Genomic DNA, 57,671 nt, shown 5'->3' with positions numbered 1-57,671 from the left:
CATACTTCGAGGGAAATATCAGCGCGATCGCACCCGAGTAAGCAGCTCTTAATTCATCGTCACCTAAATACAGCAGGTGGACGTTTAAACCAGCAGTGTACGGTTGTAATTTAGGTTCTAGCGAAGGTTGACCGCTCGTACAAACGATATCAAATGCGTACTTGCTGCTGAGTCTAGATAAAGCTTGAAAAAAAGCAATTGTATTTTTATAACCGTTGAATCCCAATCTTTCTCCCACTATTAAAAAGTAGGGTTTTCCAATTCGGTGTGCAGTTTTAAATGCTTCTATTTCTGTTAGACTAGAAGGATAAAAATGTTTTTGAATGCCGCAGTGAGCGACAGTAATTGATGCGGGAGATATTTGGGGGAAAAACTTTACTAAGTCGCGGGCAGTGCTTTGAGAAATGGCGATGTAGGAAGATGCTTGGCGGATAGCATGATGTTTTTCTCGCCACATGGGATTATTCAGGTCGCCTCCCGTAACTTCGGGTATCATATCGTAGGCGACAAATGCCGATCGCGTCGAAATCGGTGTTGTATAGTAGGTAGAAACAAATAAATCTGCATTTTCTCGATCGCACATTTGCTGCAACATTTGTTTGTCAGCATCGGTTTTGTTGTAATCGTAAACCGGAATCGAGCGATATTGAATGCCGGCAATCTTCGGTACTGTGCCGGCGCGATCCAGCATTACTATATTCTCAGCAAAACCGCTTTTTACCCATTCTTCCATCAAAGACTGCCAAACGCGAGCAATCCCGCTTTTTTGCTGGCTTTGAAAAAATATGCCGTCAATAACTATCTTCATGATTGGTGAGTTTCCTGTAAAATTACGATAAAGCAGTTCGATAAGCAGCGATAGTTTCGTCAGTGCACCTTTTCCAGCTAAAAAGTTTAGCCTGTGCCAAGGATTTTAAAGACATACTTTCTCGCAGCGATGATTTGTTGTAGATTTCCAGCATACTATGACAAAGCGCATCGGTATCTTTGGGATCTACCATAATTCCCGCTTCCCCAACTACTTCGGGAAGCGAAGATGTATTTGAGGTAATCACCGGTACTCCGCACTGCATCGCTTCCAGAGGTGGCAAACCAAAACCTTCATAAAACGACGGGTAGACAAATGCTAAAGCACTGCTGTAAAGCGCTGCCAAATCCGATTCTGGGACGTATCCTGTAAAAATTATCCGCTCTTTTATAAATTTTTGCTTAGAAACTTCTGCCATAATTTTATCGTATTTCCATCCTGGAGTGCCCACTAACACCAAATATAAATCTTTAATATTTTGTTCCTCAATTAGTTTAGCAAAACTGCGGATTGCACCGTCGAGATTTTTTCGAGGTTCCAATGTACCCAAACTCAAAATATAAGGAGCATCGGGAATGCCGTATTTGCGGCGAGTCGAAGCAAGTTTTTCCGCATCGCCGCAGAGGTAAAATACCGTCGGTTCCGCAGCGAGATGCGTGACGAAAACTCTCGAAGGGTCAATCTTGAGATAATTGCAAAGGTCGTTCTTAGTTGAATGCGATATGCACATCACCCAATCCTTTTGAGAGATGCTTGCTAAGGTTTTTTTGTAAAGTAAAGGGATTTGCTCGCTCAGCAGAAACTGCGGGTACAAAACAGGAATCAAGTCATATATAGTCAAAAAAATCTGAGCTTTACTTGTTTGCTTTGCCGAAACAGGGATTTCATCGTAGGGCGAGTGAAAAATATCTGCTGACTCTAAATTATTAGCATCTACCGGAACAAAGGAACCGCCCATGATTTGAACGGCATTTTGTAAATTGTTTTTCAAATGGTCAAAAACAGCTTTTTGGGCGACTGCATGGCCCGCATCATTTGCTTGGATTTGAAGACCCAGCATATTGTAAACATCGAGTAGCTGCCTGTAAAAAACCCTGGCAAAGCTCGAATGCAGCAGGGGAATACCCGCTAATTTGGGATTGGTTTCCAGATAATCGAAACTCGCATCCAACAAATGCAAATACTGACTGACACAAAATAACAAATCGCATTCTTTCGCGTTTGCCAAATTCTCAGCAAGACTTTCAACTACTCTAAAAATGCCGGTTCTAGCGCGCTGGTGCATGTGTCCCTGTCCGAGGACAGAGATATCGTAAATAACTTTAATTTGATGCTCCCGTTCAATTGACATACTCGGTTAACTCGCTTCGTACACTTACAGGACTTACGCACCCCATGGCGCTGTTGACATGGTTTGAGATTCTTCGCTTCACTCAGAATTGCAGACAGGATTTAGGCAGTCAAGCTGCTGAGATTTCTCAATCAGACAAAGCTGTTTTGTAAGCAGCAACTGTCTCCTGAGTGCACCTTTCCCAGCTAAATTTTTGCGCTTGTGCTAGCGACTTTAAAGACATTTCTTGCCGCAAAGCAGGTGTACGGTACAGTTTTAGGATGCTGTGGCAAAGTCCGTCAGCATCTGTCGGCTCTAGCATAATTCCCGCATCGCCGACTACTTCGGGAAACGATGAATTATTCGAGGTGATGACAGGAATACCGCACTGCATTGCTTCTAAAGGCGGCAAACCGAAACCTTCATATAGCGACGGGTAAACAAAAACCATGGCACCGCTGTAGATGGCAGCTAAATCTTCATCGGCTACATAGCCAGTAATAATGATACGGTCTTTTGAGAGACCGAAGTTAGCAATTTCTTGAAAGATTTTTTCGTACTCCCAACCTTTGGCACCGACTAAAACTAAGCTGAGGTCTTTGATACCTTGTTGCTGCACGACTTTTGCGAAGCAGCGGATGACGTGTTCGATGTTTTTTCGAGGTTCTAATGTGCTGACACCCAAGATATACGGTGCGTTGGGAATGCCGTATTTATGCTTGACCGATGTAATATTTTCCGCATCATTGCAGCGGTAAAATAAAGCGGTATTTGCCGCTAGATGAGTTACAAACACTCTTTCCGGGTTTAGTTTGACGTGATTTAGCAAATCGTTTTTGGTGGCTTGAGATATGCAGAGAATGTAATCCTCGGCCGTTAAGCTGTTTAAAGATTCCAGCATTCTCTGGTAGTCGTCATCATTTTTACCGATAAAGAACTGCGACAATAGGATGGGAATCAAATCGTAAACAGTGGCAAATTTTTTGACATTTTTGCACTCGCGTGCTTGGTGCGGAATCTGATAGAATGTTGCGTGGAAAATATCGGCTGCGCTCAAGCTTTCCTGGTCGATTAAATGGCTGCCCTGCTTGGAAATGCCGATCGAATTTGAAAGGTATTTTTTTAAGTTGTCTGTTAAAAGTTTGGATTGGGGTTCTTGGCTGTGTTCCGGGAAGATTTTTTCCCGGTTTTCTAACATCTTGTAAAGCTCGATTAATTTGCTTTCAAAAATTCTGAAAAAGCTGGAGTGAGCCAAAGGTATCCCCCTAAAATTGGGCTGAGTCTGCAAGTAATCCAGGCAAGAATTCACAGCGTACCAAGAACGAGTGGCAGAAAAAGATAAATCGAATTCTTTCGAGGCAATTAAACCCGATGCGATATTCTCTATGACTCTGGCAACACCGGTTCGAGAACGCGAATCGTAGTGTCCGTATCCCAGTACAGATATGTCATAAAAAATCTTGATCAACTCCTGCTGTTTTTCGCCATACGCATAGACTGGGGGGTAAGATTCTGCATATATTTCCTGGGGTTTGTGGATTATTAAAAGCAAGGAAGTTGCAATGTAACCGCCCAATTCTATTTTTAGGTGCGGTGCCCATTGATTGCTAAGATCTTTCATCGGCGTCAAATCGTACTTGCTGTCGCCCATCCAGTAATCTGGAGATTCTACGCGATATCCCTCGGCTGTTAGTTCACTGATTAAACGCTGAATGTCTCTGTGTCTGAAGAATACTAAATTGTCTGTGTTTAAGGTTCCTTCATTTGATGAACAGTTGAACTCTGTTGTATGAATTGCGATACCGCCGGGCTTTAAGCATTTCAGCGATTCTTTGGCAAATCTGAGCCCGTGTTCGATCGATCCTATATGCTCAAAGGCACAGGAAGACCAAATAAAATCGAACTCACCTTGCTTTAAGTCTTCGGGGATATTGTTCATGTCAACATCGCGGAAGCTGACAAGTTTGTCAAAGGTTTCTGGCGGGCAGATTTGCTTTTCGTTAAGTGCTTGTTTGCCGCGGCAAAGTTGATCTGTTGTGCCCCAGTGTTCCTTGGCTTCAGGGATGTCGTAATTTTGGTCTGTGGCGACAATTTCGCAGCCCAAAGAAGCGAATGCTGACGGTAGCGGTTCGTTACCAACCGCAAAACCCATGCCTTTTTTTCCAGCTTTGAGAAATCCTCTTTCATTCAAAGCTTGACACATGACAACCCACTCCCAATATTTGCGGTGAATAGTTTTGGAAGCTTGGAGTTTGTCTATCCAATGCTCATAGTAATCTGTCTGAAAGTCTCTGTTGACGCACAGCTTGCTTGTTACTCTACTAAATACTGGCGGCTGTTTGTCGGCGGTTGGGGGTTGAGTCAATGCCGATCGAGTAGCAGGAATTTTGATAATATCTAGGACGGCGATCGCATTTGCAAAAGGAAAAGGTGCATTGTATTGTGCGCTAACAAGTTCTTCGGGATTTGCTTGTTGCCAAACTGAAGGCGCCGGCTGGGAAGTGTCCACTTTAACTAACTTTAAATAACTGGCACTGACTGCATTTTTAGGAATATTGTATAGATCGAATAAGAGATTCAAGTAATCTTGACTGAACTGGATATACCATCCCCTTTCGAGGAATTTACCGAAGGGTACTGTAATCAGCGCTCTACCGTTATCTGACAGCAAATCGTAGATTTTGGCGATCGCCTTTAAAGGCCCTTGCCAATCATATTTTTCCTGCTCTTCACCGTAAGCTTCACTCGGGTCAGATCCTTGTCCTATGTGTTCTACTGTAGAGATGCAAATTATACCGCTATACTTCTCTTCAGGATCGGTATCCATTAAATCAATTTTGTCTACTCCCACAGCAGTTTCGTATTTGTCGATAATTCTTCTAGCTTGAATTTCGGCAATATCTGTCGGGATCAGTTCGGGGTAATATTGCAGCACGTTACCCACTTCCAGCAGTCTGCTTTTATCCTTCAATCCGGCAATAAAGTTGCAGGCTATGGGTATTTCTACCGCTCTCTCCGAGGCTGGATAGTTGTTGTGCTTGAGCCGGTTGTAGGCGAGCCGTTGACCGTTGAAAATGAAAGTATCTTGCGAATCTGACATTTTGAGTTTTCCTTGGGCTATTCGCGATCGGTGAATTGGGATCGGTGCATCTTAATTTATACGTCAAATTGTCGGTCAAAACAGAAGTTGCGTTTCAATGCCACGTGGTGCAAAGAGTGTGCAATTCCGAACAAGTTAATTTGTCAGTCGATCGAGAGACAATTTATTGACAAATTCTCTCTTATAGTGTAATCGGAAATTCACCGATTAAGACAGCACCCGCATCTCCTGACGAAGCCCAGGGCCGTTCGGTTTCCACAACCTCACCTCAGACCGCCACAGCATGGCCGGGATTCCTCACCACCCAAAAACAAGTTATAATTACGTTAAGATTGATGAACATAAATAAAAATTCCCAGATCACAGGGACTAAAAATTAGGAGATCGACCTCGGTGAATAAACGCTGGAGAAACGCTGGCCTGTACGCACTTCTGGCTATTGTAGTCATTGCCTTAGCAACCGCATTTTTTGATAAACAGCCCCCAAGCCGGGAAGTCTGGAAGTATAGTCAATTCATTCAGGAAGTCGAAGGCAAGAGAGTAGACAAAATAAATATCAGTTCCGATCGCAGCAAAGCCCTCGTCACGGCTCAGGACGGCAACAAGGTGATTGTCAACCTGCCTAACGACCCCGAACTGATCAACATCCTGAGCAAAAATAACGTAGATATTTCAGTTCTGCCCCAAAGCGACGAAGGCTTTTGGGTAAAAGCCCTCAGCAGTCTGTTCTTCCCGATTCTGCTTTTGGTGGGACTGTTTTTCCTGGTGCGGCGCGCCCAAAACGGGCCCGGCAACCAAGCCATGAACTTCGGCAAATCCAAAGCTAGAGTCCAAATGGAGCCACAAACTCAGGTGACTTTCGGCGACGTGGCCGGCATCGAACAAGCCAAGCTAGAGCTCGCAGAAGTCGTGGACTTCCTGAAAAATGCCGATCGCTTCACCGCAGTCGGCGCCAAAATCCCTAAAGGCGTGCTGCTAGTCGGCCCTCCCGGAACTGGCAAAACCCTGCTGGCTAAAGCAGTTGCTGGAGAAGCAGGCGTTCCCTTCTTCTCGATTTCCGGTTCAGAATTTGTGGAAATGTTCGTGGGTGTCGGTGCTTCCCGCGTCCGCGACTTGTTTGAACAAGCTAAATCGAACGCTCCTTGTATCGTATTTATCGATGAAATTGACGCAGTAGGCCGCCAGCGGGGCGCTGGTTTGGGCGGTGGCAACGACGAACGGGAACAAACCCTGAACCAGTTGCTGACCGAAATGGACGGCTTTGAGGGTAATACTGGCATCATTCTGATTGCTGCCACGAACCGCCCCGATGTACTCGATGCGGCGCTGCTGCGTCCGGGTCGCTTCGATCGCCAAGTTGTAGTCGATCGCCCTGATTTCTCCGGCCGCCTGGAAATTCTCAACGTTCACGCCCGCGGCAAAACTTTGTCGAAAGATGTGGACTTGGAGAAAATCGCCCGCCGGACACCCGGTTTCACAGGTGCGGATTTGGCCAACCTGCTCAACGAAGCAGCAATTTTGGCCGCCCGTCGTAACTTGACCGAAGTCTCGATGGATGAAGTCAACGATGCGATCGACCGCGTGCTCGCAGGCCCAGAAAAGAAAGACCGCGTGATGAGCGAAAAGCGCAAAACTTTGGTAGCTTACCACGAAGCCGGTCACGCTTTAGTCGGCGCGCTGATGCCCGACTATGACCCCGTGCAGAAAATTAGCATTATCCCCCGCGGCCGCGCTGGCGGTTTGACTTGGTTCACACCCAGCGAAGATCGGATGGATTCTGGCTTGTATTCTCGCTCTTACTTGCAAAATAAAATGGCGGTAGCTTTGGGCGGCCGCATTGCTGAGGAGATTGTCTTCGGCGAGGAAGAGGTGACGACTGGGGCGTCGAGCGACTTGCAGGAAGTAGCCAGAGTAGCGCGGCAAATGGTGACTCGCTTCGGAATGAGCGATCGGCTAGGCCCTGTAGCTCTCGGTCGCCAACAAGGCAATATGTTCATGGGTCGCGATATCATGGCTGAACGCGATTTCTCTGAAGAAACCGCAGCGACGATCGACGATGAAGTGCGTTTGTTGGTAGAGCAAGCTTACCGTCGCGCTAAAGATGTACTTGTCGGCAACCGCCATGTCCTTAATGCTTTGGCAGATATGCTAGTTGAAAAGGAAACTGTTGATGCTGATGAATTGCAAAATTTGTTAGCTAATAGCGATGTGAAAATGGCGACGATCGCCTAATCAATTTTGGATTTTGGATTTTGGATTTTAGATTAAATCTAAAGTTTGAAATCGATAAGTGGGGTGATTCTGGGAATGTCTGGAATCGCCCCGATTTTTTTATGAGTGCGATCGATTTGAGATTTTAAATTTTGGATTTTAGATTTAATCTAAAGAATGACCAAGCACTCCGACATTCAACATACCCTTTTCCTCAAGCTGGCGCTTAACTTCTTCCCAGGGAACTCTTGGTTCATCTTTTCTAGATTCAATAATCAGACAGTCGTCAACATCCTCCCAGAGTTCGCCTGGGTACTCGAAGTCAAGCAGCAACGCGATTTTTTAGCCTTGAGAATCAACTAAAAACTGAAAGTCTGTCGGTTCGCCGCATTCAGCCAGCACGTCCGCCCAAAAATCTCTGTGTTCTTTGAGGTCAACAATTGCAGCAGTTTTTTACCTAACTTGTCAGTTAAAAACTGAACGCCGTGCATATTGTAAATTGCCATATATCGAAGTTAGTAACCTGTATTAAAATTAGATGCGAGTCACAATGATATGAGTTTAAAATTTGGGAGCCTTCCCAAATCTAAAATCTAAAATCTAAAATCTAAAATTGTATGAATCATCAATCTTGGTTGACACTCCTAAAAAAACACCGCGCGATCGCAGTCATCCGTTCCTCCGAAAAGGAACTTGCTTGGCAGATGGCAAAAGCGGTAGCAGCGGGAGGAATCCAGTTTATTGAAATTACTTGGAATACCCACAAAGCTGCTGAATTAATTGCCGAACTCCGCTCCGAATTCCCAACTTTTAGTATTGGTACCGGCACTTTATTAAAATTAGAAGAGTTGCAACAAGCAATAGACTGCGGCGCTCAATTTCTGTTTACTCCCCACACCGATTTAACTATGATTAAAACAGCAGTTGACGCCGGAGTGCCGATCGTCCCCGGTGCTTTTTCTCCCACGGAAATTGTAACCGCGTGGCAAGCAGGTGCTACCTGCGTTAAAGTGTTTCCGATATCGGCTTTGGGAGGCGCGGCTTACCTGAAAAGCCTGCAAGGCCCCCTGGGAAACATTCCTTTAATTCCCACTGGCGGGGTGACGCTGGAAAATGCGAAAGTATTTATTGACGCCGGGGCGATCGCCGTTGGTTTAGCCGGAGACTTATTTCCTAAACACTTAGTGGAAAATCGCGATTGGCGGGCGATCGTCCAAATTGCCCGATATCTTAGCCAAAACTTAACAACTTGTTAAGCCCTGTTTCCCAATCCAACATTTCAAACCTACAATCTAAAATAGGACAAGCCAATCTAAAATCTAAAATCTAAAATCTAAAATAGTACGAGGTGTGAGAAATGAACAGCATTATCAACTCAATTTACTTCCGCCGCGCTGGAACTTTCTGTGCCGGCTGCGCCCTCACTTTTGCTACATTCTGCGGCGGTTCAATGACCGCATTTGCCGGCGAACAGCACAACATAATTGCCAATAAAATTATGCTGTTGCAGCAATCCAGCGAACGCTGGATTGAAATAGATTTGTCAAGACAAAGGTTAATAGCTTGGGAAGGAAATACACCCGTTTACGCGGTGATTATTTCCAGTGGCAAATCATCGACTCCCACCCGCACGGGAACCTTTGCCGTTCAAACCAAACACCGCGTTACTAGAATGACTGGGGATGACTACGACGTGCCCGACGTTCCCTATACAATGTATTACGACGGAGGCATGGCAATTCACGGCGCTTACTGGCACAATTTGTTTGGCAATCCCGTTACTCACGGCTGCACAAATGTAGCTGTCAATCACGCTAAATGGCTATTTGAATGGGCCTCGGTGGGAACACCCGTGGTTGTGCACAAATCTCAGGTTTAAGTGACAAACAAGTTAGTCAGTTCTGTCATTTAATACAGCAGATTGCAGGTTAGTAGTGAGTACGATCGTCCTCATAAAAATCGCTCGGACGATCGTACTCACTACCAATACCTTTTATTTATGACAAATAAACTTTAACTTAGCTGCACCACGGGTTTATCCTCTAACAAAGTTTCATTTGTCAGCAAATCTTCCACGGTAATTCGCAAAAAGCGCTGTTCGTCAACGCGGAAGAAGATTTTGATGCGATCGCTCCCCGGATACCCAGGCGGCGTCAATTGAGCGATGCTGCGTGCTCCATCTTTATCATTTAGGGGCTGTACCGATGTTTGACCCGCGAGTTGACGAGTAATTAGCCTGTCGCCGTCAAAATATATCTCCGTGCCGCCAGTTTCCGCTCCCAATTCGCCGATAATTAATTCTATACTTGGCTGATTTTCTAAAGAAGCTCCCAAGACTAATTCTACCGGTTCGCTCATCGGATAAGACTGGCCGGATTTGATTAAACTGTGCCAACTGTGGCAATTTTCGCGGCGGTTCCAGTAGCGAATTCCGTAACTGTGATAGAGAAAATCTTTGATTTCTATGCCTTGACTCAGTTGCAGAGCACCTTGGGCGATCGCCTCAAAGGGTTTGTCGCAGCGAATTTTTGCCGGCTCGAAATATTGCTGCACCCAACGCCCGACAGCGGGAATTTGTACAGTACCGCCAACTAGCAAAACTGCATCGATATCGCCAATTTCTAAGCCTTGGCGGCGCGCTTGCTGCAATACTTGATTCATGCACTCGTCTAGTTTGTCAAAAAACTGATGTTCAGCGAGGATAGATTCAAAACGAGCTCGGTCTAATTCTAATTCGTAACTCTCAAAATTTTCGTCATCAAAATAAACCTCAACCGCCTGATTCAGCAAAGACAACTGAATCTTTAACCGTTCTGCCAATCTCGTCGTTATCGGAGATTTTGCCAGCCCTTTTGTTTGAACAAAATAGTCAACCAGCCAATTATCAATATCAGAACCGCCTAAATTTTGTCCGGCTTTAGCCAAAACCCGGGCAACTTTTGTTTTTTGCGCTGAAGATTCAGCTAATAACTTTTCGCCCCATTTGAGAATAAAACCCAGGGGCTTTTTGTCGGCGGAAGCGTCCAAACGCACTAAAGAAAGATCGAGAGTTCCGCCGCCGAAATCAATGACTAACAGATTTTCGCGATCGGCCAAACCGTAACCCAAAGCAGCCGCCGTAGGTTCGTCCAACATCCGCACCTGTTCTACTTGCAGAGATTGAGACACTTTGCCCAACCAATGGCGGTAAGCTTCAAAACTATCTACCGGCACAGTAAAAATCAAAGAATCGATCGGCAAGGGGAGTTGGCGAATTGAGTTCACAATTTGGCTCAAATACCACTCACCTACTCGTTCAAAAGTAATAAGTTGCCCGTCAAGTTCCGGCACAAAACCTTGAACCGAAGTGCCAATTCCCCGCTTAAAATTGCGGAAAAACCGAGAATCTCCACTCAAATCAAGGCCTTTGTCGCGGACTTGCTGACCGAGTATTACTTTATTTTGAGCAGCGTCCTCAACGTAGAGCAAACTGGGAATTAGGGGCGGATTTTGAGCCGAGATTGCCGACAATCCCGGTAATTTTAAAGTTTCGGGCTGCTGGAGGACTTGATTCCAGCGAGCGACGACGGTGTTGCTAGTTCCAAAATCAATTGCGATCGTCATTCAGCCAAAATACACAGCTACTAGGGATTAGATTATATTATGGTATTTGGAGCCGCAAATACAAACATAATATCATGACTCAATCCACTTTCTTTGAAACCGAGAACAAAGAGCCTGTACAGGGAATTACTGAAATTGCAGTATGCGGCTACAAGTCTATTTACGAAGAGTGTCAGATTGAAGTGCGATCGCTGACAATTCTAGCCGGTGCGAACAGTTCTGGTAAGTCTAGCATCATGCAGCCACTATTGCTGATGAAGCAAACGCTAGAAGCCCCTTACGACCCCGGTAGTTTGAAACTTGACGGGCCTAATGTTAAATTTACATCAGCAGAACAGGTATTGTCTAAACTGTCTCCAGAAAAATACAGGGATGAGTTTTCTGTCAAGCTGAATATAGAGACAGATAATTTTTTTATCAGCTTATTCAGAAAGCAGCCAAAGCACGGGCTTAAAGTTGTTAGAGCGACTTACTGTCTTCCTGTTTACGATGGTGAAATTTTTACTATCTTTCCCGGAATGCAGCATCAAGAATTGGTAAAAATTATTCCTGAAAAACTGGCTGAAATTTACAATGGATTATTAAATACTATCGACGAGGAGAAACTACTATGGAGTGTAAGAAATGTCCGATGTTTTCTAGATTTGCAACTTCGATACAGTCAGTTGAATGTATCCTATTTGCCAATGAATTTCCCCAAGCATATTCGCCGCATCATCCACGTCCCCGGGTTGAGAGGCAATCCAGAACGCACCTACAATACCGCAGGAGTTGGCAGTGAATTTCCTGGCTTTTTTGAAAATTATGTTGCTAGTATAGTTAATTACTGGCAAGAAACAAAAGACGATCGACTGATAAAATTGGGTCAAGCTTTAGAGTTCTTAGGACTTAACTGGAAAGTTGAAGCCAGACAGATTAATGACGTACAAATTGAACTGCTAGTAGGTCGTTTATCCCGCAGCGGGAGTGCAAGCGATACTGTTAGTATTGCTGATGTTGGCTTGGGAGTATCGCAAACCTTGCCTGTTTTAGTTGCCTTGCTTGTAGCAGAACCAGGACAATTAGTTTATCTAGAACAGCCGGAAATTCACTTGCATCCTCGCGCTCAAGTTGCTTTAGCACAAATCTTAGTGGATTCTGCAAATAGAGGTGTGCGAGTAGTTCTAGAAACTCACAGCGAATTGCTGCTTTTAGCAGTTCAATCGTTAGTTGCCGAGGGTAAAATATTACCGGATTTAGTAAAACTTCACTGGTTTAAACGGCGCGACGATGGTGTTACAGAAGTCAGCAGTGCCGATTTAGACGAGACGGGAGCTTTTGGAGATTGGCCTGAAGATTTGGGCGATGTTTCTTTGCATCTAGAAAACCGCTATTTGGATGCAGCAGAAGCTGTTTTGTGGAAGCGTTAATATGGCAGATAAAGTTTCTAAACGCCTGGTAATAGATGCTTCTGTTGCGCGTGCTGCTGGTGGAGAAGATGCAACCTATCCCATATCGGTGTACTGTCGGGATTTTCTCGAAGCTGTCTTGGATCTTTCTCACTTAGTTGTGATGACTCCAGATATTAGAGATGAGTGGAACAAACATCAATCAAAATCTGCTCGTATATGGCTGCGCCGGATGGTAGCAAAGAAGAAACTATGTCCCTGCGATATCGCGGTAGACAATGATTTGTGGTGTCAAGTTGAAGCAATAGCCGAGAGCGATAAAGAGCGGAAAGTAATGGTTAAAGATTTGCGGTTGGTGGAAGCTGCGATCGCTACCGATCGCACAGTAATTTCACTTGATGACAAAGTGAGACAATGTTTTGCTAAAGTAGCAGTAGATGTCGATCCGCTTAAGGATATTATATGGGTAAACCCAGCCCAAATAGCAGAAACACCCCTTGATTGGCTGCAAAATGGTGCTGAACCTGAAATAGAACGATCGCTCGGATTTCAGAAAGCACACAACTGAGTAGATTTAGAGTAATTCCGGGTTAGTAGCATCGTCCGTGCGATCGCCATTTTACCAATTTTTTGTTGCCACAAAGGCATGCCACTTTTGTAAACTGCACAAAACTCATACCATTTTAGATTAAAAACTTGAGAATGACTAACTGCATAAGGGTTGGGAATTGGGGCATACAGTTGCATTGTTTCTTGAAAGTGGTATAACTTGCGCGCCGACACCAAGCTTTTACCTTTTATATCAATCCAATTTTACAATAAAGCGTGAAAAATGCTGAACATGGACGATCGCCAAACAGCACTATTGGCTCTAACACTGCTTGTCCCTGCGGCTAGTATTGGTATCATAGCAGGCTTGTATATTGCCCCGGGAGGCTGGGGACAAACACTGTCAGTCTTGTGTCAAGTTTGGTTGCTGGTTTTTCCGATCGCGTGGTCTGTTTTTGTCGATCGCGAAAAGCTCAGTTTATCCCTACCCAAGCGCCAAGAATTGCTGGCTGGATCTATTTGGGGAATATTCATGTTTGCGGTGATTGTGGGTATCTATAGCCTTTTTGGCCAGCAGTGGATCGATCCTGTAATTGCTAAAGAAAAATCGCACCAATTAGGTATTAGCAGCCTTAATATTTACTTGACTGTAGAAGCATATTTTGTGCTAGTTAACTCGCTGATTGAAGAATTTACTTGGCGGTGGTTTGTCTGCAAGAAATGCCAGCTTCTCATACCGGGAACAAAAGCAATATTTCTGAGTTCGCTATTTTTCACTATCCACCACATTTTTGTAATAGCAGCTTACAGCGACTGGCAGGCTGTTCTCTTAGGTTCCTTAGCTGTCTTCACTGCCGGGATAATTTGGTCTCACTCTTATCTAACTTACCGTTCGCTTTGGCCTAGTTATATCAGCCACGCGATCGCAGATTTGGCCCTGGCAAGTATTGGTTGGCAAATCCTCTTTAACTAGCTGCTTTTTTAGCGACAATCGCAGGCAATTCTATAGTAAACATTGACCTTTTTCCCAACACACTCTCCAGACTAATATCTCCCCCCGTCATGCGGGCGGCGTGCCGCTGCCGCGGGCGACGCGGCAAGCTATATGTGGCTATAGCTATAGCTGCGGTTGATGCCAACTAGCAGCGGCAACTGTTTGCTGGCATTCATGCTGATTGTACGGGGCTCTTGACTGATGCTGTGCAATAATCGAACGTTCATATATAGCAATCCTAAATTATTATCAAGACTATGATACAATTATCTGCAATACTTGATTGTGACAATAAAAAAATGAATAACTTACAACGGCCACAAAAAAATAGGGAAAAAGAAATAGCTTATGAGAGAATCTTTCATTAAAAGCGATATCCATGCCAGAGAACTAAAACGAGCAATAGCTGTAAGGATGGCGATTTCAGGTAATATCTACCATGAGATCAGCAAGATATGGCGTGTAAGTAATTTTTTTATTTGTTATTGGAAAAAACAATTTAAAACCAAAGGCATCGCAGAAATTAAACTAGGACATAAAGGGTCAAAAGGGTATTTAACAGCTCTACAAAATACTGAAGTAATCGAGTGGTTAAAGAATAAATAGTATGGGAATTTAGATGAGCTGGTTACTTATTTAGAGCAAGAATTTGGTGGGATGTATAAATCAAAACCCAGTTAATATGAACTTTTCAACCTGGGGAGAATTAGTTGGAAAAAAACTCAAAAAAATCATCCTAAATTTGATAAAAAACTGGTAAAAAAAAGACGGAAGAAATTAACGATATTTTATTTAAAAACAAGGCTGGTATAGAATATGGGCAAATAATAATATTTTTTTTAGATGAATGTCATCTACTTCATGGTGATCTGACTGGTTATGTTTGGGGTCAATCCTTGCATCAGAATTGAAGTCCCAATTACCAATGAAAAAGATAGACAAACTTATTTTGGCGCACTCAATTATCCAAGCAAAGAATTCCATGTTCAGAGCCATCCATCTGGTGATGGAAAATCAACAGTTAAATTCATAAAATACTTACAAAATAAATATAAAAATCGAAAAATTATCTGGATTTGGCATGGAGCTAGTTATCATAAGTATGGAGAATTTAGAGACTTTTTATTAGAACTAAATGGTGACAAAGAACCTGATAATTGGTCAATTACTTGTATTTTATTTGCTCCCAATGCTCCCCAACAGAATCCCGTTGAAGATATTTGGTTACAAGCTAAAAACTTTTTAAGAAAGTATTGGTATTTATGTAGGTCTTTTAAGATTGTCAAATTTTTGTTGGAGTTTTTTACTAACGAACATAAATTTGATTTCCCCAAAATACGTCAATATACTTACACACATAAAATCATTTAGGATGGCTCTAGATAGAGAAAATCATTTAGGATTGCTATATTCCCACCGGAAGATGCTTTCCGTTAAGGCATCTGCTTTTAATTATAGGTTTGGTTTTGCTTGCGATCCCATAATTTTAGCTGCATGAAAACTGGCCAACATATCGCTGCAAGCATCGGTGGCGCAACCCCCAAGAGCACACCGATTGTCATCGGGAATTGCAAACTTAGGAAAAATGATGCTTTCATAACATGAAATTTTTTGCCTGCGAAATCTGTGATACATACACGAAGCTGTTGCTACTGCTTAGGAGTCAAGGTTGGCACGATATAAGCCGATTAACATTGAGTGTTCCTTTGATCTTTATAGGGTCATTTGATAATTTGCTACGGAAATTTTTACGGTAATTACTTATACACGACTTGGGCAGGGATGCTACATATACTCGGCCCGGAAGTGGCAGTCTCTTGTGGTAACTTTTTCATGCGATCGCCTTTTATTAACAAATTTAAAACTCATGTAGCTAATTAAATTTATATCGGTGAAACTCTATGTTCTGTAGCACGATTGGGAAACCTATTTTTTCAAGCAGTGGACCTATCAACCGGGTTGTTTCACAAACATACGACAAGTGAGGACGAGGGATATCGCTTGAAAAACAGGGTTTCTCTCCCCATTCGCGCCTCGACGACGCTCATTCGCGCGATCGTCCCTGTAAGTATCTGAGAAAACTACCATGTCTGAATCCTGACAAACTACGATATTGTGTCAAGCAGTACCTACAGGACTGTTACCAAAAAATCAAAGCTAGCGATCGATTTTTATATCTATTGCAGCGATGAAGGACTCAACATTCTCAAGGTAAGAATTTCCCTCTTTAATTCAGTATAAAATTTTGCCAAAGGCGATGTCAATCTACTGAATATTGTTGCAAATGCTACCTTTATCCCCCACATTAAAAGTTGGCTGATATTCGGTTTACCGTACATCCTTGTCTGTTGTATAGTAAATGATGTTATCTTTAACAGATGCTGTTGTCTAGCTTGGTTTGTGTGGCGAAAAAAGCTACTATTTGATGAGGTATCTATCTTCAGGATGAAATTTCGCTGACCTGCAAATTATCCCTAGGGTAACTGTTTCGCTATCACATCAATCGTTATTATCAATGCAACGACAGCAAAGTTTTTGCAGATAGATATTGGGGTGTTACGAACAGTCGATGGGTTGGATTCTATGTAAACACCAGGAAAGCGGTAATTAATATTCACCCGCCCCTCTTTCCTTTTGGACTCTAACATCAGCGCTGGTAGCAGTGCCGAACGCGAGTCAAAGTCTTCAGCGGGACTTAAAAATGAAAATCACCTTTGTTCTTCCTACTCTGTCTCTGACTGGTGGAATACGAGTAATATCTATTTTCGCAGAACGTTTGAGAAAGCGAGGACACTCCGTGTTCGTCATCTCTTTACCCCACCCCCAAGCGAGTATGCGCCAGCAAGTCAAGTCGCTGCTGCGGGGACGGGGTTGGATTTCTACGCCTGAAAACGAGCCCTCCTTTTTCGATAACTTAGGTTTAGAACACAAAATTATTGATCGCTACCGCCCGGTAGAAGACAAAGATGTACCTGACGCTGACGTAGTAATTGCCACCTGGTGGGAAACCGCCGAGTGGGTAGCCAAACTCTCTCCTAGCAAAGGAGCAAAAGCTTATTTTATCCAGCACCACGAAATTTTTGACTATCTACCTCAAGGAAGAGTAGAAGCAACCTGGATGCTGCCCATGCACAAAATTACGATCTCTGAGTGGTTAGTTGAGCTAGCTCGGACTAAATATGGCGATCGCCAAGTTTCCTTAGCTCCTCCTACCGTGGACACCAAGCAATTTTACGCCTGTCCTCGCAACAAACAATCGGTTCCTACAGTTGGCCTAATGTACTCTACAGTCTACTGGAAAGGAACCGACATCGCCCTCAAAGCTTTTTCCCTAGCGGCTGAAAAGATCCCCAACCTGCGTCTGGTTGCCTTCGGTACAGACGCCCCATCCTCGGAATTGCCCCTACCGGCAAATGCCGAGTATGTAATTCAACCAGACCAAGACAAAATCAAAGACTATTACAGCAAATGCGATGTATGGCTGCTGGCGAGTCGCTCAGAAGGCTTCGGCTTACCTATTATCGAAGCGATGGCGTGCCGCACTCCCGTCATCAGTACCCCAGCAGGCGCTGCTCCTGAAATTTTGAGCGGGGGTACTGGCATACTTGTAAGACCTGAAGATCCCCAAGAAATGGCAAAAGCCATAGAGTCTATCTGTCAGTTGCGAAATTCCAAGTGGCAAGCCCTGTCTGAAGCAGCTTATGCCAAGGTGAACAATTATACGTGGGAAGATGCCACGGATCATTTTGAAGCGGCCTTGAAAGTTGCTATAGACAAATCTAAACAGCGCGAAGTTAAGATTGTTTCGTTTTCTCCCTATGGAAAAATTCCGGTTGGCTAACTGCTGCCATTTGAAATTCGGCGCTACCCGCGTTTTCGGCCCCGGATTTCTGGCCAGAAACTCAACATCATTTGGTGGGGTGCTTCTGCCCCCAACTAAAATCGCCTCTGTCCTCTTTTCTACGCAGCAGTCTCGACACGAATTCTGACTGCAGCGACGAGGGAATAGTGGTTATAAATTGATCTGCCCAAATCTGAACTAGAGTGCAACGGAGGTTTTAAGGCTGGCTCCGTTACAGGTTAAACTTGTCTAGTCGTCAAACATCTGCCGATTTGTAATTGGGAAAAGTCCCTGACGACCAAGTAAGATCGGCTCGACTATCGAGTGACGATCGCCTCCAGCACAGATCCGCACCCCGCAGAAAAGCCAAACAGAGGCTGGTAAGTGCCAACTTGCTTTAAGGAGGAGTTTTAACCACTATCAATCTTCAGCATCTATTCATGAAAATTACTTTTGTCCTGCCTACCCTTAGTCTTACAGGTGGCATGAGGGTGTTATCCATATACACAGAACTTCTCCAAAAACGAGGACACAAAATATTTATCGTCTCTATGCCCCTGCCGCAACCGACTTTAATCCAACAATTGCGATCGCTCCTGAGGGGTAGGGGTTGGGAGTCGGCTCCCAAAACACCAAAGTCTCACTTTGACAAGGTAGATGTCGAAAGCCGAGTTATCGAAACCAACGGTCCAATTACCGATCTTGACGTACCTGATGCCGATATTGTCATGGCTACTTGGTGGGAAACTGCCGAGTGGGTGGCAGAACTCTCTCCGAGCAAAGGAACGAAAGTATATTTTCTCCAACATTATGAGGCTTTTGACTACGTACCAAAAGGTCGAGTAGAGGCAACTTGGCGGCTGCCGATGCACAAAATCGCTGTGGCCCAGTGGCTGGCCGACATAGCTCGGAATCAATACGGCGATTTGTCTGTATCTCTCGTCCCTCCTACGGTGGACACCAAACAGTTTTACGATCCCCAGTCGCGAGCTAAGCAGCCGCGAGGCAAGCAATTAGTTCCTACAGTCGGGATGTACTATACTACAACTCCTTGGAAAGGCAGCGATCTAGCCCTGAAAGCTTTCTCTTTAGCTGCTCAAAAATTTCCCAACCTTCGGTTAGTTGCCTTTGGTTCCGGCGATACTCCTCCTCCCAATTTGCTGCCTGAGGGTACTGAGTATAATAAAGAACCTACTCAAGACCAACTAAAAAATTATTACAGCAAATGCGATGCTTGGCTATTTTCCAGCAGCTCCGAAGGCTTCGGCTTGCCAATTTTAGAAGCTATGGCTTGCGGCACTCCAGTCATTGGCACTCCTGCTGGTGCGGCTCCGGAACTACTTGCGGGCGGTGGTGGCATACTTGTCAAGCCACAAGACCCAGAGGATATGGCAAAAGCGATCGAGCAGATTTGTCAGTTGTCTGATGCCGAATGGCGGGCAATGTCCGAGACTGCTTTGCAGACGGTGATAAATTATACCTGGGAGGATGCAACTAATCTCTTCGAGGCGGCACTGTACACTGCTTTGGAACGTCAGGCACAATTAACGAACAAGACATAAAATTGAGGTTGATTTAAAATATTGGGGTTGGGCGATCGTTTAAGCGAGAATTGGCGTTACTTAATCAGGGTATGAAAAAAATAAGTTGAACATCCAGAAGCTTTGTGGATACTGGTTTCTATGACTGGCATATTTAGCCTTTCATACCGTAAATCAGCAACGCCCGAGAATTTTTATCGGGCAATTTGAGTTGTCTTTCTACAATTTTACTGCACTAAAAAACTATGGTTGCATTAATCCCACTTGCTATGTTCGGCTTTATTCCAGTCGTTTGTTACCTGTTTGTGAGGTTTCCGGCTCAGCGGGCAGTAATTATAAGTTTTGTGGTAGCGTGGCTTTTTTTACCGCAAGCTTCTTATCCCATCCCCTCATTGCCACCGTATACCAAAATCTCCGCAGCTTGCTACGGCATTTTGCTGGGGACTCTGATCTACGATACTGCGCGCCTCACCTCTTTTAAGCCCGGTTGGCTGGACGTGCCAATGGTAATTTACTGTTTGTGTCCAATTGTTTCACAAGTTAGTAATGGTGGCAGCCCGATTTCTCCGACTGTCAACCAAATCGTTACTTGGGGTCTGCCTTATTTTTTAGGACGCTTGTATGTGGGTAGTTTAGACGGGCTGCGACAATTGGCGATCGGGATTTTTGCAGGTGGGTTAGCCTACATTCCTTTTACTTTAGTTGAAGGGGTTAGGGGCCCAATTCTGCACCAAATGATTTACGGCGTCAATGCCTTTGAGGACTGGGGTCAAGCAAGGCGTTTGGGGGGGTGGAGACCAGTAGTGTTTATGCAGCACGGTTTGATGGTGGGCCTGTGGATGATGACAGCCGCCTTAATTGCTGTTTGGCTGTGGCAAACAGGGACGCTCAAAAAGTTTATGGGGCGTAACATCAAGACTTTAGCAATTATATTAACTATCGCTTTTTTCCTGTGCCGTTCTACTGGCGCCTACAGTTTATTTGGAATAGCCTTGGTCATATTATTCTCTGCCAAGTTGTTTCGCACCTCTTTGCCCTTGCTATTGATAATTGGATATATAGTGTTTTATCTGTATATAGCTGCATCGGGTCAATTTTCGAGCCAAGACGTGATTGGATTCATCAATCAAGTATTTGGCGAAGAACGAGCCGGCTCTTTGAAGTTTAGATTTGACAATGAAGAGATATTGGGGGAAAAGGCGCGGCAAAGATTTATGTTTGGCTGGGGAGATTCGGGCGGAAACCGCGTGTATAACGAATACGGTCAAGATATCTCAGTTACCGACAGCTTATGGATTATTGCATTTGGCATCAACGGTGTAGTCGGTTTAGTTAGTTTATTTTCTTCATTGTTACTTCCTGTTATCGTCTTTTGCGTGTTCAAGTATCCCGCCAGAACCTGGTCTAATCCCAAAGTAGCACCTGCTGCCACCCTGGGAATAGCCTTAACTATGTACGTGTTTGACTGTGTTTTGAATGCTATGACTAACCCGATTTTTGCGCTGATTGCTGGAGGAATATCAGGTCTGGTCTTAAAAGCTCCAGAAAGTCTTAAGGCCAAGAAAACCAGTTCGCCACCAAGAAGACAGTCGCTGGTTCACCAAAAATCAGGATGATTTTCGGGAATGCGATCGCTGCTTCACTTCAAGATTGAAACTATCTTGCCTTCCCTGGAGACAAAACGTCAAAAATCTACCATTTTTGGATAAAATCAAGTTCGGAAATTGCACGATATTTCTTACTAGGTTAAAATTTTAATCTCATAAATAAATTATTTTTTCCATTAATTTGCAATGCTTCTAGTCTTAGCAAGGAATGGCTTTTTTATTGAATCTGTGTTGCGATTTGTAAACACAAATGGGCTTCATACACTTTTTTATAAAACGAGCTGATTCTTTACACAATCTTTAAACATCCTGACTGGACAGGTAGGGTGTACGAGGATATACTGAGAAAAGTATATTCACTGAAGTGTCCCATTAGTGAAAACATCAGGCTGTAGTTTGGGTTATAATAGTTTGAGTGGTAGTTTAATATAAGGCGGGAAGGGAATAATAAATGAAAACAGTTAATTTATTGAATGTCTCCATCGATAACTTGTCAATAACAGAGTTGTTTGAAAAACTCGACTACGAAGGTGGTGTCGTATTTACGCCAAATGTAGACCACTTGATTAAGTTGCAGTATGACCGCGACTTCTATGAAGCTTACAATACCTCTACTTATAGAGTCTGCGACAGTCAAATATTGATGTATGCCTCTAAGTTTTTGGGTACTCCTATCAAAGAAAAAATTTCTGGTTCTGACTTGTTCCCTGCATTTTATATGTATCATAAAGATAACCAGGAGATTAAAATATTTTTACTAGGAGCCGCCGAAGGTATTGCTAAGAAAGCCCAAGAAAAAATCAACCAAAAAATTGGTAGAGAAATAGTGGTTGAAGCACATTCTCCTTCTTTTGGGTTTGAAAACAATGAGGAAGAGTGTGAAAAAATAATAGACACGATCAATAAATCAGGAGCTACAGTCCTGGCCATAGGAGTGGGAGCGCCCAAGCAAGAGAAGTGGCTGGTTAAATACAAGAGCAAATTAACGCACGTCAAAATTTTCTTAGCAGTAGGTGCAACCATTGATTTTGAGGCTGGTTGCAAAGCAAGATCTCCCAAATGGATGAGCGAAGTCGGCATAGAATGGGCGTACCGACTCTTAAGTGAACCGAGAAGATTGTGGAAAAGATATTTAATTGAAGGTCTGCCTTTTTTCCGATTAATCTTAGAACAAAAATTAGGGTTTTATAAAATGCCCTTCGACAGCAAAAGCGGGGAGCTAGAATGGAAAGGCGGCTCCTAAAAAGGGTAGCGACAAATCTCTAGCGTAAATGCTGAGTATCAGAGAAAGTTCGTTTGACTTCAAGGTAAGACGGAAGCAAGCTGTGGATAGTCCGATCGCACTTTCTCTCAAAATTATTCATTTTTGCTTTCAAGTCCAGGTAAAATCGGAGTGAAACCTTTTGTGGAAAATCCTAATTAGGGATGCAACCGATGAATCTGCCTTCTTTCTTGTGGTTGTGGAAAATAGCTGCTTGGTCAATGGGTGTTTCCCTGTTAGCTTACCTGTTGCTGGCCGTTACTGGAACGTGGATGTTTGCCACTCGGAGTACCAAACAACCACGCCCTAAATGGCTGCGTCCTTTCCATGTGGCGACTGGTGCGGGGATGGCGACTTTGGTAATTTTACTGCTGGGAATTGGTGTAGTCGGTACGCTAGGATACTACGGCAATTTGGGTCACTCGGCTCATTTACCGGCGGGGTTAGCTGTTGTTGCTTTGGTGTTAGTTTCTGTTGGAAGTGGGCTGCAAATTGGCCCTAAACATCCTTGGGCGCGTCCCCTCCACATCGGCACTAATTTGGCCTTGTTTGGGGGATTTGTGACTGTGTTGCTCACAGGATGGACGATCGTACAAAAGTATTTGCCGAAAGTTTGAAACCTGTCTATTTGACCTCAAACTATACCAAATATGCAAGGGAAAACATATATGTAAGGTGCGCCGCCGCGCACCCTAAGTTTAATTTTTTTGCGTGAGTCCGCTTTTCGTGATGAATTCTAAAATATGCTGGGCGATAATCTGTGGCTTTTCTAAGTGGGGAACGTGTCCGCAGTCGGGTATCCAAATTAGTTGAGAATTTGCGATCGCCCTTGCAAACTTTTCCGCATCCGCCGTCCCCAAAATGCGGTCTTGTTTTCCCCACAAAATCAGCGTCTGCTGCTGAATTTGCGATAATTTTTCCCCAAAACCACCATAACCGCCACTTTTGGTAAACGCAATTAAAGCTTGATTCCAGTTGGGCATTTCCAAGTGTAAAGCAGCACAAGTTTGAGCGTCTTGAGAAGCCAAATTTTTATCGAAATAAGCATTGACGCTAATTCGCTGGCGGATTTTGGGATTTCGCAAAAATGAAGTTGCCAGATACCCTAAAGGAGGAATTAAAAACTTTCCTTTATTAGAACTGATGGCAAAACCTGCGCTATCTATTAACACTAATTGTTTTACAGCTTCGGGATAATTGAGAGTGAAATCAATTGCAGCAGCACCTCCCATTGAAGCACCGACTAAGATTACAGGCTGCGAAATTAGCGTTTTCCAAAAATAGTAAAGGTGACTTTCAATTGCCCTCGCGCTGAATGCCACACCCGCCACTCTTTCTGTAAAGCCAAAACCCAACAAATCAACCGCCCAAGTTTCATTTTCGGCAGCCAGCAGCGGCAACAGGCGGCGGAATTCAAACAGGGAACTGTCGAAGCCGTGAATTAGCAAAATCGGTGTGTTACCGCTGCCTTGGCGCGCGTAGGTTGTGGCAATTGGCTGCTGGCTGAGGGGAGTTGTAATTGCTGCTTGTTGAATGCTTTGGGCTAAGGCAATTGAGGTAGATTCTGTGAGTTGTGCGATCGACTTTGGCAGAAAACTTGCTGGCATAATTCTTGATAAATTGTGAATCGGTAGGGGCGGTGCCCCTGTGCTCGCCCTAACATTTAAGTATATATGCTTGCTCGATCGCTATTTGAGGAGTTGGGGCGAGTCATTAAAATTCTCTCACTACCTAGTATCCCTCTGCCCAGGCTAGGGCTGAGTTTGTTAACCAGATGTTAAAATATTTTATAATCGTTGCCAATAATTCCTTTTTAATCTACTATTACCTTCCTCTGCGTCAAGAGCGCTTCTGCGGTTGATTCAAAAAAACTAATTGACAAATCCAATACAATTAGCATACCATTTACTCAAACATCTGAATATATGTTAAATATTTTTTACAATTATTCTAAAATCTAAAAAAAATACTGATGCTCACTCAAACTCCATCCCTCCAAACCCTACAAACTAAAATTGGCGGAATGGACTGGGGCAACTGCACCAAAACAATAGAAGCAGCTCTGCAAAAATTCCCATGAACTACCGGAATTAATGTAGTCTTTGCCACAGAAAGTTTCGGTATCACTTGAAAAAAAACAGCAAGAGCGACATAAAATTTAAAATTTAAAATTGCTTGGCGGCTGTGTAGAGATATCGCAAAATTTAGTGTTTTTTCGCCGAGTTTTTCGGGATAGAAGTGGGTAAAAAAATGCCTACCGTCTTGACATTCCCAAAGGCAAACTCCTTTTTTAAGAAATTTAGACCAGCGGCGCATGACAATATGAGATACAACAAAATCCGTTTTGCTGCTGCATATCAACAAAGGTACTTCTACACCTTCATCGCGGGAATCACTCATCCTAAATAAGGAGTGAGGACAAGGAGAACTGGCTAAGTCATGCTCAAAATAGGAGATAAATCTGTGATTTATACTTTGATTTTGCAATCCCAGCATATCGCCAACCCTTTGATTCAAAACTTGTTCGCCAGTCCAGCGTAAAGCTGAAAAATGCGTATAGTAATTTGCTTGCCAATTAATAGCAGATGGCAAACCTGCAGCTAAAAGTCCCAAATAACTTACGTTGTGAGGATAGCGGCGCGCATACATTAAACCAACTAATCCGCTGGTACTGTAGGCCATAAAACACTGTCCGAAGTATTGATAATCGGACATTCGTATTCGGCACAATCATCATTTTCACCGCTGCAGATATCGTGCAAGGTCACGATATCGCGGCCAAATTCATCCCGAATCATGTCACTACAGAGTCAGTTTTTTGAGTTGTAGTTCCCTAGAAAAGACCAACTGCTTTCGACATTTTTACTCCGAATATGAAACTTGACAGTGTTTGAGATTTATTCTTTTTGAGTCAGGATTTGGCATTTCTTGCCTGCAATTCAGACAAAAATAGTAGACACGGTTGTGGCAAACCTGATAAATTAGGGAGTCAAGGCAGCAAGGACACTGTTTTTTCATGGGGTTAAAGTTGAAAATTCATCAACCAAGCTGACTCGCTCATATCGGGGTCTGGTTCGCAGTCAATTAGTAACAAATTCAGCGTCGTTTGTACTTTTAGGCTGCGCGGGATGCCAGCGGGTACAAACACAAATACTCCCGGTATTAAAGTGACTGTTCGATCGCACACCGTGAGAGTTCCCGCTCCTTCTAAGACGGTGAGGGTTACATCTTTGGAGTTATCGAGGTCAGGTATTTCGGAATTTTTACCCAAACTCATCAGTTTTTGGCTGTCGGCGGGTTGTCCGTCGCTGATTCGATCGGCGGATGCGGAAACTATTGCTGCTGTCACGGTGATTGACCTCCAGGTACTGTTAACTTCCGGCAGTTATTGCAATTAATATTCAATAAGCTACCATGCAATTTAGATAAATTGTCAATAGTTAAATATTAAGATTTGTTACTAAAGGCAGTCAAGCTAGGTATCCGCTCAACGCGAGCAGCCCCAAATAAAGACGGGGCGGTGTTTTTGGGCGATCAAACTGCGAGGTGCGATGACTTAACATTAAAAATATTTGGTAATAATTCGCAATTAGTTCTTAAAATTAGGTTTGTCGTGCGATCGCCAATATAGCAATTCTCAATTGCCCGCAATATAGTAAGGATACGGCGTCGTCTCCCTATGGAAGATGTGTATTGCACTCAACAGGGTAAGGTGCCGCGAACCCTACAAAATGCAAGAGAGGCCGGTTTTAGCCGGATTTGTCGATCGCAAAAACCAGTCTAAAACCCGCCCCTAATGACAACAGTCAACAATTAACCGACTAATTCTTCGCCCCTACGCCAACATACATAATCGACGTATCCTCATTAATTTTGATTTTAAACAAGCCAGACTTTTTGTAATCAAAATAGTTAGCTATATTAGAGATTAGCACTTGAGAAACTTTTTGTAAACTTTCCCCCGAAGGAAATAGCTGCTTTCCACTTGTAAAATTCCCCCAAAAACCGTGCATCTCGGCTAAAATAGCGCCCATTTCTCCAAACATATCAAAACCTTTAATTTCAATCTTGCCGAAACCCGTATCGCGCATTACCACAGACAGGTCATCCGGGGTAATAAACTTTTCCCAATCGTGAACGCCCCGCCTAATTTCCTGCAAAATATTTTCCATCAGCCCAATCATCACAACTTGCGAGGAAAAAGTTCGGTTGATTGTGTCAAAAAAGAACAATCCCCCAGGCTTAAGAATCCTGTGAACCTCAGACACAACTTTTTTGTAATCGGCCACGTGTTCCAAAACATCCACGCAAATTACAACATCGAAGGTATTGTCCGGGTAGGGCATATTTTCGGCAAAACCTTGCCTGTAGTCAATCTCCCAACCGCTGCTAACTGCGTGATTTTGAGCTGCTACAATACATTTCTCCGATCGATCTATTCCAGAAACAATAGCGCCTCTCTCGGCCATAAACTCGCAAGAAAAGCCACCGCCGCACCCGACATCTAAGGTTTTCAGCCCTTGCCAGTTAGTCGCGTGCCTGTCGAAAAACTCAAATCTGGGTTTGTTTAGATGGTATAAGGCATAAATTTTAGCATTTTCGTCCCACCAATTATCGGCATTTTCCTCATAAAATTCTAAATCATTTTTTACTTCTGTTTTCTGCACGATTTTCTCAGTCCCGATTAGTGGAAAATATAGATGGCGATTGCACTTTTGCGTGATTTTATAGGAATGACGCCAAAAAAACCCATTTCTGTAAAAAATCGGAAGTTTCGTGACGAGTTCACAGGCAGACACCGGGTTTTTGAATCTGTCCGCGTAAGTTCTATTTTCTCGTGAGTTGTGAATCGCCACAGTTGTTTATTATAATATCTCTGGCATAAATTTCAACCAGATGGATCGCGTTTCTATTATCATCCCAGCCCTCAACGAAGCGACTTGTCTGGAACGCACCCTCCGCCAACTCAGCATCCTTAATCCTCCTGCTTGGGAAGTGTTGGTGGTAGACGGCGGCAGTCAAGACGAAACAGTGGCGATCGCACTTTCCACCGCCACCCGCGTTATTTCTAGCAGTACAGCCGGACGATCCCTGCAAATGAACTTAGGTGCTCAAGTCGCCACCGGTGAAATTCTGTGCTTTCTCCACGCCGATACTTTAGTTCCCGACGACATTGTAGCAGTCATCCAGAAAACATTGTCCGATGCCGAAATTGCCGGCGGCGGGTTTATCTCCCTGATGGCTGGTTCGCAGCAAACAAGATGGGGTTTTTCCCTCCACAATTACCTGAAAACTTATTACGCGCCACTGTTATTTCGACCTCATTTATTTTTCAAAGGATTGCGCCTGCTGTTTGGCGACCAAGTTATTTTTTGCCGCCGTACCGATTTTTGGGAATGCGCTGGTTTCGATGCCGCGCTGCCAATTATGGAGGAAGCGGATTTATGTTTGAAGTTAGTGCGACGGGGGAGACTTAAGTTAGTCAATCGGGTAGTGGAAAGTAGCGATCGTCGAGTTGCGACGTGGGGCGAATTTAAAGCAATTGCCATCTATCTTTCGATTGGTTTTTTGTGGGGTTTTGGCGTTTCTCCCCGGTATCTCAAGCAGTTTTATGAAGACATCCGCTGAAACACAAAATTTGATTAAATTCCCAGAATGTACTGGCTGTATTTTTTGGGCAAAAGTTTCTGCAACAAGTAAATAATGACCCAACAACCTAACAGAGTCCCGGCAACTAAAAAGCCGAGCTTCAGCAGCGGATTTACCGGGTCAATAAACTTATAAAACACTAACAAGACATATTTCACTACTGTCGAATCCAGGAGATATATAGGGAATGAGTAAGCAGCCAATATTTTGACTAACCCAGATACTCTACTGGGAAGTGCGATACTCTTAGAAAATGCGAGGATCGATAATACGAACCAAATTGCGTATCCTTGAGCAGATAGTTTAAAAAACGATCTGAGAAACCATGCCTCCGAATTAACTCCACTTTTTAGGTAAAATTCCAAAATGCTAGCTAGATAAAAAAGCATGGTTGCCCCTAAAATTGGCATTTTCATCCGTTCGAGAACGGGTTGAATTTTGTCATAGGAGCCACCCAACAATAGACCAGTTGAAAAGGGCAAAATCCAACTAAAAAGCCAGCGCTCCATCAAAGGTAGAGGTATTGATATGTATTGGAAAGCGGTTAAGTAGAAGAAGATTGTAAAAATTGTTTGAATTGTTAAGCCCAAAGCCAAAACTTTTCTGGATTCTAAAACTCTGAATTTCACTAGCAGCCACCACCAGCCGTAGCATTGAACAATCACAACGATGAAGTAATAGGGAGGCATCACTGAACCCGTCAAGATATCTCTGAGTAATGAAAGTAAATCAAATTTTTGGATTCCTCCCAAATTATTTAAGATGTACACCGCTACTGACCAAAACAGATAAGGCGGTAGAATTTTTGACAGTCTTTTTTTGACTACCAGTGCGGGATTATTTTGATTTTCCCGTTTGTTGGTGAGAAAAAAACCGCTCAACAGTAAAAATGCAGGTACGCAAAATAGTTGAAATGTATCGATCGCCACAAATAAAATTCTGCGATCGCGAAATGCGAAGAACCCAGCATGAGTAATAACCACACTGACGATCGCTAAAGCTCGGATCAAGTCAAATTCAGCAAATCGATTAGAAACTTGTTGCATGGTTCAAATTAGATTGCCACAATTTGAGTCCAATTAGGAATGTTTTGTCTGATACAAAATCCGGGTTGGCTATCCCTTTTATCATTCGGCGGTTGAAATCGCTCAAGAGTCAAGGGAACTGCCCTCCCACGCACCAGCGAGATAAAGGGGGTAATTAAGCCGGATTTGGTATGAAGAGTAGGATATCATAAAATGTTATACTTGCTTTGATATTCACAAAACTTATGTCGGCCAAAATAAGTCACCGAGTGCTGGGGTTGAGGAATAAAAACTATAAAAACTATTGCGAAAAAAAAAGTCTACCTAAATTAGGTGGACTTTTAGAAATGTTCAAGCCATGAGTTAACTCTTGGCTAACCGTTGGTGTGGTGGATGTGCGATGCAGAAACACTATCCAACCGATCGCGCCCGTTGCGGATCACGCGCAGCATATCGCTCAACTTGTGCTCGATATTATCGAGAACTTGGTCGGCATAATCATCGGCTCCGTTTTGAATTTCCTCGCATTCAGCCATCGCCCTGACTCTCATCTCTTCCAATTCCTCTTGAGCCTGGTAGCGAATTTGTTCGACCTCCGCCAGCGTCGCCTGCTGAATTGCCTCGCAGTCGAGCAAAACTTGCTGCCGCAACTGATCTGCTTCTATCTTCGCCTGCTGGAGCAGGCCCATATCGTTTAAAAGTTCTGCAGCTCGCTGCTCTGCGGCTTCTATCACTTCCTGAGCGTAAAGTTCCGCCTCTTGAAGCAAGTCGTCCTTGTGCCGGATGATTGTCTCGGCTTCCTGAAAGGCGATCGGCAAATTTAGCCTCACCAAGTCTAACTGATCGAGCAACTGTTCTTCATCCACCAGAGTGCGTCTGGTCATGGGAATTCGCGGACTGTCGAGAACAATTTCCTCAAGCCGGTTCAATTCCCGCTGGATGTCTACTCCTGCGGTTCGGGTGGGGTCTCCGAAGGTGGCTGTGTTCTGAGGTGATTCGTTCTCAGTGCCGCGTCCGGTAGTGTCGGGTTCGATGCGAGTTGGTTCCTGCTGGCGTAACATTTGTAAATATCTAGGGCGACGTGTTTCGGAACAAGATGATCTACGGAGCCACCAAACTTGGCTATTTCTTTAACTACACTACTACTTAAAAAGCTGTACTCGTTAGAAGTTGCCAAAAAAACTGTTTCAATTTCACCCAGAAGGGTTTTATTGGTGTGGGCCATCTGGAGTTCCATTTCAAAATCTGTTAGTACCCGGAGCCCCCGCAGCAGCACTTTGGCTTGTCGAATCTTAGCATAGTTTACTGTCAAACCCTCAAAACTGTCTACTTCTACGTTTGGCAAGTGTTGGGTAGAGCGCAGGATCTGCTCGATCCGTTCCTCTACGGTGAACAGAGGGGTTTTGCTGGGGTTTCTCACTACGGTAACAATTACCAGATCGAACAGTTTGCAGCCCCGCTCGATAATGTCTGCGTGACCGAAGGTAATGGGGTCAAAGCTGCCTGGATAGATTGCAATCACGAGTTTGGCTCAACGAAGTGGCGGAGAGTAGAGGAGTGGAGGTGTGGGGGAATGGGAGAGTGGGGAGAGGGGGAGAGTGGGGAGAGGGGGAGAATTACGAAAATCTTCCTTTATTCTCCCGACAACTGACAACTGACAACTGACAACTGACTTCTACTTTTTCATGGAATGAGCTTTGTAGAAAGTTTCGAGGCTTTGCTTGTCGCCCACAAACCGCCAGTGCCAAGGCTCGTAACTGACGCCTTGGCGATTGTTTTTGGGGAAGGACATTTCAAAGCTGAAGGCGACGGCGTTGGCTTCTAGCCACTTGAATGCTTGGGTATTTTCAAAACTGGGACTGAGGTTAGTATCGGGAAATCCGCCGTCCCCGATGTCGATCGCATAACCGGTGTGATGTTCGCTGTAACCTGGTGGGGCGCTGACTTCGGCTCGCTTGCTGGCGTTTTGCCTGCGTTCGGCTTTCACGTCAAAAAATACGTGCTGTTGGTCTTGCAGGGAGCGAAAGCCGGATATGGGAGCGAAATAGATGCCTGATGCTGCGGCGGCGTTGGCCATTTCCTGATATTTTGCTGCTGCTGAGGTGCGGAGTTTGACGCTACCGTCGGAGGTGACGCTTACCAAGTCTTTGGCTGGTGCTTCTGGGTACGGCAAGTGTCCCAGCAGGTTTTCTGGGATTGCGGGGACTTTTGGAGTGGTAGCTGGACTCGGGACAGACGGAGACGCGGAACTTGTCGGCGCTGAGTCTTGTTGAGTTTGCTCTGCCTGACTGGTATCTGAGAACAAGTTAAAGTTGAGGTGCAGCCAGATGCTGACCCCAAAGGCTAATGCGGCCAACCCTAGCAGTTTCCAAATCAGCCCTTTTTTCTTAGACTGACTCTGCCCTGCTTCTGGGTATGGGTGGTCTCGCACTGCTTCTGGAATTTCGTCGGCGACAAGCTCCGAGGCTTGCGGGGGTTTTCTTGACAGACTAGCGTTATCCAAGCCAGCTCCACTCCTGCACTTCAATAAGGCTCAACGTTACAAATTGTAGACTGATATGGGCGATCGAACAGCTACAATTGCCGCTGAGAATATATCATCTCTTTCACTCTTCGCCCTGTCCCATCCGCCAACTCTCGCATCTGTTGCTTGGGCCCACAGTCGCTCGTCCCTGCGAGGCCGAACTGGTTGGCGCTGGTGGCGCTGGTTTATTTTAAGTGTAATTTGTTACTGTTCGACAAAATCCAACAATTCTTCGATCGACACATCAAACGTCCGCGCCAATTTTAGCAGAGCACCGATGTCAGCCATTGCCATACCGGGCGATCGGGCATAACTTTTAACAGTATTGTAAGAGACCCCGGAGCGATCGGCTACTTCCTTTAGCGATCGGGGTTCGATCGCCGTCAATGTCTAATTAGTAGCTTAAAGCTCGATCGCCCCAAATCAAACATTACCAACTTCCGCCAACTCTGCAGCAGCAACAGAATCTTCCTCTTCCCCTTTGTCCCCTTCATCAACCGCAACAGTTAACTTCAATCCCAGAGCATTCAGCCAAGTTGCCAAAGCATAAATTGTCGCACTTCCTTCTCCGGACAACAAAATATCTAATTTTTCCAAATGCAATTTAGCATCTTCAGCAGACATATTTGGTTCGCCCAGAGCCTCAAATACATCTCGAAGTGCTTTTCGCATGATTCCTAATTCCAAATCTCCTTCTTCCTCGTCAAGGATCTCTGTGAGGTAAGCCACAGCAAATAAGGGGTCTTTGAGAGATTTAATTTTCAAGGGATGGTAAGGTACGCTTTTAGGCATTTTTTCTGCTCCTGTATTCTCTCCAATATTTCTTAGCTGTGCTAATATCTTGCTCTTGAGTGCTTTTATCTCCGCCACACAGCAGAAGCACTATAGTTGTTTCTATTTGTCCAAAATAGACGCGGTAGCCCGGGCCAAAGTCAATCCTAAATTCCCAGACTCCCTCTCCCAGCGATCGAGAATCTCCCAGATTGCCATCGCTAACCCGCTCAAGCCTTTTAACAATCTTGGCTTTGCCTTTAAAGTCTCGAAGAGATTCCAACCACTCCGAGAAAGGAACTTTGCCATCAGGTATCTGATACTGCTGAATATCTCTGGGTTCTACTTCCATAAAGTCGATCGCAACTACTCGCTCATCATCATAAAGGCGATCGCCCCTTCTCAAACATTACCAACTTCCGCCAACTCAGCACCAGCAAAAGAACCTGACTCTTCCCCTTCATCCCCTAGAACAACCGCCACTGTTAACTTCAATCCCAGAGCATTCAGCCAATTCGCCAAAGCATAAATTGTCGCACTTCCCTTCTGCGACATCAAAACCTCTAATTTTTCCAGATGCAATTTAGCATCCTCCGCAGACATATTCGGTTCGCCCAGAGCCTCAAATACATCTTTTAAAGCAGAAGGCAAAATACCAAGCTCTAAATCTCCCTCTTCTTGGTCATTCAAAAACATCGTCAGATAGCCAGCCGAATATGCCGGATCTTGAAGATGTGAAATCACAAAAGGATGGTAAGGCAAACTTTTAACCATTGTTTTAACTCCTGTAATTTGTCCAATATTCCTTGGCCTTGCTAATATCTTGGTTTTGACTGCCTTTATCTCCTCCACACAGCAGCAGCACTAAGGTTAAGCCTACTTGTCCAAAGTACACCCGATAGCCCGGGCCGCAGTCAATCTTGAACTCAAAGACTCCTTCTCCCACAGAGCGAAAGTCTCTGAGATTACCTGCAATGACTCGCTTAAGTCTGACATTAATGTTGAGTTGGGCATTGAGATCCCGCAGAGAGTCAAACCATTCATCGAAAGGAACTTTGCCGTCTGGTGTCGTGTAACGCTGAATTTCCCTATGTTGTACTTCCATAAAGCCGATCGTACTTGCACCCTCATCTTAATATCGGCGATCGCCCCGTATCCCACCTTCTTCACCAGGGCCAACTCAAGATCGCCGATCGAAAGGAACTCTGCCGTCAGGGGTAGTGTAACGCTCAATTTCTCTCGGTTGCGCTTCCATAATCTTGATTTTACCGACGATCGCACTCCAATCTGGCAGCCGTGCTCGATCGGCCCTTGACTCGATGCGCTACAATTATTAAGAAATCTTTAGTTAGATCCGTTTAACGTTCCAGACGCATTATGAGTCTTCCCATTCGCAACGTCGCCATCATTGCTCACGTCGATCACGGCAAAACCACCCTTGTGGACGCTCTCCTCAGACAGTCCGGGATCTTCCGCGAAGGGGAAGAAATCCCAGATTGCGTCATGGACTCCAACGACATCGAGCGCGAACGTGGCATTACCATCCTTTCCAAAAACACCGCCGTCAGGTACGGAGAAACCCTGATCAACATCGTCGATACCCCCGGACACGCGGACTTCGGCGGAGAAGTCGAACGAGTTCTCGGCATGGTTGACGGCTGTTTGCTGATCGTAGACGCCAACGAAGGCCCGATGCCGCAAACCCGGTTCGTGCTCAAAAAAGCCCTAGAAAAAGGACTGCGCCCGATCGTCTTTGTGAATAAGATCGATCGCGAGCGAGCCGACCCCCACAAAGCCGTCGATAAAGTTTTGGATCTGTTCCTCGAACTAGGTGCTGACGACGATCAGTGCGAATTTCCCTATCTCTTCGGTTCCGGCTTAAGCGGTTACGCCAAAAAACACCTCGAAGACGAAGGGGTAGATATGAAGCCCCTCTTTGAAGAAATCCTCGACCACGTACCACCCCCCGTAGGCGACCCCAACAAGCCACTACAACTACAAGTAACCACCTTAGATTACTCAGAATACGTCGGTCGTATCGTCATCGGCCGCATCCACAACGGCACGATTAGAATCGGTCAACAAGCAGTCTTAATCACCGAAAGTGGCGCCATTGTCAAATCAAAAATTACCAAATTGATGGGCTTTGAAGGCCTGAAGCGGATTGATATCCCAGAATCTTCTGCTGGTAATCTTGTCGCCGTTGCTGGTTTTGCTGATGCGTATATTGGCGAGACAATTACCTGTCCGAACGACCCGCAAGCGCTGCCTTTAATCAAGGTAGATGAACCGACTTTGCAGATGACTTTCTCGGTGAACGATTCGCCGTTCTGCGGTCAAGAAGGTAGTTTGGTAACATCGCGACAAATTCGCGATCGGCTAATGCGAGAACTCCAAACCAACGTCGCCTTGCGCGTCGAAGAAACCGAATCTCCCGACAAATTCCTCGTATCCGGCCGTGGCGAACTCCACCTCGGAATCCTGATCGAAAATATGCGTCGCGAAGGATACGAATTCCAAGTATCTCAACCGCAAGTAATCTTCCGCGAAATCGGCGGTCGTCCCTGCGAACCTTTTGAATGTTTGGTATTAGACGTACCCGAAGAAGCAGTCGGCGGCTGCATCGAACGCCTTGGTCAGCGGAAAGCAGAAATGCAAGATATGCACGTCAGCAGCACCGGTCGCACCCAAATCGAATTTTCAGTCCCCGCTCGCGGTTTGATTGGATTCCGAGGCGAGTTCATGCGGTTGACTCGCGGCGCTGGAATTATGAACCACAGCTTCCTCGACTATCGCCCCCTCGGTGGAGAAATTGTCGCCCGTCGCAACGGAGTATTGATTTCCTTTGAAGAAGGAGTTGCAACTACTTATTCACTGAAAAATGCTGAAGACCGCGGCGTATTTTTCATTACCCCCGGAACCAAGGTTTACAGAGGGATGATTATCGGAGAAAACAACCGAGATGATGACATGGAGCTGAATATTTGCAAGTCGAAGCAGTTGACAAACCACCGCGCATCTGGCGGTGAAGAATTGGCGCAATTGCAAGCACCAGTCGATATGAGTTTGGAGCGCGCTTTGGAGTACATCGGCCAGGATGAATTGGTGGAAGTAACACCACAATCAATTCGCTTGCGGAAGGTTTCTAAGAAGTTGGTGAAACGCTAAAACAACTTGTAGGGTGCACAATTTGCACCTTACGGGTGAAACGCTAAAACAACTTGTAGGGTGCACATTGTGCACCTTACGTTTTATCGGCAGTAACAACCTGCCATAACTTAAAAAATTAAATATTATCCAATTGTGCTTTGGTTATGTTACTTAATTTTCCACTTGAAAGCTGATATTTATTGGTAGGTATTTGCCCCAGAGCCTTTAAACACCATGCAAATAAGGTTCTCAGAGAAGCACAAGTATTCGGATTAGATAAAACATTTTCAACATCAAGTCTATCGAGAATTCTGCCGCCGTGTTCCTTTTCATTAAAGCCCGAATATATCTGTTTTAGTTCACCTTTGGGATGGCGAATCGTTTCCACATCTCCCTCGTAATCGTTTAAGCTGGTTCCTAACACTCCATTGACGGTAGCAGCATCAGCGAAGTAGTATGCTTCTAGCATATTCACTAAAAAGTGAACTGAAGCACGGTGTTTTTGGTCGCGCAAAATAGGATCAAGTGCATCTCGGTATCGCTCAAGAATTTGTTGTGCTTGATCGGTTCGATTGTGTTCTAGGTCATCCAATAGCAGGACATAAGTACATGGATCTTTTAAGTAATCTCTCGCTGGGAATCCAATTCTTACAGCATCATTATTAGGAATCTTTTTATCACTTCCAACCATCTTAAGGTTTTTCTCTGAAGTTCTTACGCCTAGCTGCTCAACCTTGCGAATAACTTCAAAATAGCAAATACCCAATTCCATCAGAGTTCTAAATAACTTGGGAATGTGTTCCTCTTCCGTTTTTCCTGTTACCAGCAATCCAAACTTGAAAAAATAACAGTGCTGGTCACTCGTAGTATCGTGACTATTCATTAACTTGCTACCTCTAATGCAGATTTACTTTGAGGCGCAATCATCTCAGCCATATATAGCGATCCAGTAGCATAGTCTTCTAGTAAATCTTGGATACCTTCTATCTCACTGATCCTTTTGAGGACGGTTTTTCCTTCCTTGTCAAGTTCCGCAGTCAAAATATTTTCTGGTTCAAATTGACTAATTAATACAGGTGAATGAGTCGCAATAAAAACCTGCTTATTCCATTTTTCAGTAGCGAGTTTTACAGCTTTAGCAAAAACAGCTAAAGCCCAAGGATGAAGCGAGATTTCTGGCTCATCAAATAAAATTAGTGAATAACGATTCTGTCCTTCAGAGAACAAAGCTGTGAGATTAATCAGCATCTGGAGATGACCGTCAGATACTCCTGATGATCGAATTGGTTTGCGCCGTCCTTTTTCTAAAAAGTTGCCATAGACTGTGTATCGACCTGTTTGTTCAAAAAACAGATTATCAAAAGCTGGAAAGCTCTCTTGCATGAAACTGATGATTGTATCGTACCGTTCATCAAGGACTCGCTTATCATGTAAATTCCGCAAAACTGACCATAAATTCTCGCACCTGTCTTGTAATCGGTCTCCAGAATCAGATTCGGAACCAAATCGCTTTATCTTGAACAAAGAAGCTGACCGGGAGTTATAGTTGCGAACAACACGCAATAAGTTGTCTATGTTAGAGGCAGTGGGTTCGCTATGCTCAAATGCTATATATCGGCTTAAGGCTAATTTCTCTGGTTCTCTGAGTGTAATGAATTCTAATTTTTGCAGGTCTGTACGATAAACCTGAGCTTTGTCACTGCCTATAATGCGAACAATCAATGGATTATCAGGATCGGAAAAAAGCTTTTCTCCCGCAAAAGGTTCGATTCTACCTGAAGAATAACCAAATGAAACTTCGTATTCACCCGATGGGATTACAATTTTGATTGATATATTTTCCCCCTCATCGGCTCCATCCCACAGCAGACCAATCCCATGATCTCTCTCAGAAGAAGCTAAATCAACACCCCTGATGGCACAGTCTCGCACAAACCAGATGGTATCGAGTAATGTAGTTTTTCCGGCTCCATTAGTGCCGAAGATAATGTTGAGAGGGTTGATTTGAATTTTTACATCTGCTAGGGAGCGAAAATTTTTGATGTGCAAATGAGTTAATTGATGGGACATAATGTGCTATTTATTCTATTATAGATTTCTTTATCATAGTCTGCATTTTATGTCAATCGACACATCGGGCTTCTCATGACCGATCGCGCGATCGACTAACCGCCACAATATGTTTTAATTTATATTTGAGCAAAATCCAAACAAAGCCAGCCATGAGTCCTAAATCAATAGCCGTAATCAACTTCAAAGGCGGTGTCGGAAAGACTACCGTCACTTGGAGTCTGGGAAATATTATATCCCAAGGAACCGACTTAGAAGTCTTGATGTTAGACTTAGATCCGCAAATGTCGCTCACAGAGGCGATCGGACTTAACGAAAATACAGGTCATTTAGATGACAAATTTGGTAAGTGGTACGAAAAATCTCTTAAACATAGACTCACAATTTACGACGCTTTAGAAGTCTTTAAAAAAGCCGGACAGAATTTTAAATTTCCCGTTGGTTTCGACACCATTTATCAGATTGACGAACAGTTGCATTTTGTCCCTTCTGTTGAAGAATTATATTGGTTGGATATCGATGGATTTGAGGGAAAAAGCGTTAAAGACTTCATCCGCAGATTCATCGGCAAAATCGCCAACTCTGCCAATCTCCCCAAATACGACTTGATGCTTTTTGACTGTTCGCCTTCCTTCAGTCTCCTCACCTACAGCGTACTCTCTTGCTGCGACTTAATATTAATTCCCGTCAATCCCGATTATTTTGGTTCTAGGGGGTTGAGTTTAGTTTTAAACTCGCTCCAGAAACGGATTGAGCCTTATCCGTTTCCCAAGATAGCAGTCTTTATGAATAAAGCTAAAACCTATGGAGGATTGCTGACAAATGAAGTTCAGTTTTACATGAGAGAAGTAAAGAGACTTTGCGATGAGATATCAAAAGACAATAACATAGAAGTTAGATTTTTAGAAGCGACTATTCGCGAAAGCGTCGGGCTAAAACGGGCGATTAATGAGGGAGAATTGCCGCGAGAATTAGTTAGAGAATTTGAAAAACTATGGCGCGAGTGTGAGGAGTATCTGAAATGAGTAAAAAAGAAATTTTGGCTGCTTCCGAACAAGCAAGCGGGGGGTTGGTTGAGGAAATTGGCGAGCTTAAGGAAATCTTGCGGGACGTTGCTAGAAAATTAACCAGGCTTGAGACTCAAGTCAAGCGGGGAGTGATTTCTGCTGGCTCAAAAACTTCGGATATTCCCAGGGGTGCTGATGTTAATAAACCTCTTAATTTATCGACTAGAAATGCTCTAGAAGTTTATGAAGAACTGCGTTTACAAGCTAAGAATGGTAATGAAGAAGAGGTGAGGCAAAAATTGTTGGCAATGAGTGCAACTGACTTGAACTTGATGTGTTGCGAGTTAGGGATGCCGCCCAGCAGCAAGAATCCGTCCCGCAAAAAAATGTTCGAGCTAATTATTGGCAGAATTAAACAGAGTTTGAGGCTGTCGCGACATATAGACAGACAAACACTTTGAAAATTAGGAAAGAAATCCATAAAATGCGTTTTAACTTGCATTTCCTCCTGGGATATGGAACAGCCAAGAGGCCCGTTCCACAAAAGCCTGTTCCACAAGAGTTTAAGTTGAGTACGGGGAGTAGGGGTTGGGCATCTTGGCCGCCCCTGAAAAGCTTGTTGCAAATTCTGCAACTTTTCAGCTTCCATAAATTATGGCCGATAAGTGCGATCGGCCTATTTTCACTAACACTCTCGTCGCTGGAGAGTTCAACAATCAAAAGCTCTACGCCATCAATTCTGAAGGGAACCAGCTAAATCAACTAAATTCTCGGCTAAAACCGTCGGGAATTTCAGAATTAGCTTTGTCTACTGACAGCCAGCAAATCGCTTTTATATTTAACGAAATCCCAGGAGACAAAAGCAACTTGTATGTAATTAATCGGGACGGTTCGGCATTGACTAAATTGGCAAACGACAAGGATTTGAATGTTAGCAATCCGGTTTGGCAACCGCAGTAAAGTTAAGAGCCACAATATCCTGTACGGGTGGGTTTTAGCACAGATAAACCCAGAAGGGCAGGCTATATTGGTATTACCCAGAGCGAAAGCGGGTTACGCGACAAGAAAGAATCCACCAAACTCAACACTCAAAACTATTCTCAAATAGGCGCTGATGCAATAATTTTTTTCTCCTTTAATGGCTGGTGAATTTGCAATTCATTTGACTCAACTTCCTGGTGCTTTTCATCCTGCACCTGTTTATCAATTTTGGGCAACTTTAAAATCGCCCCAGCTAAAACCCAATAATACACGGACACTGGATCTACATCCAGCGGATAGTATTGAGTATTTATCGTAATAAATCCAACAAAAACCCAAAAACTAGCTCCGTAACTCCGCAAACTTTTGTCTTTCACAGAACGGTAAGCTCTAAAAGTGAGAAAAGCCAAGTGTAAAACCATGATTTGAAAAGCAATCATTCCCGGATAACCGAGTTCGTAGATCAACTTAGGTTGGAAAGTTTCAATTAGCTGCGTGGCACCAAATATTCGCGTTGAATTAGTCGCTCGTCCCACACCTCTACCCAGAGGTTTGTCAATGATAAAATTGTTGCTTTGCTCGAACTGATTAAAGAGAAACTGCTGGGGCGGTGCAGCATTCCAGCGACTAACAAAACTCTCCCAGCGCTGCTCGATAATTCCCGGGTTAATTGCTGCACCGACAAACAGCAGAATCGCCAGTCCTGCACCGATGGGAATAAATCGTTTTAAATTAACTAATTGACCGGTGAGAACTAGCAGGATTGCTGTAGCAAGTGGAACCATAACTAAAGCAGCTCTTTGACCGGAAATAACTGCATTGGCAAATACTAAAGCCATGCCAAATAAACCGATAACTCGCCACCAGAATGAAGGATCGCAAAAGGCCGAAGCAAAGGTTAAAAAAGCATTAGAAATTAAAAACCACGCCCACTGCCAAGGCGCGACAAAAGTTCCCGGCAAGCGGACAAACTTGACTTCTGGACTGAACACCAAAGAACCGCCGACAAAACATCTAGCTTCCAACGTTGCTTTATATAATTCTGCTCCGGTCATTCCTCTGGTTCCCGCACACTTTCCACTTTGCAGCAACAGGTACTGAATCAAACCGAGAAGGCAGCACACGATCGCCAAAACGATGTGCATTCGACTAAAAAATACCAAATCCTTCTTAGTGCGGAGCAGATAATAGGTACAAGCAATCAGCGGTATGTAACCTATCAATACTTTTAAGCCGAGAATTCCTTGTAGAATGGGTTTGTCGCCCGCCCTAGGGTTGAGCTGCATCTCCCCGTTCACAAAAATTAAAGTCAGGATTGCCATCATTAACAGGATGGTGAAGGTAGAAAGCATTTTTTTGGGAATGAACAGGGGCAACTGTTTCTTTTTGCAGCTTTGAATTAGGGCGATGAGAGCTGGTATGTAGAAAGCATCTTTGGCTACTTGAAATGCAGCATTCCCGCCACCAATTGCGTAAGTAATTGTACCACTGAAAGGCAGGTAAATTAGAAAAGTCCACAAAGCTTGACGGGGGTATTTGTAGGAAAGCAGCAAGATGGCTGTGGCTGCGCCTCCTGCAATAGCAATCTTAGGGCCGGCTACGAACAACAGGGGAATGCTGAGAGCAACGGTGACTAAGCAGCTTATGGCGATCGCCTGCACCATTTCATTGCGCTTTTCTGAAATTTTGCGTTTTTGTGCAGCTACTTCTTTTTTGCTTAGCGCTGTTGTTTTTTCGCTGTGCTTGTGTTTGGATTTCTGGGATTTGCGCTTGGTTTTCAACATATAGCAGAGGGAAGAGAGAAGAGGGAAGTTCGGCAACGGATTAGCAAGGGCGGATGTAACGGATGTAACGGATGTGAGGAAGAAGGAAGAAGGAAGAAGGAAGAAGGAAGAGGGAAGGAGGAAGAAGGAAGAGGGAAGAGGAAGAGGGAAGAAGGAAGAAGGAGGGAAGAAGGAAGAGGGATTTAGTTGCCTAAGAGACAAAGAAGAAGCAATTGACCCCTTATGTTTGTGCAATTAAGAACGTCCTCCCGTGAGGGCAGTTCCTATAATTTTTATAAGGCACTTCTGTAAAAGGCGGAAGACACTCTGATGTAGAAGGCTGGAGATGGAGAAGGTAGAAGGCAGAAAGAATAGAAGCGAACAGATTTCGGCAGATGTGGTTACTTATTCTTAAAGTCAAGATGAGAAAAAGTCTCGGTCGAGATTGTGGGTGTGACGCAGGCAGAAATTACACGGGCGACCTTGTAGAATATAACCGCTGCATCTATAATGTACAAATCTCGAAAAAATAATTTTAATCGAGCGGTAAAAATGAATATGAAATTAACAAAATTTGTATCGATCGGCATTGCCCTATTTTTAGGAGCAAGCGGGAGCATATTATCTAGCAGCAGTAGAGCTTTAGGGGCCGAAAAAGTTGTCCTCACATTTGGCCCGATCAGACAAGCCATCAATATCAGCGACTTAGAAGAATTTGCTAAAAACGGCACGACGACGCCAACCCTCCAACAAATTATCCGGTTCTCCAAAATGGACGCGCAAGTAATACGGGGGTTCATGGGTTTAGAAATTGGTTTAAATCCTGCTAATCTGGCGAGGGTAGTTTACAGCACCCCGGGAGAAAAAATCACTGACGACATCGGTCAAGCAATTCGGACTCAGCGTCGCACAGAAAGCGGGAAAGCTCTGCGGGCAGCGGTGATCCTGGCATCCGGTGATGACGGTAAGGTGTCGCTGCTGGAAATCCTCAAAAAGTATCCTCTCAACGAGGTTTACGTAGATGTGGCCAGCGTTCGCACCGCTGTTGGGAAAGTTCAGAGTATAGCCGGAACTCTGCAAAGCCTGCTTCAAGATGTGAGGCGATCGACAACTCGCACAACTGAAACAACTCGCCCCGAAAGTCCGATCGAACCTCGCCGCAGCGTGCAGCCAACAACTCCGCCTCCAGCGCCGCGCCGCGTCGCCCCCTTGCCAGCCCCCGCACCGCAGCCTGTGGCGCCGGTCAGAGGGCTTTGGTAAAAAAATCATAATGTGTCCTAAAGGCGGGTTGAAGCGCCTTTTGTGGCATTCTGTTGACACTTTTGAGACCACACCCGCCCCCGCCCTACTCCTATCCCAACCCCCAAAAGGGTTAGGACTTTTGTGAAAACTCCCAAAGCAATCAATTTTTCTTTAGCAATTTTTTGAGCAACTTAGGAATCTCTGAAGGTCGAGCCGCCACAGGTATGTCCGCCTCTTCAAAGGCAGCCATTTTGTTTGGGGCCGAAACTCCAAAGGCTTTCTGGGCAGCCGCCCGAGAACTGATCAGGATGCCGGCGTGGCCCAAAGACGGCCCCTTGGGAGCGTACCGACCGGCCAGATAAGCAACCACGGGTTTGTCGATCGCCGAGGCGATGTAAGAAGCCGCAGCTTGTTCACTCCATCCACCAACTTCCCCCACCAAAACCATCGCCTCCGTACTGTCGTCTTCGTCCAAAATTTGCAGCCACTGCATAAAAGAAGAACCCACAATCGCGTCGCAGCCAATACAAACCGCCATCGACTGTCCCAACCCCGCCTCAGTCAGTTCTAGGGCAACTTCGTAAGTCAAAGTGCTGCTGCGGCTGATCACCCCCACTGGGCCGGGAGTGTAGAATTCCTTGGGGTGAGTTCCCAGCAGCAGTTTGTCGGGCACAATTATCCCCGGACCGTTGGGCCCGATTACCAAAGTTTCGGTAGCCTCTGCTTTTCTGACTAAGCGCACCATATCCAGAGGAGGCACTCCCCCAGTGACGATCGCGATTTGCCGAATTCCTCCCGCGATCGCTTCTAGAGCCGCATCCAGCACCGAGTAAGCGTCTACAAAAATTACCGCAGTGTCAACGTGACCCACTGCCGCCACTGCTTGTTCTACCAAATCAAAAATCGGAATTCCCTCCACTTCCAGCCCCCCCCGACCGGGACTGACACCGGCGACTACATTCGTGCCGTATGCTTTCATCATCAGGGCGGCGCGGGTGGACGCGGGAGATTCTGTAATGCCCTGTACTAGGACTTTGCTTTCAGGAGTTAAATTCATTTTTTCCCACTTGACACTCGATCTTTAAAAAGCAGAAGGCCTTCGTCTGTACAGAAATCTCGTTGTTTGCCGATCGACTGCCGCTACTTGACGGAGGATACAGAAGCGGCCGCGGCCTCATCCAAAGTGCTAGCTAGCTGCACCGGCAACTGTCCCAAACGCTTTTTAACAGCATCAGCATCGATCTCTACCAGCCGCAGCACAACTTGGATGTGGCGGTTAGCGCGAGCTTTCCGTTCCAAATAGCCGGTTACTGCGGCGATTATTTCCTCCGTCTTGGAGGCGCTGCCCACAATATTTACAAGTATCACCTTAACGCTTTTATCCTGAGCGACTAACTCCAGACCCAACTCCACGCGATCGCGCAGGGCATTTGCTGCATAGTAGCGGTCTAGGGAACCAATATTCACAAAATTAGCTGGTTTTCCTCCTTGGTGGGTTACAGCATCTAGAGTTGCCATTGTCAGGCCCACTCCGTTGCACAAAATCGCGATATTCCCGTCTAGTTCTATTAATTGCAGGGATTCGGAATTCGAGAGTGGGGATTTAGATTTGGGGTCAAACTCCGGCGAGTGCTGAGCCTTCGAGTGGGAATGGGAGCGATCGCCCCCAGCATGGAGACTTCTCCTTTCCCGTCCCAACCCGCTGCTTTGCCTTTTCTCCGAGAGTGTGGCCAAATCTGGATGCCGTCCCAAGGCATCGTCGTTGGCGGTGACTTTACCGTCTAAAGCCATTACCTCTCCCGTCGGACTGATGCCCAGAGGATTGATTTCTACTAAATCTAAATCTTTTTCGACAAACAGCCGATACATTTTTTCGACAATGGTGCTCACCGATTGAATCAAGTCTCCCTGCAATCCCATTTTCAGCGTGAGACGCCTCGCGTAGAATGGGGAAAATTCTTGATCTACGGCAACTTGCTGCATTTGCTCGATCGACCCTTCGACATCCATACCTCCTTGTCTCGATCCCAGAAGCACCGGGCGGCGGGCTACGGGGTCTAGGAGTACCGCTAAGTACAATTCTTGGTCAGCGTTGTACTTTGCTTCTGCCAGCAGGACTTGGGGATATTCATCCTCGATCGGCAAATTAAAAATTGTTTGAGCCGCTGCTACGGCATCGATCGTATTTTCCACAAACTTGATACCGCCCGCCCTGCCCCGTCCCCCAGCCCGCACTTGCGATTTTAGTACAACGGGGTAAGGAATTTTCAGTCCTTTGAGGTCGGCGGGATTGTCAATCCGCTGCGACGGCAAAATCGGAATTGCCATCTGGCGAAATAAAGATTTAGCTTGGTACTCTAACAAATCCATTATCAATTACGGGTGACGGGTAGTTGGCAACAAGCAATTCGTCCTAATTGGCAATTCATAATTAATAGATAGTAATTGGTTTTTTGTCAAGTTAAAAGTCAAAATTTATTGCTTTTATCTTTTTATTTTCGACTTTTGTATTGCCGATTACTTATTCGCTATTACCGCTCGCCGATCACCTATTACCTAAGCTGTTTCAAAGTGTTTTTTTCTCGGAATTGCCAAATTTTACTGGTGGATATGGCGGGGATATATTTGGCGAGCGTTGATGTTTTTTGGCCTCGGAAAATCTTCGGACGTTCGGCGATACTGTGCCGAGATATTTCGGCGAATTGTTTACTTGATGCTATTAACAGGGCCTTGATGGACGGTTTTGACCCATTTGAGCCGCTTGGGCCGTACCGCAATCCGAGCCGTCACAGTCCCTACCAGCAGCCAGTGGAACATATACACAGTACCCCGCAGCGTTTGCAGCAAGGTGACAAAAACTCGCCTTACGTCAAATTTGGTCTCTTTGCGAGTGCGGCGCAAACCGACAAACATTCCCACCACCGACAATGTAAGGGTCATAAAAGTTATGGGACTGGCGATCGGCATCCGGCGCAGCGCAATTGACATCACAAAGTCGGGTAGGGCTACTGTAGGTAAGAAATATTGAGATACCCAAAATCCAAATAAATCCCAAGTTTTCCCAGTTCCCATGCGGTTCCGCAAAATTAGCCGCCAGTAGTCAAGATAACGCTGATAGCCACCTTCTGCCCAGCGATTGCGCTGGTGCCACAGAGCGCGAGCGTTAGTGACTCCTTCTTCTGACACGGCTGGGAAAGCGAGAAATTCAATGTCCCATCGGTCTAGGTGCAGCCTCAGGGTCAAATCCAGGTCGTCGGTAATCGTCTCTTCGTTCCAGCCTCCGCAGCTTTCCAAGGCGGTGCGACGCATGAATTGGCCGTTACCGCGCAATTCTCCAATGCCGCCGATCGCAATCCGCTGCTGTTGGAAAAAACTGTCGAGAGCCATTTCTGCTTCTTGGCCGCGAGTCCACAAATTTACCGAAGCATTGGCGATAGCTTTTCTGACTTGCACAGCCCCTACTTTTTCTCGATCGAACACAGGCAGCACCCGGCGCAGCAAATCAGGCGTTACCGTCGCGTCGGCGTCAAATATGCCGACAAATTCCCCGCGAGTCAGCGGTAACACTTGATTCAGTGCTCCTGACTTGCCGCCGCTGGCATTTGCTCCTCTGCGAAATATTTTGAGCTGGGGGTACTTTTTGGTTAGCTGTTCCAATACTAGCGGGGTGGCGTCGCTGCTGTGATCGTCGATCGCCCAAACTTCGTAGCGGTTGATCGGATAATCTACATTGCAGATGGATTCTACGAATCGGGCAATCACCGCTTCCTCATTTTTCGCTGCCACCAGCAGCGACACGTAAGGCCAATCCTCTCGACTTTCATCGGCAAGAGGCGGCAGTGCGGGCTTGGGTTCCGCAAACAACACTCGAAATGCTTGCATCCACAGCAGTCCCGTCAACCCCCACACTACCCACGCACCCCAAGAAATCAAGTGCAGGGCGATCGTGCCGGCCCAAATCGCAGTCAGCACTGCGGCGGCTTTTCCGCGGCGTCCCCGGTACAGATTTTGAGGAAAAGAGGGAGTTCCCGGCACAGACACCGCAACCGGGAGCTCTGCTTTTGTTTCCGCGTCAAACACCCTGTCGCCAATGTCTGGTATAGCAAATACTTTGCTGAGCTTCGAGTGCGAGGTCAAACTCTTGAGCTCTTCTTGAGCTAAATCAGAGATGTCCAAGTTAAGCTCGCTGCGAGCGTCGTTTTCTGGCCAAGAACTCTCCTGCATAGGTTACTTGATTCAACCACCAATAGTTTTTGATTTTAGATATAAGCATCTACTGTATCAGTTTCTGGGCTTTTGTCGAAAGCGGACGGGAGGACAACCAGCGGGTTCGGTGCTTGTACGGCCCTGGTAAACGGGTACTGCATAGAGTATTTAGCTTGACTTTTGCTTGCGATCGACCAGGAATATCTGCTAGTTTTTTCAGGGGATCTAAACTATCTGTTAGTAATAATTGTCTGAGGTGGAAATATGTCTATTCCTCAACTCAAGCCAGCCGATGACAAAGAAGTGAAAGTCTACGCGCCTTTCTGTCAAGAGCCCAGGCGCAAGTTTTTGCCGCACGCTATTGGCCTCTACAAGCTCAAAAGCTTGGAGGGGACAAGAAAAATTGACGGCGGGGAGAGCGTGCCGTTTGTCGCTAGTTGGAATATCTCGTCGCTGCCGATCGATTTAACCCGCTGTCGGGTGTTGTTTGACGGCAATGCTGAACTCAGCTACGAAGTGACTATGCAAAGCTCTGAGTTTGTTAGTTGCTTAATTGAGGTTCTCCTGACTTTTCAGCGAACTCGTACTGTCGATTTTTCTAAAACGTTTTACCGCAAGCTGATGCGAATGGATGAATAACTTTCACCGCAGCCGCACTCCCGAAAGTCCGCAATTGACAATCAAGTAATTTAATCCGGGGCCCCGGATTCATTCGTGGATCGAGAAAAAAGCTCGGAATCCCGATCGCCAGCCCCCGGATTTATCAGTGGGGTTGCTTTCTTCAATCTAAAATCTAAAATCTAAAATCTAAAATCGATTGACTGGCGCTATAAGTGGCGCACCAATAGTGTAACGCCACGACGGCAATATTACATGATTGGTGCGCCAGCCCTATTTGAGAAGCGGGATAGTAAGTGAGTTGTTGGATCATTCTCAATAATCCCTTTGGGGGTCAGCACTTATCCCCATTGCTAAAGTAAATCTACAGCAGTTTTCAGTTGAGCGTGATACAGATTTCGCGTAGGGACTCAGGCTTTGCCTGAGTCCCTACCTGTATTTCATCCAATTGAAAACTGCTGTATTTGTTGTGGGACAAGCGCAAAAGCCTATTTTGGACATGGGTGCAAGATCTGAGGCAAGACACATTTACCGCACCAAACTCCGAACTTTTTCCATGTATTAATTTTTGTAAAAAAACTCAGCAATATTACTGACATATGTGAGGATGAGAACCAAATTAGGATGAGTTAATTTCTACCAAAAGAGATTAAATCATCCCACGTGTCATCAGCAAGAGTTTTAAGTAATCTTGCGCTCGAAGGGATTTAATATAAGTCCTGATTTTTTTTGTTATGGGTGCTCTGAGACAATTTCTCAACCGCCATTAGGGCGATCGCACTGTCATGCTTAAATTTTGCAAGTAAGCCACTGAAAGCCGAATTAAATTATAGCAATTCCTTTTAGCCACTATTTAGCAAACACTTAAGTAGCAAAACGGCAAATATCAGTTATTGTAATTACTCCTAGATAATTTTGAGTAAGTGCAGAACAGAGAGAACGCTACATATAAGATATTGTAGCTACAAATGAAAACCTAGCAATTTTTCCAAGAGGTGTATTATGGCTCTGATAACTAATGATCTTAATAGTGGTCTCACTGCTGACCAACTCGCTCAATTTATTATTGGGGACTCAGGCTCAGTCGTTCCTGGTAGTGTGAAGTACACGGGTGATAATCTGGCCGCAGGCAGTTTCGGGGGAGGTCTTTCCGACGGGCTAAATCTTGAAGCTGGTGTTATTTTCAGCACTGGTAATATCGCAAATCCCGGTAGTACGCCCCTGGGTAAGGCTGATGATGGGAATCCTCTTCTTAATGAGCTTCTTGCTAGTGTGAACTCAAGTTCGACCACTACTCAGGATGCTGCCCTTCTCGAATTCGACTTTATACCCAAGCAAAACCAGTTTAGTTTGGAATATGTGTTTGCTTCTGAGGAGTATAACGAGTTTGTAGGGTCAGCCTACAACGATGTATTTGGTTTTTACCTGAATGACGTCTTTATTTCCGCGATTCCTGGGGCTTCATCGCAAATTGTTTCCGTTAACAATATTAACAACGGCAAAAACCCAGCGTTATACATTGACAACACAAAAAATACTTTTAAAACAACCTGGGATGGTTTTACAAAAGTGCTATTGACGTCACAACCATTCGTCATCCCAAATGTCGCGAATAAGCTGAAATTAGCGATCGCGGACACTAGCGATTCTATCCTTGACTCGGCAGTGTTGATCTACGCTCCTCCCGTCTTCAATTTCTCGCAACCCAACTATCAAGTCAACGAAGATGGGACAGTAGTTGGAGCAAACATTACCATCAACCGCACCGGGATTGCCCTGGGAAAGTCCACTGTAGACGTAAAATTAAGCAACGGCAGCGCTACAGGCGGGGCTACCTTGGGAGAAGGAATAGATTTTACTTTCACTACCCAAACTATCACTTTTCCGGCCAATCAAACCACTGCTACCCTCACCGTTCCCATCAATAATGACAGCTTAGTTGAGCCCACCGAAAACCTCACCCTCACCTTAGCCAATCCCACCAATGCTAGGATTGGTGTTGTTCAGAACACCGCCAATCTGGATATTCTCACTGATAATGACACCGCAGGCATCATAATCACCTCTACAGCGGGCGCGGATGTTGCAGAAGGCGGTACTTCAGACACATATACAGTCGTACTCCAAAGCCAGCCTAGCAACCTTGTAATCGTCACTGTTGACCCTGATACCCAGACAAACTTGGGAGCGGGTACTGGTGTCCCTCTCACCCTGAATTTTACCCCCAACAACTGGAATGTGCCGCAAACCGTTACGATCGAGGCAGTGGACGATCAAGTGGCGGAAGCATCTCCTCACACTAGCGCGATCGCACACAAAGTCAGCAGTGTAGACCCTAATTATGACGGTGCTGCGGTTCCAATTACCATCGATGGTACTGTGACTGCTACCCTCACCGCTAACATTACCGACAACGACACGCCGAGCGTAAAAATTATCGAAACTGGCGGCACCACCAAAATCGGGGAAGGCGGGGCTACGGATAGCTATACGGCGGTATTGACCAGCCAGCCAGCAGCCGATGTTAGTGTCACCGCCTCGCCAGACGCCCAAAGCGACGTGGGGACTGGAGGCGGAAACCCGATCGCTCTGAACTTTACTCCCGACAACTGGAACGTGCCTCAACTGGTGAATGTGCAAGCCGTGGACGATGCTGTGGCTCAAGGCACGCACTCCAGTACGATCGCACACCAAGTCACCAGTACAGACGCGAAATACAACCTGATTGCTACTGCCTCGGTGACGGCCCAAATTACCGACAACGATACCGCCGGAGTCACAATTACTCCTCCAAACACCGCTGCTACCGAAGGCGGCGCCACAGGGAGTTACAAGGTAGCGCTGACTAGCAAACCGACTGCGCCTGTTAATTTCAACTTCAACACGGGCATTCAAATCGATTCGATTTCCACATTTACTTTCACCTCAGATAACTGGAACCTACCGCAGATAGTCACGGTGAAAGCTACCGACGACAGTTTAGTCGAAGGGCTGCACACAGGCACGATCGACCACAGCATCGCCGCCGGTAGTGCGGCGGAATATCTGCCAGTGGCGATCGCGCCGGTAACAGTCAGCATCACCGATAACGATGTCGCTACTCCCAATACGCCCAGCATCACAATTACTCCTGCGAGCACGACTGCTGCCGAAGGCGGCGCGACAGACAGTTACACAGTCTCCCTCAACACTCAACCGACTGCTAACGTTACCGTCAATGTGGCTGCGGGCAGTCAAATAGAGGCGATCGCGCCGCTCGTTTTCACTCCGGCTAACTGGGATGTCCCGCAAACAGTAACAGTGACAGCAACCGACGACACTGTTGTAGAAGGAGCGCACAGTGGTACGCTCAATCACAGCGTCGCAGCAGGCAGCGCGGCCGAATACTTGCCAGTGGCGATCGCACCCGTTACTGTCACCATCGCCGACAACGACACAGCTACCTCGACTGCAGGGGTAAAAATTTCTCCCACAACAACTTATGCAGCAGAAGGCGGTGCAAATGGCAGTTACAGCGCGGTATTAACGGGGCAGCCTTCAAGCGACGTTACTGTCAGCTTCGCGACAAACAGTCAAATAGACGCGATCGCCTCCTTCACCTTCACTTCTGACAACTGGAACCTGCCTCAAACCGCCGCTGTCAAAGCAACCGACGACTCCGCCATAGAAGGAACGCACCTGAGTACGATCGCAGCCAGCGCTAGCAGCACGGATCTGGCTTACAACAATATCGGCATTTCCAAAGTCGATGTCTTAATTATCGATAACGACTCCCCCGGCATCGCCGTCACTCCTAATAGCACCAATGCAGCAGAAGGCGGTGCAGCAGGCAGCTACAGCATTGTCCTTACCAAAGCGCCCACAGGTAATGTTACCGTCAATGTAGCTACGGGCAGTCAAATAGATGCGATCGCGCCGCTCGTTTTCACTCCGGCTAATTGGAATGCAGCGCAAACTGTCACCGTCAAAGCTACCGACGACAGCATAGTGGAAGGAACCCACACCGGGTTCATTCTTTCGAGCGTTGCCGCCGACAGTGCTGCCGAATACTTGCCAGTGGCGATCGCACCAGTTAGCGTCACCATCGCCGACAACGACATCGCCCCACCGACACCGACACCAGTCATCAACTTTTCGCCCAATATTATTGTGTCCACGCCCACACCAGCGCCGACACCGACACCAGTCATCAACTTTTCGCCCAATATTATTGTGTCTACGCCCACACCAGCGCCGACACCGACACCAGTCATCAACTTTTCGCCCAATATTATTGTGTCCACGCCCACACCAGCGCTGACACCGACACCAGCACCAACTCCAGCACCAACTCCAGCCCCAACTCCAGCACCAACTCCAGCACCAACTCCAGCACCAACTCCAATCCCGGAACCAACTCCCGTCCCAACCCCGCAGCAAACTGAAGATCCAGATTGCATTTGCACGCAAATTACCTTACCGGAGATCAGTCCTCTTCACGGTTTCAATCTTGTTCAAAACAACCTGGTTGGTGGGGATACAAACGAGATCCTCGCTGGCACCAGTGATGGTGACGGCATCAACGGTTTGGGCGGAGACGATGTTCTGATCGGTTTGGCAGGCAACGACAACCTATTTGGCGGATTGATCAGCAACATTCCTGTTGGACCGCAGGTCGATCGCGACTTGCTGTTGGGCGGGCCCGGCGACGACTACCTTAACGGTCAAGCCGGCTACGACACCATGTTCGGCGGTAAGGGCAACGACGCTGCTTTCGGGGGCAAAGATAACGACCTGATATGGGGCGGACGGGGTTCTGACACTGTTGTGGGCGAGGAGGGAAACGACAGCCTCTACGGTGGCACCAACAGCGAATCTGACCGCGATAGCGCCGGGAACGATTTGTTATTCGGTGCCAAGGGCAATGACTTCCTCTCCGGTCAGGATGCCTCTGATACCCTTTCTGGCGGTGACGGCAACGATACTGCGCGCGGTGGCAAGGGCAACGATGTAGTTTTAGGCGACTCGGGCAGCGACTTGCTGTTCGGCGACCAAGGCAATGACTCTATCTGCGGCGGTGACGGGAATGACACGGTGTTTGGGGATATTGGCAGCCCCCTGCCTGTCGGGGTTGCTGGCGGTCAAGACCAAGTTTGTGGCGGTGCTGGTAATGACCTGCTGTTCGGCAATGAAGGCAGCGATACTATCAACGGTGATGCTGGCGACGATACGATTTTGGGAGGCAAAGACAGTGACTGCTTGGTCGGCGGCGCTGGCGACGACGTGCTGATTGGCGATGAGGGCAGCGATACTTTGCTCGGTGGCAGTGGACGTGACTTATTTGTCTTGACACCCGCACAAGGAAGTGATGTAATATCCGACTTCAGGAAAGGGGAAGATTTACTGAGTTTAGCGGGCGGTTTGACTTTCACTCAACTGAGCATTAGCCAAGGCACAGACGGGGGAGAGGCCAGTCCCACAACTTTCATCAGAATTGCTAACTCTGGAGAACTGTTGGCAGTTTTGAATGGCGTGCAAGCGAGTGCGATCGCGCCGTCCGATTTCGTTCAAATTTTGCGACTCGGTAGCTGAGAGGAAAGCGCTGTAGATCCGCCCAAGGAAAATCAATCTACAGCCCTTGAACTGCGATCGGGCTAGCATCGTAATCAGCCTTTGGGCTGCGGAAATGCCAGCCCACGCCGCCAGACGATTTATGTGTTTAGAAGCTAGAAGCCCGATGCTAAGCAGCTTCTTGCTCGCACTCCCACCGATCAGTTTGAACGCGGGCGATCGCACTAATAATTAATAACTAATAATACAACCTATCGATTTTCACTTATCTACAAAAATGATCAGGCAAGCACCGCGCTTTATTCCTACAAAATACCTGTATGATAACAATCATAAATGAGTCGTATTTTTTTTGCCCCATTCCAACCCTCCCCTTACGAAGGGGAGGGGGTAAGAAATTCACAAATGATTTAGGATTGCTATATACCAAAGAAAAACTGCACTAAACCTTATTAATAGGTGTGTCATATTGGAATTACCCACTTTTACCCTGTTAGTTTTATTTTTTTATAAAAGTCGGTGTTAAGAGCTAAGTTTAGTAATAAAAATGACTAAAAATTTGATAATTAAAATCTGTTTTTAAAGGAATCCTGGGCGATCAAGACTTATCAAAAACTGCTGGTAAAACAAACAATTTAAAAACTGCTTTCCCAAAAGCAAGTAAAAAGAATGGGAAGAAAAGGGTTGCGAACAGGTGAATAAAAATTTACCGCGAAAAAAGAATCTGCCCAAAAGCGACAAAATCGAGTATAATATTGCAAACTTGAGTCGCAGTTCAGAAATACTGTAGAAAAAACTAAATTTATTGAAATAGACAGGTGCAAATTGAGGATTGAAGGCGTACCCAAATTGACTAAATATTTGCTGATCGGTTCCACAAAAGCTTACAGTGGCAAGTCTGCCATCGCCCTGGGGATGGCACTCGGACTCCGGGACAAGGGGCTGGCCGTCGCCTACGGCAAACCTCTGGGAACCTGTTTCAGCTCGCCAGGAGCTGGGATCGAGGAGGAAGACGTGCGGTTCGCGGTAGAGACGCTGAAGCTCTCAGAAAGTCAGATGCCGTCAACACTGCTGTATTTGGATGAAGAGACGGTTCACAAGCGTTTGCGGAGAGAAGACAAGACAGATTACCGCCAGTTTTTAGCGCAATATTTGCAAGCTCCCAGGGGAGACTTGGTGCTGTTAGAAGGCCCAGCTAATTTGGAGGAAGGAAGTCTGTTTGACTTGTCTTTGGCTCAAGTCGCTGAGGCAGTTGATGCTTCTGTGTTGTTGGTAGCCCGCCCGATCGATCTTTATATAGACGATTTGCTGTCGGCTAAACAGCGTTTGGGTTCGCGGTTGCTGGGCGTGGTACTCAACGACGTTCCCTCGGACAAACTCGAATCGGTAACGGCGACTGTGCGGCCTTTTCTGGAGGCTGCGGGTATTCCAGTTTTGGGAATGCTGCCGAGAAGTGCTTTGCTGCGAAGTGTCAGCGTCAAAGAATTGGTGCACCAATTGAAAGCTGATGTGCTTTGCCGTCGAGACCGTTTGGACTTGATGGTGGAAACCTTGACAATTGGCGCGATGAATGTTAGTTCTGCTCTGAAGTATTTCCGCAAAGCGAGAAATATGGCGGTGGTGACGGGGGGCGATCGCACTGACATTCAGCTAGCGGCTCTGGAAAGCTCGACTCAGTGCTTAATTTTGACAGGCCACTTGCCTCCTTCTCCCCTAGTGATCGGCAGGGCAGAAGAAATGGAAATTCCAGTTTTGTCTGTTGATTTGGATACCTTAACCACGGTAGAAATTATCGACAGCACCTTTGGCAACGTCCGCCTGCACGAACCGATCAAGGTAGAATGCGTTACTCAGCTAATGGCAGAACATTTTGACTTTAAGGGTCTGATGGCATCCTTATGCCTGGGCGATCGAGTCCATTAAGAAGGCAGCCGGAGCTGAGGGAAGAAGGTTTTCGGCAGAGAGAACTTTTTGTTTAAATAAATAAAAAGCCAAAATTCTTAAATTCTCAATTTTTCTTGAATTCTACCTTGAGCTGCGGCTGCCGAATGTCTTCAGACCTTCTGCCTTCTGGCTTCCTCAAATCTCCCGATCCTCTAGTCTGAGGCCGTCAATCAGCAATTCTTAACTTCTTTTTGGCGGCAATGGCTAGTGAGTCTGCTAAAATCCACAACGTAGTTTTATTTAATTTAATAAATTCTTTGAGTCAATCAATTGAGCTACCCAGAGTAGATGATTTTTTACAAGAACTTGCGGCGATCCAGCAAACCGGCTCCAAGCGGATTGCTCTTTTGGGTTCTCGCCACGTTCCTATTACCCACCAGCAGCTAATTGAGATGCTGAGCTATGCCATAGTTCTGGGAGGCAATCAGCTCATCACTTCTGGCGCTACAGGCACCAATTCAGCCGCGATTCGGGGGGCCATGCGAGCAGATCCTAATCTGCTAACGGTGATTTTGCCGCAAAGCATGAGTCGCCAGCCTAGGGAGTCTCGCGACCAACTCGAACAAGTGATACATTTGGTAGAAAATCCCAAAAATGATAGCTTGTCTCTCCCGGAAGCAAGCGCCATGTGCAATCAGGAGATTATTTCTCGATGCCAGCAACTGATCTGTTTTGCTTTTCACGAAAGCCACACTTTGCTGAAAACTTGCCAGGATGCGGAGGAACAGCGCAAGGTGGTTACTCTGTTCTATTTTGATTGAACTGCGAGGCGGATGATGGTGTTCGGATTGCCTGTGTCGGTTATTCTGCTTGATTGTATTGCTGCTGCTGCGGCGCTGGTTTACGCACCCTTTTTGGTGGTTGCGTTCGCCCGCTTGCAGCTAGGCTACGACCAAGCAGCCCCCCGCGCTATGTTTGAGAGGTTGCCTGCTTACGCTCAGCGGGCAACTTGGGCTCACCAAAATTCGTTTGAGACGTTTATGCTGTTTTCAGCGGCGGCTTTGATGGCTTTTGTGACGGGGGTAGATTCGGAAGCGGCGGGTTGGGCTGCGATCGCTTTTACGATCGCCCGGTTGTTGTTTTCGGTTTTCTATATCCTGAATGTGCCGCTGGGGCGATCGCTCATGTTTGCGATTAGTTCTTCTTGCACAGCTACTTTATTCTATTTCAGTTTAATGGCTGTTAATGGCTAATTATTATTAGTCAGTAATCAGTAGTCATGAGTCATTAGTCATTAGTTAAGAGACGCTTAAGTAATGACTAATTACCATTACCCATTACCCTTTACCAATTACTAATTTATGGCTGCTAGTTATTCCTTTGATATTGTCAGCGAGTTCGATCGGCAAGAATTAGTCAATGCTGTTGACCAAACAGTGCGAGAAATTCAAAGCCGGTACGACTTGAAAGATACCAAAACCACTGTAGAATTGGGCGCTGAAGCAATTACTGTCAATACCGACAGTGAATTTACTCTCGACGCGATTCACACTGTTTTGCAAACTAAAGCCGCCAAGCGCAATTTGTCTCTGAAAATTTTTGATTATGGGAAAATTGAAGCTGCTAGTGGTACTAGAGTACGCCAAGAAATCAAACTGAAAAAAGGGATTGACCAGGAAATTGCCAAGAAAATCACTAAATTAATTCGAGATGAGTTTAAAAAGATTCAAGGCTCGATTCAAGGTGATGCAGTGCGCGTTTCGGCTAAGGATAAGGATGATTTGCAGTTGGTAATTCAACGGCTGAAGCAAGAAGATTATCCGATGGCTTTGCAGTTTACCAATTACAGGTAAATTTTTGAAAGCTAAGTATTGGATTGTCGGTTGTGCGATCGCATCTTTGAGCGCGATCGAACTTGCCTTGCGCTTGCTCGGATTCGGAAATCCTGCCTTGCTGCAAGCTGATGCGAATGCTGGTTATATATTTGCACCAAATTAACTTGTATATCGCTTTGGCAATAGACTTGAGTACAATCAATTTTCTCAGCGTTCTGAAAAAATTGATGCAGCAAAGCCTGAAGGTACTCTCAGAATTTTGACGCTCGGAGAGTCAGTTCTCAACGGTAATAATACCACGGATCAGAAAGAAACTATTCCAGAATTGTTTGAAGCGCGTTTGTTGGGCATAAAAAAGCAAGTTGAGGTGCTGAATGCTTCTGCCGGTTCTTGGGGGATTGGCAATCAATTGGGATATATTCGCAAGTTTGGCACTTTTGAAACCGATGCTGTGATTTTGCAAATTGGTACTCACGATTTGCTGCAACCAACCAGCAGCGCGGGGGTGGGAAATAACCCGCTGATGCCGAATCGCAAACCGTTATTGGCAATTCAAGAAGTGTTTCAAATACACGTTATGCCGCTATTGTCAAGTGTTTTTGTATCGAATTCTCCGGCGGGAGTGCCGGTGTCGGAATCACAAAAGTTTATGGAAAATATGCAGCGATTTGAGCAAATAGTTGCTTTGGTGCGAGCTAAGAATATTCCGTTGTTTGTGTTGTATACTTGCGATCGAGCGGATTTACTGCCCGTACCGAATCAGCCGAAGTTTAAATCCGAGTTTGTCGATCGGCTAAAAGCTTTAAAAATTCCAGTCATAGACACTCATGCAGCCTGGTCAAAATTGCCGAAAACGAGGGTAGAAAGTTATTTTCGGGATGGCGTACACCCCACAGTCCCAGCTTATGAATCAATAGCAGATTTAGTGTTTCAACAGTTGTGTATACAGAAAAAATTGGTGGCGTGTGGCGGGAAGAAATAAGCTGCTTTATAGCCGAAGGAAGAAGTCCGATGGAAGTCGGAAGAAGGAAGATGTAATTCCTGAGAACTGGCAACTGACAACTGACAACTGATTGGTATTAAATAGGGCTTGCTGAAAAAGTAAGAAAACAGCATTTAGAAAGATGAATGAACTCGCGAATCCCTTGATAATATAAGCTTTG

At 45.5% G+C, this 57,671-nt stretch carries 54 protein-coding genes (1 of these 54 running past the window's edge); 29 read left to right on the top strand and 25 right to left on the bottom strand.

The window, feature by feature from the left end; all coding sequences use genetic code 11:
- From QUA74_RS17435 to QUA74_RS17425, 3 genes are all read right to left on the bottom strand, one after another.
- On the bottom strand, nt 1-808 hold the 5' end (the start) of the coding sequence (locus QUA74_RS17435) for an O-linked N-acetylglucosamine transferase family protein (protein WP_333331433.1). The gene continues 3,479 nt to the left of window position 1, outside the view; 808 of the gene's 4,287 nt are visible here — the first part of the coding sequence; the start codon lies at nt 806-808; the stop codon falls past the left edge of the window.
- A gap of 22 nt (nt 809-830) precedes the next feature.
- On the bottom strand, nt 831-2,159 hold the full coding sequence (locus QUA74_RS17430; RefSeq protein ID WP_333331430.1) for a glycosyltransferase family 1 protein: 1,329 nt from the start codon (nt 2,157-2,159) through the stop codon (nt 831-833).
- 127 nt (nt 2,160-2,286) lie between these two features.
- A complete protein-coding gene (locus QUA74_RS17425; RefSeq protein WP_333331427.1) occupies nt 2,287-5,238 on the bottom strand; it encodes a glycosyltransferase in 2,952 nt (983 codons plus the stop codon).
- A gap of 393 nt (nt 5,239-5,631) precedes the next feature.
- Here QUA74_RS17425 and ftsH3 point away from each other — a divergent pair, with 393 nt between their 5' ends.
- Nucleotides 5,632-7,470 carry an ATP-dependent zinc metalloprotease FtsH3 gene (ftsH3, locus tag QUA74_RS17420; RefSeq protein ID WP_333331424.1) on the top strand — a complete coding sequence of 613 codons (1,839 nt, stop codon included), beginning with the start codon at nt 5,632-5,634 and terminating at the stop codon, nt 7,468-7,470.
- Between the two features lie 144 nt (nt 7,471-7,614).
- On the opposite strand, the gene QUA74_RS17415 is transcribed toward ftsH3, so the two are convergent.
- Both QUA74_RS17415 and QUA74_RS17410 read right to left on the bottom strand, forming a co-directional pair.
- A complete protein-coding gene (locus tag QUA74_RS17415) occupies nt 7,615-7,782 on the bottom strand; it encodes a hypothetical protein (protein ID WP_333331421.1) in 168 nt (55 codons plus the stop codon).
- Between the two features lie 26 nt (nt 7,783-7,808).
- Nucleotides 7,809-7,955 (bottom strand): hypothetical protein, encoded by a 147-nt coding sequence (locus QUA74_RS17410; protein WP_333331418.1) that lies wholly within the window; start codon nt 7,953-7,955, stop codon nt 7,809-7,811.
- Between the two features lie 111 nt (nt 7,956-8,066).
- Here QUA74_RS17410 and QUA74_RS17405 point away from each other — a divergent pair, with 111 nt between their 5' ends.
- Both QUA74_RS17405 and QUA74_RS17400 read left to right on the top strand, forming a co-directional pair.
- On the top strand, nt 8,067-8,705 hold the full coding sequence (locus QUA74_RS17405) for a bifunctional 4-hydroxy-2-oxoglutarate aldolase/2-dehydro-3-deoxy-phosphogluconate aldolase (protein WP_333331414.1): 639 nt from the start codon (nt 8,067-8,069) through the stop codon (nt 8,703-8,705).
- A 101-nt stretch (nt 8,706-8,806) separates the two neighbouring features.
- Nucleotides 8,807-9,328 (top strand): L,D-transpeptidase, encoded by a 522-nt coding sequence (locus tag QUA74_RS17400; RefSeq protein WP_333331411.1) that lies wholly within the window; start codon nt 8,807-8,809, stop codon nt 9,326-9,328.
- Between the two features lie 134 nt (nt 9,329-9,462).
- Here the strand turns inward: QUA74_RS17400 and QUA74_RS17395 are convergent, their stop codons facing one another.
- A complete protein-coding gene (locus tag QUA74_RS17395) occupies nt 9,463-11,052 on the bottom strand; it encodes an Hsp70 family protein (RefSeq protein WP_333331408.1) in 1,590 nt (529 codons plus the stop codon).
- A 74-nt stretch (nt 11,053-11,126) separates the two neighbouring features.
- Here QUA74_RS17395 and QUA74_RS17390 point away from each other — a divergent pair, with 74 nt between their 5' ends.
- The 10 genes from QUA74_RS17390 (at nt 11,127) to QUA74_RS17345 (ending at nt 22,850) form a co-directional block, all read left to right on the top strand.
- Complete coding sequence (locus QUA74_RS17390) at nt 11,127-12,461, top strand: AAA family ATPase (protein WP_333331406.1); 1,335 nt, start codon at nt 11,127-11,129, stop codon at nt 12,459-12,461.
- A gap of 1 nt (nt 12,462) precedes the next feature.
- Nucleotides 12,463-13,008 carry a hypothetical protein gene (locus QUA74_RS17385; protein ID WP_333331403.1) on the top strand — a complete coding sequence of 182 codons (546 nt, stop codon included), beginning with the start codon at nt 12,463-12,465 and terminating at the stop codon, nt 13,006-13,008.
- Nucleotides 13,009-13,272: 264 nt separating this feature from the next.
- Nucleotides 13,273-13,962, top strand: a complete 690-nt coding sequence (locus QUA74_RS17380; protein ID WP_333331400.1) for a CPBP family intramembrane glutamic endopeptidase — start codon at nt 13,273-13,275, stop codon at nt 13,960-13,962.
- 369 nt (nt 13,963-14,331) lie between these two features.
- Nucleotides 14,332-14,589: a helix-turn-helix domain-containing protein gene (locus QUA74_RS17375; protein WP_333331397.1), complete on the top strand. Its 258-nt coding sequence runs from the start codon at nt 14,332-14,334 to the stop codon at nt 14,587-14,589.
- A gap of 273 nt (nt 14,590-14,862) precedes the next feature.
- Nucleotides 14,863-15,354, top strand: coding sequence for a transposase (locus tag QUA74_RS17370; protein WP_333331394.1), 492 nt, complete (start codon nt 14,863-14,865; stop codon nt 15,352-15,354).
- Between the two features lie 1,330 nt (nt 15,355-16,684).
- On the top strand, nt 16,685-17,824 hold the full coding sequence (locus QUA74_RS17365) for a glycosyltransferase family 4 protein (RefSeq protein ID WP_333331392.1): 1,140 nt from the start codon (nt 16,685-16,687) through the stop codon (nt 17,822-17,824).
- Nucleotides 17,825-18,264: 440 nt separating this feature from the next.
- Nucleotides 18,265-19,386, top strand: coding sequence for a glycosyltransferase family 4 protein (locus tag QUA74_RS17360; protein WP_333331389.1), 1,122 nt, complete (start codon nt 18,265-18,267; stop codon nt 19,384-19,386).
- Nucleotides 19,387-19,610: 224 nt separating this feature from the next.
- A complete protein-coding gene (locus QUA74_RS17355; RefSeq protein ID WP_333331386.1) occupies nt 19,611-20,981 on the top strand; it encodes an O-antigen ligase domain-containing protein in 1,371 nt (456 codons plus the stop codon).
- Nucleotides 20,982-21,423: 442 nt separating this feature from the next.
- Entirely contained in the window at nt 21,424-22,215 is a 792-nt protein-coding gene (locus QUA74_RS17350) for a WecB/TagA/CpsF family glycosyltransferase (RefSeq protein ID WP_333331383.1), read from the top strand.
- Between the two features lie 191 nt (nt 22,216-22,406).
- The gene (locus tag QUA74_RS17345; protein WP_333331381.1) at nt 22,407-22,850 is read left to right on the top strand and encodes a DUF4079 domain-containing protein; all 444 of its coding nucleotides are present in this window, start codon (nt 22,407-22,409) and stop codon (nt 22,848-22,850) included.
- 81 nt (nt 22,851-22,931) lie between these two features.
- Here the strand turns inward: QUA74_RS17345 and QUA74_RS17340 are convergent, their stop codons facing one another.
- The 4 genes from QUA74_RS17340 to ubiG form a co-directional block, all read right to left on the bottom strand.
- Nucleotides 22,932-23,840: an alpha/beta hydrolase gene (locus QUA74_RS17340; RefSeq protein WP_333331378.1), complete on the bottom strand. Its 909-nt coding sequence runs from the start codon at nt 23,838-23,840 to the stop codon at nt 22,932-22,934.
- A gap of 373 nt (nt 23,841-24,213) precedes the next feature.
- On the bottom strand, nt 24,214-24,948 hold the full coding sequence (locus QUA74_RS17335; protein ID WP_333331375.1) for an alpha/beta hydrolase: 735 nt from the start codon (nt 24,946-24,948) through the stop codon (nt 24,214-24,216).
- 307 nt (nt 24,949-25,255) lie between these two features.
- The gene (locus QUA74_RS17330; RefSeq protein WP_333331372.1) at nt 25,256-25,582 is read right to left on the bottom strand and encodes a hypothetical protein; all 327 of its coding nucleotides are present in this window, start codon (nt 25,580-25,582) and stop codon (nt 25,256-25,258) included.
- Nucleotides 25,583-26,054: 472 nt separating this feature from the next.
- Nucleotides 26,055-26,900 (bottom strand): bifunctional 2-polyprenyl-6-hydroxyphenol methylase/3-demethylubiquinol 3-O-methyltransferase UbiG, encoded by an 846-nt coding sequence (gene ubiG, locus QUA74_RS17325; RefSeq protein WP_333331369.1) that lies wholly within the window; start codon nt 26,898-26,900, stop codon nt 26,055-26,057.
- Between the two features lie 229 nt (nt 26,901-27,129).
- Between ubiG and QUA74_RS17320 the strand changes: the two genes are divergently transcribed.
- Nucleotides 27,130-27,861, top strand: a complete 732-nt coding sequence (locus QUA74_RS17320; protein WP_333331366.1) for a TIGR04283 family arsenosugar biosynthesis glycosyltransferase — start codon at nt 27,130-27,132, stop codon at nt 27,859-27,861.
- A gap of 14 nt (nt 27,862-27,875) precedes the next feature.
- Here the strand turns inward: QUA74_RS17320 and QUA74_RS17315 are convergent, their stop codons facing one another.
- The 9 genes from QUA74_RS17315 to QUA74_RS17275 all read right to left on the bottom strand — a co-directional run bounded on the left by QUA74_RS17315 (nt 27,876) and on the right by QUA74_RS17275 (nt 33,307).
- Nucleotides 27,876-28,928: an acyltransferase gene (locus QUA74_RS17315; protein WP_333331363.1), complete on the bottom strand. Its 1,053-nt coding sequence runs from the start codon at nt 28,926-28,928 to the stop codon at nt 27,876-27,878.
- 353 nt (nt 28,929-29,281) lie between these two features.
- Complete coding sequence (locus QUA74_RS17310; protein ID WP_333331361.1) at nt 29,282-29,968, bottom strand: DivIVA domain-containing protein; 687 nt, start codon at nt 29,966-29,968, stop codon at nt 29,282-29,284.
- Nucleotides 29,851-30,429 (bottom strand): pantetheine-phosphate adenylyltransferase, encoded by a 579-nt coding sequence (gene coaD / locus QUA74_RS17305; RefSeq protein WP_333331357.1) that lies wholly within the window; start codon nt 30,427-30,429, stop codon nt 29,851-29,853. Before coaD ends, QUA74_RS17310 begins: the two co-directional genes overlap by 118 nt.
- Nucleotides 30,430-30,582: 153 nt before the next feature.
- Nucleotides 30,583-31,410 (bottom strand): M15 family metallopeptidase, encoded by an 828-nt coding sequence (locus tag QUA74_RS17300; RefSeq protein ID WP_333331354.1) that lies wholly within the window; start codon nt 31,408-31,410, stop codon nt 30,583-30,585.
- A gap of 225 nt (nt 31,411-31,635) precedes the next feature.
- Complete coding sequence (locus QUA74_RS17295) at nt 31,636-31,818, bottom strand: helix-turn-helix transcriptional regulator (protein ID WP_333331351.1); 183 nt, start codon at nt 31,816-31,818, stop codon at nt 31,636-31,638.
- A gap of 36 nt (nt 31,819-31,854) precedes the next feature.
- Nucleotides 31,855-32,223, bottom strand: a complete 369-nt coding sequence (locus QUA74_RS17290) for a transcriptional regulator (protein WP_333331348.1) — start codon at nt 32,221-32,223, stop codon at nt 31,855-31,857.
- Complete coding sequence (locus tag QUA74_RS17285; RefSeq protein ID WP_333331477.1) at nt 32,216-32,554, bottom strand: type II toxin-antitoxin system RelE/ParE family toxin; 339 nt, start codon at nt 32,552-32,554, stop codon at nt 32,216-32,218. The genes QUA74_RS17290 and QUA74_RS17285 overlap by 8 nt, the downstream gene beginning before the upstream one ends.
- 50 nt (nt 32,555-32,604) lie before the next feature.
- A complete protein-coding gene (locus QUA74_RS17280) occupies nt 32,605-32,976 on the bottom strand; it encodes a transcriptional regulator (protein ID WP_333331345.1) in 372 nt (123 codons plus the stop codon).
- Between the two features lie 4 nt (nt 32,977-32,980).
- Nucleotides 32,981-33,307: a type II toxin-antitoxin system RelE/ParE family toxin gene (locus QUA74_RS17275; RefSeq protein WP_333331342.1), complete on the bottom strand. Its 327-nt coding sequence runs from the start codon at nt 33,305-33,307 to the stop codon at nt 32,981-32,983.
- Between QUA74_RS17275 and QUA74_RS17270 the strand changes: the two genes are divergently transcribed.
- Both QUA74_RS17270 and typA read left to right on the top strand, forming a co-directional pair.
- On the top strand, nt 33,293-33,517 hold the full coding sequence (locus QUA74_RS17270; RefSeq protein WP_333331339.1) for a hypothetical protein: 225 nt from the start codon (nt 33,293-33,295) through the stop codon (nt 33,515-33,517). The two genes, QUA74_RS17275 and QUA74_RS17270, sit on opposite strands and share 15 nt — an antisense overlap.
- A gap of 62 nt (nt 33,518-33,579) precedes the next feature.
- Complete coding sequence (gene typA, locus QUA74_RS17265) at nt 33,580-35,370, top strand: translational GTPase TypA (protein ID WP_333331336.1); 1,791 nt, start codon at nt 33,580-33,582, stop codon at nt 35,368-35,370.
- A gap of 118 nt (nt 35,371-35,488) precedes the next feature.
- Here typA and QUA74_RS17260 read toward each other — a convergent pair whose 3' ends face one another.
- Entirely contained in the window at nt 35,489-36,235 is a 747-nt protein-coding gene (locus QUA74_RS17260) for a DUF4276 family protein (RefSeq protein WP_333331332.1), read from the bottom strand.
- Nucleotides 36,235-37,422: an AAA family ATPase gene (locus QUA74_RS17255; protein WP_333331330.1), complete on the bottom strand. Its 1,188-nt coding sequence runs from the start codon at nt 37,420-37,422 to the stop codon at nt 36,235-36,237. Before QUA74_RS17255 ends, QUA74_RS17260 begins: the two co-directional genes overlap by 1 nt.
- A 152-nt stretch (nt 37,423-37,574) precedes the next feature.
- On the opposite strand from QUA74_RS17255, the gene QUA74_RS17250 reads away from it, so the two are divergent.
- The 3 genes from QUA74_RS17250 (at nt 37,575) to QUA74_RS17240 (ending at nt 39,389) form a co-directional block, all read left to right on the top strand.
- Nucleotides 37,575-38,447 carry a ParA family protein gene (locus QUA74_RS17250; RefSeq protein WP_333331327.1) on the top strand — a complete coding sequence of 291 codons (873 nt, stop codon included), beginning with the start codon at nt 37,575-37,577 and terminating at the stop codon, nt 38,445-38,447.
- A complete protein-coding gene (locus QUA74_RS17245; protein WP_333331324.1) occupies nt 38,444-38,890 on the top strand; it encodes a hypothetical protein in 447 nt (148 codons plus the stop codon). The genes QUA74_RS17250 and QUA74_RS17245 overlap by 4 nt, the downstream gene beginning before the upstream one ends.
- Before the next feature lie 193 nt (nt 38,891-39,083).
- Entirely contained in the window at nt 39,084-39,389 is a 306-nt protein-coding gene (locus tag QUA74_RS17240) for a hypothetical protein (protein ID WP_333331322.1), read from the top strand.
- Nucleotides 39,390-39,529: 140 nt separating this feature from the next.
- On the opposite strand, the gene hpsL is transcribed toward QUA74_RS17240, so the two are convergent.
- On the bottom strand, nt 39,530-41,194 hold the full coding sequence (hpsL, locus tag QUA74_RS17235) for a hormogonium polysaccharide biosynthesis protein HpsL (protein ID WP_333331319.1): 1,665 nt from the start codon (nt 41,192-41,194) through the stop codon (nt 39,530-39,532).
- A 537-nt stretch (nt 41,195-41,731) separates the two neighbouring features.
- Here hpsL and QUA74_RS17230 point away from each other — a divergent pair.
- The gene (locus QUA74_RS17230; RefSeq protein ID WP_333331317.1) at nt 41,732-42,433 is read left to right on the top strand and encodes an alpha/beta hydrolase; all 702 of its coding nucleotides are present in this window, start codon (nt 41,732-41,734) and stop codon (nt 42,431-42,433) included.
- A 142-nt stretch (nt 42,434-42,575) separates the two neighbouring features.
- Here the strand turns inward: QUA74_RS17230 and QUA74_RS17225 are convergent, their stop codons facing one another.
- The 3 genes from QUA74_RS17225 to QUA74_RS17215 form a co-directional block, all read right to left on the bottom strand.
- On the bottom strand, nt 42,576-43,472 hold the full coding sequence (locus tag QUA74_RS17225; RefSeq protein ID WP_333331314.1) for a CoA-binding protein: 897 nt from the start codon (nt 43,470-43,472) through the stop codon (nt 42,576-42,578).
- 83 nt (nt 43,473-43,555) lie between these two features.
- On the bottom strand, nt 43,556-44,785 hold the full coding sequence (locus QUA74_RS17220) for a succinate--CoA ligase subunit beta (protein ID WP_333331311.1): 1,230 nt from the start codon (nt 44,783-44,785) through the stop codon (nt 43,556-43,558).
- Between the two features lie 336 nt (nt 44,786-45,121).
- Nucleotides 45,122-46,639 carry a glycosyltransferase family 2 protein gene (locus tag QUA74_RS17215; protein ID WP_333331308.1) on the bottom strand — a complete coding sequence of 506 codons (1,518 nt, stop codon included), beginning with the start codon at nt 46,637-46,639 and terminating at the stop codon, nt 45,122-45,124.
- Nucleotides 46,640-46,885: 246 nt separating this feature from the next.
- On the opposite strand from QUA74_RS17215, the gene ebsA reads away from it, so the two are divergent.
- The 9 genes from ebsA to QUA74_RS17170 all read left to right on the top strand — a co-directional run bounded on the left by ebsA (nt 46,886) and on the right by QUA74_RS17170 (nt 57,490).
- Nucleotides 46,886-47,260, top strand: a complete 375-nt coding sequence (gene ebsA / locus QUA74_RS17210) for a type IV pilus biogenesis protein EbsA (protein WP_333331305.1) — start codon at nt 46,886-46,888, stop codon at nt 47,258-47,260.
- 981 nt (nt 47,261-48,241) lie between these two features.
- On the top strand, nt 48,242-52,810 hold the full coding sequence (locus QUA74_RS17205) for a choice-of-anchor L domain-containing protein (RefSeq protein ID WP_333331303.1): 4,569 nt from the start codon (nt 48,242-48,244) through the stop codon (nt 52,808-52,810).
- Between the two features lie 46 nt (nt 52,811-52,856).
- Entirely contained in the window at nt 52,857-53,024 is a 168-nt protein-coding gene (locus QUA74_RS17200) for a hypothetical protein (protein WP_333331300.1), read from the top strand.
- A 590-nt stretch (nt 53,025-53,614) separates the two neighbouring features.
- The gene (locus QUA74_RS17195; RefSeq protein WP_333331297.1) at nt 53,615-54,712 is read left to right on the top strand and encodes a phosphotransacetylase family protein; all 1,098 of its coding nucleotides are present in this window, start codon (nt 53,615-53,617) and stop codon (nt 54,710-54,712) included.
- Between the two features lie 278 nt (nt 54,713-54,990).
- On the top strand, nt 54,991-55,494 hold the full coding sequence (locus tag QUA74_RS17190; RefSeq protein WP_190744281.1) for a DNA recombination-mediator protein A: 504 nt from the start codon (nt 54,991-54,993) through the stop codon (nt 55,492-55,494).
- 15 nt (nt 55,495-55,509) lie between these two features.
- Nucleotides 55,510-55,926: an MAPEG family protein gene (locus tag QUA74_RS17185; protein WP_333331474.1), complete on the top strand. Its 417-nt coding sequence runs from the start codon at nt 55,510-55,512 to the stop codon at nt 55,924-55,926.
- A gap of 108 nt (nt 55,927-56,034) precedes the next feature.
- On the top strand, nt 56,035-56,526 hold the full coding sequence (locus QUA74_RS17180) for a YajQ family cyclic di-GMP-binding protein (RefSeq protein ID WP_333331294.1): 492 nt from the start codon (nt 56,035-56,037) through the stop codon (nt 56,524-56,526).
- A 4-nt stretch (nt 56,527-56,530) separates the two neighbouring features.
- A complete protein-coding gene (locus QUA74_RS17175; protein ID WP_333331291.1) occupies nt 56,531-56,671 on the top strand; it encodes a hypothetical protein in 141 nt (46 codons plus the stop codon).
- Between the two features lie 96 nt (nt 56,672-56,767).
- Entirely contained in the window at nt 56,768-57,490 is a 723-nt protein-coding gene (locus QUA74_RS17170; protein WP_333331288.1) for an SGNH/GDSL hydrolase family protein, read from the top strand.
- Nucleotides 57,491-57,671 lie beyond the last annotated feature (181 nt).

Source organism: Microcoleus sp. LAD1_D3 (assembly GCF_036702135.1).
Taxonomy (GTDB): Bacteria; Cyanobacteriota; Cyanobacteriia; order Cyanobacteriales; family Microcoleaceae; genus Microcoleus.
The sequence above is the reverse complement of the archived record's forward strand: the minus strand, read 5'-3'. Positions and strand labels throughout refer to the sequence as shown.

Excerpts from the sequence above, each read along its gene's own strand:
- QUA74_RS17430 (WP_333331430.1), bottom strand. The coding sequence starts at position 2,159 with ATGTCAATTGAACGGGAGCATCAAATTAAAGTTATTTACGATATCTCT.
- QUA74_RS17425 (WP_333331427.1), bottom strand. The coding sequence starts at position 5,238 with ATGTCAGATTCGCAAGATACTTTCATTTTCAACGGTCAACGGCTCGCC.
- QUA74_RS17410 (WP_333331418.1), bottom strand. The coding sequence starts at position 7,955 with ATGGCAATTTACAATATGCACGGCGTTCAGTTTTTAACTGACAAGTTA.
- QUA74_RS17405 (WP_333331414.1), top strand. The coding sequence starts at position 8,067 with ATGAATCATCAATCTTGGTTGACACTCCTAAAAAAACACCGCGCGATC.
- QUA74_RS17400 (WP_333331411.1), top strand. The coding sequence starts at position 8,807 with ATGAACAGCATTATCAACTCAATTTACTTCCGCCGCGCTGGAACTTTC.
- QUA74_RS17395 (WP_333331408.1), bottom strand. The coding sequence starts at position 11,052 with ATGACGATCGCAATTGATTTTGGAACTAGCAACACCGTCGTCGCTCGC.
- QUA74_RS17390 (WP_333331406.1), top strand. The coding sequence starts at position 11,127 with ATGACTCAATCCACTTTCTTTGAAACCGAGAACAAAGAGCCTGTACAG.
- QUA74_RS17385 (WP_333331403.1), top strand. The coding sequence starts at position 12,463 with ATGGCAGATAAAGTTTCTAAACGCCTGGTAATAGATGCTTCTGTTGCG.
- QUA74_RS17380 (WP_333331400.1), top strand. The coding sequence starts at position 13,273 with ATGCTGAACATGGACGATCGCCAAACAGCACTATTGGCTCTAACACTG.
- QUA74_RS17375 (WP_333331397.1), top strand. The coding sequence starts at position 14,332 with ATGAGAGAATCTTTCATTAAAAGCGATATCCATGCCAGAGAACTAAAA.
- QUA74_RS17370 (WP_333331394.1), top strand. The coding sequence starts at position 14,863 with ATGTTTGGGGTCAATCCTTGCATCAGAATTGAAGTCCCAATTACCAAT.
- QUA74_RS17365 (WP_333331392.1), top strand. The coding sequence starts at position 16,685 with ATGAAAATCACCTTTGTTCTTCCTACTCTGTCTCTGACTGGTGGAATA.
- QUA74_RS17360 (WP_333331389.1), top strand. The coding sequence starts at position 18,265 with ATGAAAATTACTTTTGTCCTGCCTACCCTTAGTCTTACAGGTGGCATG.
- QUA74_RS17355 (WP_333331386.1), top strand. The coding sequence starts at position 19,611 with ATGGTTGCATTAATCCCACTTGCTATGTTCGGCTTTATTCCAGTCGTT.
- QUA74_RS17350 (WP_333331383.1), top strand. The coding sequence starts at position 21,424 with ATGAAAACAGTTAATTTATTGAATGTCTCCATCGATAACTTGTCAATA.
- QUA74_RS17345 (WP_333331381.1), top strand. The coding sequence starts at position 22,407 with ATGAATCTGCCTTCTTTCTTGTGGTTGTGGAAAATAGCTGCTTGGTCA.
- QUA74_RS17340 (WP_333331378.1), bottom strand. The coding sequence starts at position 23,840 with ATGCCAGCAAGTTTTCTGCCAAAGTCGATCGCACAACTCACAGAATCT.
- QUA74_RS17335 (WP_333331375.1), bottom strand. The coding sequence starts at position 24,948 with ATGTCCGATTATCAATACTTCGGACAGTGTTTTATGGCCTACAGTACC.
- QUA74_RS17320 (WP_333331366.1), top strand. The coding sequence starts at position 27,130 with ATGGATCGCGTTTCTATTATCATCCCAGCCCTCAACGAAGCGACTTGT.
- QUA74_RS17315 (WP_333331363.1), bottom strand. The coding sequence starts at position 28,928 with ATGCAACAAGTTTCTAATCGATTTGCTGAATTTGACTTGATCCGAGCT.
- QUA74_RS17310 (WP_333331361.1), bottom strand. The coding sequence starts at position 29,968 with ATGTTACGCCAGCAGGAACCAACTCGCATCGAACCCGACACTACCGGA.
- QUA74_RS17290 (WP_333331348.1), bottom strand. The coding sequence starts at position 32,223 with ATGCCTAAAAGCGTACCTTACCATCCCTTGAAAATTAAATCTCTCAAA.
- QUA74_RS17285 (WP_333331477.1), bottom strand. The coding sequence starts at position 32,554 with ATGGAAGTAGAACCCAGAGATATTCAGCAGTATCAGATACCTGATGGC.
- QUA74_RS17280 (WP_333331345.1), bottom strand. The coding sequence starts at position 32,976 with ATGGTTAAAAGTTTGCCTTACCATCCTTTTGTGATTTCACATCTTCAA.
- QUA74_RS17270 (WP_333331339.1), top strand. The coding sequence starts at position 33,293 with ATGTTGTACTTCCATAAAGCCGATCGTACTTGCACCCTCATCTTAATA.
- QUA74_RS17275 (WP_333331342.1), bottom strand. The coding sequence starts at position 33,307 with ATGGAAGTACAACATAGGGAAATTCAGCGTTACACGACACCAGACGGC.
- typA (WP_333331336.1), top strand. The coding sequence starts at position 33,580 with ATGAGTCTTCCCATTCGCAACGTCGCCATCATTGCTCACGTCGATCAC.
- QUA74_RS17260 (WP_333331332.1), bottom strand. The coding sequence starts at position 36,235 with ATGAATAGTCACGATACTACGAGTGACCAGCACTGTTATTTTTTCAAG.
- QUA74_RS17255 (WP_333331330.1), bottom strand. The coding sequence starts at position 37,422 with ATGTCCCATCAATTAACTCATTTGCACATCAAAAATTTTCGCTCCCTA.
- QUA74_RS17250 (WP_333331327.1), top strand. The coding sequence starts at position 37,575 with ATGAGTCCTAAATCAATAGCCGTAATCAACTTCAAAGGCGGTGTCGGA.
- QUA74_RS17245 (WP_333331324.1), top strand. The coding sequence starts at position 38,444 with ATGAGTAAAAAAGAAATTTTGGCTGCTTCCGAACAAGCAAGCGGGGGG.
- QUA74_RS17240 (WP_333331322.1), top strand. The coding sequence starts at position 39,084 with ATGGCCGATAAGTGCGATCGGCCTATTTTCACTAACACTCTCGTCGCT.
- hpsL (WP_333331319.1), bottom strand. The coding sequence starts at position 41,194 with ATGTTGAAAACCAAGCGCAAATCCCAGAAATCCAAACACAAGCACAGC.
- QUA74_RS17230 (WP_333331317.1), top strand. The coding sequence starts at position 41,732 with ATGAAATTAACAAAATTTGTATCGATCGGCATTGCCCTATTTTTAGGA.
- QUA74_RS17225 (WP_333331314.1), bottom strand. The coding sequence starts at position 43,472 with ATGAATTTAACTCCTGAAAGCAAAGTCCTAGTACAGGGCATTACAGAA.
- QUA74_RS17220 (WP_333331311.1), bottom strand. The coding sequence starts at position 44,785 with ATGGATTTGTTAGAGTACCAAGCTAAATCTTTATTTCGCCAGATGGCA.
- QUA74_RS17215 (WP_333331308.1), bottom strand. The coding sequence starts at position 46,639 with ATGCAGGAGAGTTCTTGGCCAGAAAACGACGCTCGCAGCGAGCTTAAC.
- ebsA (WP_333331305.1), top strand. The coding sequence starts at position 46,886 with ATGTCTATTCCTCAACTCAAGCCAGCCGATGACAAAGAAGTGAAAGTC.
- QUA74_RS17205 (WP_333331303.1), top strand. The coding sequence starts at position 48,242 with ATGGCTCTGATAACTAATGATCTTAATAGTGGTCTCACTGCTGACCAA.
- QUA74_RS17185 (WP_333331474.1), top strand. The coding sequence starts at position 55,510 with ATGGTGTTCGGATTGCCTGTGTCGGTTATTCTGCTTGATTGTATTGCT.
- QUA74_RS17180 (WP_333331294.1), top strand. The coding sequence starts at position 56,035 with ATGGCTGCTAGTTATTCCTTTGATATTGTCAGCGAGTTCGATCGGCAA.